Origin of the sequence: Shewanella sp. UCD-KL21 (assembly GCF_001957135.1) — a bacterium.
In the GTDB taxonomy this organism is placed as follows: domain Bacteria; phylum Pseudomonadota; class Gammaproteobacteria; order Enterobacterales; family Shewanellaceae; genus Shewanella.
In genome coordinates this window covers 1-57671 of the sequence record NZ_MPHK01000001.1, presented here as the reverse complement: position 1 = coordinate 57671, position 57671 = coordinate 1, and the positions used below count along the sequence as shown (strand labels likewise).

Genomic DNA, 57671 nt, shown 5'->3' with positions numbered 1-57671 from the left:
CCAGCACCGCCTGTTTTAATATTGGTGTCATAGGCAACAATGCCACCTTCCATTAATACCTGCGCACTATTAAGTTGTGGTAATTTACTGGCATCACCTTTAAGCCCTGCCCGTAAAATTTTACGTTCTGTTAATAGGTTTTGCAGTCCTTCACGCTCAACGGGTATAAACCATGCTGAATCATTAAGTGACTGGGCTAAAAATGCCGTACCCGATTGTGGCACTGCCGTTGAAAAATTACTTGATGGAATAGGCTTATATTGCCCTGTTTGATCGCGAAAATCATATACAGCAGCAACCATCGCACCTTGTGGAAAAGGTAAACTGGTTAGATCGTAATAAGTTTCACCTTTAGGCATTAAACTGGAAGTGGCGTCTATATTTTCAAACTCTTCATCAATTGATGAGCAAGCTGTTAATGATAGTAGGCACAAGCTAATAATTAATTTTTTCATTATTAGCCCCCAACACTGTCATCAACGATACCGCCAACTTCAATAATGGTGGTTTCACCGGTTAATACGTCGGTAATATGCACAATCAATGAGCCGTCTTCATTAACTACGTTAATTTCAAAGTCATCTGTTAATAGATAACCCTCGCCCCCATTTGCCGCATCATTGAATAATTGGCTCATCAAACGAGATTGCAAAGAGTTAGAAAGGCGTTCTAATGCTGTGGGAGCAACATAGCCAGAGCCCCCACTTTCATGATCATTTTGTGCTGCGGCATTAGCCAGTAGATATGAGCCATTTAAATAGCTGCCACCAAAGGCTGGGTTTACTGGTTGATAAATAAGTTGAGTGGCAAAGCAATCAACTGAAAGAATGAGCAATATTGAAGTAAATGTTATTTTTTTCATTTTGGCGTTCCATGCTTAGAATTCGTCAGGTGCGAGATCTGGGTCAAACAGCGCTCCTAAAACTGCTTGTTCATTTTGCTTAACTACCGCAGAGTTAACACGTTTGGCGGCATAATTGGCTTGGTCGTCTATATTCCGACTAATAGGCGACACAAAAGTCACAAAAACGGTTTTTCTGTTTTGTTGTATTAATATTTTGCTACCACTTCTTGCTGTAGCTTGTTCAATAACGGTGAGCCCGGTATGTTTAGACTCGCCGCCAATATCTCTGTATGCCGCGACAAATTCACGGTAAAAGCGATGGCCGAGTCGGGTCATCGCACGATTTAAGATTAACCCATCAATTAAATCCGCTTCATCCTTGGGGACGGCATCATTAATATTAATCGGCTTAGTTTTGGCAGCTTTTTGAATATTCTTATCTGTCGCTGAAGTTGTTGGCTCTTTGGCATTCTTAAGCTTTTCTGCGTGGCTTTGATCAATTGGCGGTTTATTTTTAGTGCTGATTTGCTTTACAGATGGTTCAGTTACTAAAGTTGACTTAATAGCTAGTGTTGATTCAGTAACTAAAGGTTTTGTTACTGAATCACCAGCGGCAATAACATGACTTGAAAAGATGAACAGAAAAAACATCAATAAGATGCTTTTCATACTCTAACCTCATGCATGTGAGTCTGTGCCCAAGCTATTGCTTGACCGCGGCTGGATACACCAATTTTTCTGAAAGCGCGATATAAATGGGTTTTAATTGTACTTTCGCTGACAAACAATTGGTTGGCGATATCTAAATTTGTACTGCCTGTAAGTAAGGCTTGAAGTACTTCTCTTTCGCGTATGGTTAAATGTTCACTATCATCGTCAGCTTCATCACCAGAGACCGATTTATGTAAATCGTGGGGAATAATGCTGCGACCTTTAAGTATTTCATTAAACCCACTGCTAATAACCGTAAGCTCAGCATCACTATAAAATACACCAAACGTAGTAGCAGGATGGATCAAAAATTTGGCATCAACTTGTTTGGGGAAATTAATAAATACCGTTTTCACCGAGCTGTGTTCACGTTCTATTAAACGCTGTAATTGATAAGCTTGTTGTAAATCTATGGTAGCTAAATCAAACACCACTAAAGAGATTTCATGTGAATTTAATTTAGTACTCATCGTTGCTGGAGTTGCTTTAGCTAGCTTGACCAAAAACTCTTGGGGCCAACGGCAATCAAGTAGGTCAACAAGCAATTGCGAACGTGAAACTATCATCCAATTGATAACTTTAAACATCACCTTTTACTCCATGTTAATACTTAAACAAAGCTGTAAAAATAATAAAGTCAGGTTAGCAAGCTAACCTGACTTATACTATTAGCCGAAAGGGTGTTTAAAAAAACAAACCTAGACTTTTGTACTATTAAGGCAACATTACTGCGCCTTGGTTAATAGTCACAGAGTTACCATTACCAACAGTATCAACTGATGAATAATTACTCGCATCAGTTTGTGTTACTGCAACAACGTTTGTGCTACCCAAAATATAAACATCAGCAAAGTGCTCTGTACCCGTTTGGCTAATATCAAGGTTATTAGTTGCACCAAGCCAAGACTCTCCAATAGCTTCGTTATATTCACCGCTCTGAACGATATCAACCATACTGCCATTACTTGCACCGTCTGCATAAGCAGTATTGTCATTACCCGTTTGCGTCACATTGACAACATTATCGCTTCCCCATGCACCCGCACCAAAACCGGTCCCATAAGAATTAGTGGCATTGCCGTTATCAGTCACAGAGTTTCTATTACCAGTTTGAGTAATAGTAATAGTGTTGTTGGCGTTATAGCCTGTTTTTGCACCAGCATAGTTATCATCACCGGTTTGATATACAGACACTGTATTTGATACGCTACCAAACAATTGAGTAACTAACGCCTCGTTTGAAACACCAATTTGAACAACAGTAGCCGTATCACCGCTACCAGCTTGATTAACTGTCGCAGAGTTACCCATAACACTTTGGGTAACCGTTGCTGTATTGTCAGCGTTACTTTGATTAACAGATGCTATTTGACCGTCATCAGACTGAGTTACGGTTGCCGTTTGATTGAAGTCTGCTTGAATTACAGTAGCTTCTCCATTAGTACCACTTTGCAAAACTGTAGCCCAACCGCTATCACCAGTCTGGTCAACATCAGCCATATTATTCAAATTCGATTGAGTAACAAATGCCTCGTTATCACTGCCCATTTGCATAACTGAAGCATCATTTGATAAGCCTGTTTGTGCAATATCGGCTCCGTTATTATCGCCAGTTTGAGTAATTACTGCGACAGTATCTTCAGAAGCATCATCGGTAAATGACTGAGTATTTTGATAAATTTCACCAGTATTGCCTGCACCTGCTTGAGATATAGTCGCTTCAGCGCCATCAGAAGCTTCTTGATTTATATAAGCATCATTACCTGCACCTACTGACTGATTGATAGTTGCATCGGCAAAGTCAGATATAAAGTTTCTAATTTCTGCCGTATCGCCATCACCGAACTGATTAATCGTAGATGATGCACCATCAGCATTTTCTTGCATAATTTTCGCGTCATTAATGCTACCCTCTTGGGTCACAGTCGCAGCTGCAAAACCACCATTATAATATTTTTGTTCGACATCAGCTTTATTTAAACTACCTGTTGTATCTATAGTTGCTGTTGCTGTTGCTGTTGTATGATGTTGATAAATTTTACCTTGGTTTTCATTACCCTCTTGAGTGATAAAAGCTTGGCTATTTGACGTTTCAGCTTGAATTACCTCGGCTGTATTCGTATCACCTGTTTGAGACACTGTAGCTTCATTTGCAGTGCTATTAACTTGCTGGGTTACAGTTACCTTATTGCCATCACCTGCTTGGCCTACTGTTGCCTTATTATCATCGCTGGCATGCGCGCTAGCTGAGGTTAGTAATACTGCTGAAATCAATAAGGCTAATTTTGAATGTTTCATATCGTCTTTCCTTTTACTCTTAGTTAGATAAATTACTTTGGGTTATCACTACATCTTGTGAGTTTCCCCATTGAAGTACGCCCACTGCGTTACCAGATCCGTGCTGCTGGATCTCTATCGAATTGTCGTAACCACTTTGCTTAATTAAAGCTACGTTTCCTGTTCCTGTTTGCATCACATCGAGGTATAGATTTTCTCCGTGCTGCAAAGAAACAACCGCATTTCCAAAACCCATCTGTAAGATTTCAGCTTCAATATTGGCACCAGACTGACTAAGACCTGCAATATGATGCATGCCTTGCTGATTCACATTTATTGAATTATTAAAACCGACTTGATGAGATTGGAAACGATTAGCGGTACCAGACTGAAATAGGCTTAATGAACTATCACTGCCATCTTGTGAAACTTGAGCTAAATTAGCCCCACTGGCTAGTTCGTCATAATCACTTAAATCTGGCTGACTGAAAGTAGGAAAAGAAGCTAAACAGAAGACAAAGGCAAATGAAATTACTAGAATTGTAGTTAAGCGATGTAAATATTTACGTTTGAATACGTCCATGCTTTCTGCCTTTAATAAACTGAAAGGAGAATTCCCTTCACATTTTCAGTGGCTAAAGTATTGCTCAATAAAATTTATTCTAAATCCCCCTCGAGTATTAAAACTATATAGACCAATAGCTACAAAATCATCAGCCACCCCCACTTTAGTATTAAACAGCAAAAGGATTTATCAACGTTTTTGTTTAAATTTTAGCAATAAAAACATACAGCTCCCTTGGTAAGACCAGTTCAGAATATCATGAGATTATTAATCTTAAATTGAGGCTGTTTTTAGCATTAAACGTCAATCCAAATAAACTTTAAAGCGGAAAATATTTAACGAAAAATATTAGGAAAAATATTAGGGAAAATAAGAAACGGTTATTAGTAAACAGTGTGAAGTTACTTAGTGCAGAATTAGAAAAATTATTTGTAACCCCCAACATTTATAAAATGTTTGAGATTTTTAAAAGTAAATCATTTAAAAACATCGCAGTAATTAAAAAATAATAGTCTTATCATTTATGAAAAGCGTAAACTCAACAGCACTACCAACCCTAAAGTCAGTTAACGCTGATGAGTGTCACTCGTGCTTTCCTAAAAAATTAATTTTTAACACGCTTCTAATTTTACCCTATGATTTAGCCAGTACTAATACTTGGCCAGCTTCCTTTTTAATTTCATAGGGTGAAGCCACCAGCGCTTCATTTTCAATACACACGCCAGTCACTAAGTTGTAATGTTGCTTATATAATGGAGAAGCCACACATAACTTACCTTCAACATCACAAATTAAGCCACGAGCTAACAAACTTACCCCTGTCGCCGGATCGATATTATCAATGGCAAACAAACCGTGTTTGCCTAAATCAAAAATGGCCACGGCTTTACCCGCAACCCACGCTGCAATCCCCGTGCCTTGTGGTAAGCTTGATTCATTACATACATTCACCCAACTCATACCAATTCCTCCACAACGTCTGATTCTGATTCAATTTCTTTAATCGCAATGTCACCGGCACCAGTTGATACCATAGCCGGAAAACGCTGCTGACGGGCGCGATGATACAGATGTGTTTCACCTTCAGGCTGAGCATCTGGGTTAACAAACTCATTAAAACGGGCCAGGTATTCAGGTTTTTCAAGACTGGTTTTCCACTCACATTGATAAGCCGCGACCACTTTGGCCATTTGACTATCAAGCTCTGCCGCAAGGCCTAAACTATCTTGTATCACCACCGACTGTAGATAGGCTAAACCGCCTTCTAGCGACTCCATCCACACTGAAGTGCGTTGTAATTTATCAGCGGTTTTAATGTAAAACATCAGAACTCTGTCGATATATTTGACTAAGGTATCAGTATCTAAATCGGTGGCAAATAAATCACCATGGCGTGGACGCATACCGCCATTACCAGCAACATATAAGTTCCAACCTTTATCGGTAGCGATTACACCAATATCTTTGCTTTGGGCTTCTGCGCATTCTCGAGTACACCCCGAGACAGCAAACTTAATTTTATGGGGCGCACGTAAACCTTTATAGCGGTTCTCTAAATCAATGGCTGTAGAAACAGAGTCTTGAACACCATAACGACACCAAGTGCTCCCCACACAAGATTTAACCGTACGCAGCGATTTACCGTAGGCATGACCGGTTTCAAACCCTGCATCAATTAATTTACTCCAAATACTCGGTAACTCGGATAATTTTGCGCCAAATAAGTCAATTCGCTGACCACCTGTAATTTTGGTGTACAAGTCATATTCTTTGGCAACAGCGCCAATAGCAATCAAACCATCAGGGGTAATTTCACCACCTGCAATTCGCGGCACGACAGAGTAAGTACCATCTTTTTGTATATTGCCAAGATAGGCGTCGTTAGTATCTTGCAACTGAACATGACTGCTCTCTTGGTTTAAAACATATTTATTCTGCAATGAAGCAAAAATTGACCCCGCAGCGGGCTTACAAATATCACAACCAAACGTCGACCCTGCATTGGTACCAGCGTGTTTACCATGGCGAGTAATTAACGTCTCAAAGTCAGTAATGTTTTCAACTTGGCACAAATGATACAAAGACTGTCTATCGTGTTCAAAATGCTCACAAATACCAGTATTGCACTCAACCCCTTCTGCTATGAGTGCTTCATCCATGATTTTCTTCAGCAATGGCGCACACCCACCACAGCCTGATGCGGCTCGAGTACAGGTTTTGATTTCAGCAATAGTATGATTGCCTTTGGTCACAGAAGTGGTGATATCAGACTTAGTCACTTGATGACAAGAGCAAACTATTGAGCTGTCTTTTAATTCAAGCGCCGTTTCATCACCCGTCATTAATAATTCAACCGCATTGCCTTCAATTGCATCTTGCGATAAATACAAATCCAGTAAACGGGCATAGTCACTGTTATCGCCCACTAATACAGCGCCTTTAAGATATTGACCCGACTCATCTAACCACAACTTTTTATATACGCCTGATTGATTGTCAGATAACTCCACAAATTGCGCATTGTCGAAACCGCGGCTTTCACCAATGGCAGCAACATCAACACCTAATAGCTTGAGTTTGGTGCTCATATCTGCGCCAGTAAATGCCAACGATTCCGAAGGCGCCGTAGCAACGCCTGCCGCTAAATGCGACACCGCGACCCGCGCCATTTGATAACCTGGGGCAACTAAGCCAAAAATGCGGTTTTGCCATAAGGCACATTCACCGATGGCATAAACATCCGGTGCTGAGGTTAAGCAGTTATCATCAATTGCAATGCCGCCGCGCTCGCCCATTTGCAGCCCGCTGCTTCTAGCTAATGCATCTTGAGGTCGAATACCGGCAGAAAACACAATCATGTCAGTTTCAAGAAAGCTATCATCGTTAAATGTCATGCGGTGCACTGCGCTCTCACCATCGATAATGGCGGTGGTGGCTTTAGAGGTATGTACTGATACGCCTAAATCATTAATTTTACTTTTTAGTAAATCACCTGCTTTATCATTTAATTGTACTGGCATTAACTGTGGTGCAAATTCAACAACATGCGTGGTTACGCCAAGGGCCATTAGTGCATTTGCCGCTTCAAGGCCTAACAAACCGCCACCGACTACCACGCCAACTTTAGATTTTTTCGCTGCCGCTTCAATATCTTGTAAATCTTCAATGGTGCGGTACACCACACAGCTTTCTCTATCGTTACCAGCAATAGGTGGGACAAATGGGTAAGAGCCTGTTGCAAGGACTAAACTGTCATAGGCTGTCGTTACGCCCGCTTCTGTGGTCACGGTTTTATTGGCGGTATCTAACGCGGTAATTCGGCTATCAAGGTGCAACTTTACCCCCCAATCTTGATAATCCTCTGCACTAGTTAGCATCAATTCATCGGCACTACCGCTTTCAAAATATTTTGACAGTTGCACCCTATCGTATGCAGGTCGGGGCTCTTCACCAAACACTTCAATATCAAATTGCTGCTGCAACCCTTGACGACATAATTGCTCGATAAAGTGATGACCCACCATGCCATTACCTATCACTACCAGCTTGGATTTTGCATTTGCCATAGAAGGCTCCTTGAATTTTTGTTGAAGCCCTAAAAACAAAAAAGCGCCAGCCTCTGGATTAACAGAGCTGGCGCCATTGCCAAAAGTCTTCAAATTTTTAACTATAAACTGTTTAAATTACGCTGTTACAGCGTATTGATTAACGACGATTAGGTTCTCGCGCCATTGCATTTTGAGGTTAGAGATCCAAGCTACAATTTGTCATAATGATAACGATGGACCTAAACTCTTTATCTCTTCTATTTATTTCCACAGCGATTTATTACCGCAAGCTCGCCTTCAGCTAGCTAATGCTTCACACAACTTTATTGCTCACATGATCTAGCCAATACTTTGCATTGACTATGCCAACAAACAACAATCTATAAGTCATTGTAAATATGTAACATAATATATTTCCCTGAAAAAATACTAGGCAATACTGGTCACCACAGGCGCACGCGCACCAAATTGTTGCATTCGGTTCGCCCCTCTTTGATTTGCTTCAATTTGTTTTGCGGCTGCAATGATACTTTTTGCCATTTCAGCTACGCTTACCCCCTTGCTCATGGCCTGTTTTTGGATCAATTCATGGGCCACTTTTTCGCTAATACCCTGCAATTGCAGTAACGACTTGGCTTTTGACACCAGCTTCATCGCGACACATTTCTCATCTAATTGCTTCACCTTTTCGAGCATATTTGAAGCATTATCAAAGCGAATTTTTGCAAGGTTCACTAAAGCATTTAGGCGCTTTGCTGACAGCTGCTCGGGTACAAAAGTCACCCTGCCGCAAAGTAACAAACTGGCGAGGTGGTTTTCATCCCAATGCTGGGCATTCACAATAATGGGTAAAGCCGTATTCGATAACAAACGCTCAATAAAGGCTTGCTGCAAGGGTTGTAATTCATTGGTTAAAAAGACTAAACATGAGCCATCCCCCTTAAGTACATTTTGTTCTAGTTGACTGAGGCTTGTTACTTCAACACATGCCTGTAACTGACTTAGTTGGACTTTATAATCTGTCAGCAATGCATGGTTATTAAATGATGGGTCACAATAGATATAATTAATCATATGTTTAACTCCTTACTGCATGTCGAGTTGACGGAATAATTTTATTTTCAATAGTTTGCCACAGGGATGTCCTCATAACAGGTGAGTCTTGAATGACATATTTATTTCGCTCAAACCAGACTTTTTTGGCATTTTCTAAGGCATCATTAATTGCTAATTCTTTATTACATAGCACATTTACCAGCGCTATCGTGGCGGTGACACTGGCTATCGCTTGCTGTAATTGTGCCGTTGATAAATCGGCCTCAGTAATGTCTTCAGCCAGCCAAAGTTGTGCCAGTACAGCAGCAGGCAAATCAGCTTGACCAAGCTTAGCCCCCACAAACGCCTCAAGTTGAGTCGGCAGATCAATCTCAGCAAAATTAGCTTCATGTTGGCCATTAAAGCGCAGTAAACCCACCCGAGTACTGACACGAGGGTTGATTTCGGTTTCCCCCTGCAGGCCTTTAAAAATAGCAATATCTGCCGCTTCATTTTGGCCACTGCTCTTTGCCAAAAGCGCTGCCACTTGATGATGCAATTTATCTAATCCAGGATGAAAATAACTGCGAAGGCTAAATGCCGCATTACACGGGTTAACGCAGCGAACAGACATTTGAATAAAACTTCGTAAACCCAACTCTTGATGCAAAGCGCGGCAATCATTTAATACTGGAATCACATCTGCGCTGTTAAGGTAAATCAGCCCTGTTTTCGTTAACATGTCTGCGGCTGTTTCGGCGTTGTCGCATTTAGGAATATCTAAAGCCGCAATATATGATTCAACATGACGTCGATGGGGTAATGATTGACTATCACCATGCAACACTATGGTTTTACCTTGTTTAGCCAGCATTTTTGCCGATAATAATAACCAAGGTAACTGCTCGCGCTTACCGGCATATACCGGCCAATCAATATCTGCTTTAATATTTTTCCACTGAGGAGAAACCAACTGCTTTAGCCCTGACGCTACGCCTGCAAGTTCTTCAACTGATTCACCACGTACTCGCATAAGCATCATCGCTGCCGCCATTTGCGCAGTAGAAATGTCACCACTTGCAAAACCTTTAATCAGATAAGCTGCCTCATCAAGATTCAAACTGCGGCTACCTTTAACGCCTTTACCCAGTGCTTTGATGAGCTTACGGCTATCAAAATCAGCGGCATCAAGCATATCTTGCGTTTGTTGTTCAACCATAGGCCACCTCCACAAAATGTGTTGGCTTGGCTTGTATGTCAGACAATAAGCCAGATAACTCTTGCCCTACAGCAACCACTTCTCCAATGATGATTAAGGTTGGGCCACTATCTTTAATTAAAGTCGCTTGTTCAGCCATATTGCTGACATTGGCATAGGTAATTAATTGATTAGGTCTACCGCCATTGGTAACAAATGCCACGGGCAATTTAGCATCGGCGTTAACCGCCATAAGTCCTGCTGAAATAGCTGTAGCTTGCTCTTTGCCCATGTAAAAAACTAAGGTAGATTGTGCTTCTAATAAACCTTTCCAATGGGTTGGCGCCTGATCTAGCCCATCATTTGTAATGCGGGTACCTGTCACTAAGGTCACTGAACGAGCGGTTCCGCGATAAGTGAGTGGGATACCCGTTGTTGAAGCACAACCTAACGCCGCGGTAATACCTGGTGTAAAACGGCTGGTTATACCCAATCTGGCTAAATATAACGACTCTTCTGCCCCGCGCCCAAAAATATGTGGATCGCCACCTTTTAAACGCACAACTTTAAGTCCTTGTAAGGCAAGCTTTGCTAGTAAAGCGTTTATATCACCTTGCTTATAGCTTGGTTGACCGCAACGTTTACCGACAAAGTGACGCTGACAATCAACAGAGACTAATGAAAGAATATCGCTGCTCACTAAGCTGTCATAAACTATCGCTTCAGCTTGAGACACTATTCGAGCCGCTTTAATGGTCATTAAATCTAGCTGCCCGCAACCGGCGCCGACAATTTCGACATCACCCGAAATCAAATCATTATTAGCGGCTGCGTCATTAAGGTTAATTAGCTTATTCAATGTATGACTCATTACACCACCTCCTCTTGGGTTGATTTACGTTCTTGCTCTGATGACTCTGTCGCTATATCAGCTAAAGCAATATGCCAAATATCACTGGCACATTGATTCACTTCACTGTGGCAGCTTCCACATTGTCTGCCGCAGCCTAGCTCTGTTTGGGTTTCATCTAATGCCTTATCGAAATCCGCTTGTGTAATGTCCGTGTTAATCGCTGTAGCGCCTGAAAAATCAGATGCTAAGGCACGTTTACTGAATACTGTATTATCAAGCTTTTGCAGCATGGCATCTTCAATATTGGCTTGCGTGACACCGGTACAGGCACAAATGAGTGGGCTGTTACCAGCTTTAAGCAACTGATGTAATTGCCGCATTAATGCGACATCAACGGTTTGACCAATAAGCAAATTCATCGCTTCAAGGGAAACCGCTACCTTTGTGCCACTTAACAGTTTAAGTGATACCAACAAGCCGTTGCTGATATTGCACTGCACATGGATAAGTTGCTGACTAGCAAGGGAAATGGTCCATTTTAACGCGTGCGCCGTTGACTGATAGGCAAATGCTGCATCTGTATTTTCAAAACCGATGTGATAACAACTGCCAGTGGATAATGTTTGCTGAACATTCCAGTTCAGGCCTTGCATTTGTGGATCATGCTGACCAAAAACGACCCCTTGCAATGTCACAGCTACTTTAGCGAGCGACACGGTTTGGCATTTAAACGCTGGCTGTTTAGAGTAAGGGTCAAACTGGCTATCAAGTGGGCCATTAACGCCCCTACCTAACGAGAACTGCTCAGACCAATGCATTGACATAAACCCTAAGTCTGGTGCTTGGGAGTCATCAGCAACTACTCTTGCCACGGCTAACTTTGCTATTGATAAATTTGGGTCTGCAAACGTAACCAAGTCGTCTTCAATTAAATTCAATTGCGCTAAAGTCGAAGGATGAACCGCAATAACAGGCTCTGGGGTACTGGCTCTAAGCGCAGCAATATGACCGGTGCGGGTCATGGTGTGCCATTGATCTCGGCTGCGACCACTGTTTAAGCGTACTTGGCCTGCTGACAAAGGTGTTAATTGGCAATCTGCTGTGGTTTCAATAAATTGCGCTTTTGAAGTTGCGGTGGCGAATATGCCATCGGCAAACAATCTTTGGTTATTAACCCCAATGGCATTATGATTAGCAACAGGCCACTGGGTCGGTAGTAACTCATCATATTGCGCATCGGTTAAATCAGCCAAACCGCTTAAATCAAACTGCTTTTGCGGAAATGCTTGCTTAACTACTTTTGATAGTTGAGCAAATTCTTTAAATACGGCAGCGCTGTTTTTAAAGCTAAAACTTTGTTCAAAACCCATCGCTTTTGCGACTTCTGCCAAGGCCCACCAGTCGGCTTTGGCAGCGCCTTTAGCTTTTATAAAGCCACGTTGGCGGCTAATCACTCGCTCACTATTAGTTACAGTGCCACATTTTTCAGACCACCCCTGTGCTGGTAATAACACATCGGCCAATTGCGCAGTCGCAGAATCTTGGCTGATCTCAGACACCACTACAAAAGGACAGGTTTCTAATGCCGCAGTGATTTTTGCAGTATTGGGCAATGACACCACAGGATTCGTACCCATAATCCACACCGCTTTAATTGTTCCATCTGCCATACCATCAAATAATTCAACGGCTGTGAGACCTTTATCAGTCGCGATCACCTCAGACTGCCAAAAATCTCCTAACACTTGACGCTCTGGCTCAGAAAACCCCATATGACAAGCAAGTTGTGTCGCTAAACCGCCTACTTCACGCCCGCCCATGGCATTGGGTTGACCTGTAAGTGAAAAGAACCCACAACCTTCCTTACCTACCTGACCAAGGGCTAAGTGACAATTGATTATCGCATTGCTTGTGTCAGTGCCTGCAATAGATTGATTTACCCCTTGGCAGCTTGCCGTCATAACTTTTGCGTGAGAGATAAATAACTGATAGAAATCCTGCAACTGATCAATCGGCACTAATAGCGCTTGGGCAAGTGTTTCAACATCAGCGGTTTGACTGGCAACGTGTACTAAGGTTTCAGTGAAGTTTTCAGTGTGCGCATCAATATATGGCTGATTTAACGCTTCATTTTTGGCAATAAAATTCAGTAAACCATTAAATAATAAGCTATCTGTCCCCGGCGCGATTTGAAGATGCAAATCTGCTTGGCTTGCCGTAGCGGTTTTAGCTGGGTCAATTACGACTATTTTAGTGCCATGACGCTGACGGGCTTTAATCATCCGCTGAAATAAAACCGGATGGGTCCAAGCGGTATTTGCGCCAACAAGTACAATCACTTCCGCCAGTTCAAAATCGTCATAACAACCCGCTACAACATCCTCTCCAAATGCTCGCATGTGAGCACTTACAGCTGAGGACATACAAAGGCGTGAATTGGTATCAACATTCGCCGTGCCAATAAAGCCTTTGGCTAACTTATTAGCCACATAGTAATCTTCAGTTAAAAGTTGCCCTGATAGATAAAATGCTACTGAATCAGCGCCATATTGATCAATAGTTTGTTGAAAGGTGTCAGCAATTGTCGTGATAGCTTCAGGCCAAGCAACTGACTTACCAGACTTATACTTGGGGTAACGTAAACTATTTGGCTGGGCTAAGCTTTCTAATAAACGCTCACCTTTGGCACATAACTGACCTTTATTGGCTGGGTGAGAACGATCACCTTCAAGCTCAAATCCAATGTCGTTAAGACTGCTAGGGGTTACACTTATTCCGCAGCCGACTCCGCAATAAGCACAACTAGATTGGATATTAGACATGCCACTTCTCTTCACTGACTCAAATTCAATGACAATAACATCGCAAATCTCATGCCAATTGCTAACTTAATGATTTACAAACCGTTTACAATCTAGGCAAATAAAAAACCGCTTGTTTTGTTCAACAAAAGTGCACCAAGCCGCACCAATAACGCGCATGTCGTTGAAAACAAAAGAAAATAAATACCACTTTAGAGGTATACTTAATGGCTAGACTAATAAATGGATAAACCATGAATTGAATATTCATGGGGAATTATTCTTTGAGCTAATGTCGGCGGGAAAATAAAACTAATTGATAAACAGTAAAATTAAGGCAATAAAAAAGCGCTGAATTTCAGCGCTTTTAAACTTTGCTTAAAGCTAAATAGTCATCAATTATTTAGCAACGCGGCCATCATCATGGCAGCTATCACAAGTCGGTTTTTCACCCACATTCATATCATGTGGTGCGTGACAATCTGCACACATTAACATGCCATCATGTGGCGTATGGTTTTCATCCATTTCAGCAAGTGTTCCGTGACAGTCTTGACACTGTGCAAACTCATACTCACCGTCAGCAGATGGCTCGCCATCAGCATGACATGTTTCACAACCGCCCATTTCAGCATGGAAATCAGCTAAAACTTCATCTGCAGCGAATGCATTTGATGACAAAGTTACTACAGCTAAAGCTGCTGCAAACATTGCTACAAGTATTTTATTGCTCACTATTATACCCTCCAGTTAAGATAATCAAAAAGGCTCTAATAGAGAGACCTTTAATCGATATCAATTTTCAGCACGACTTTTTTTAGGCTCAGTTATAAACTTAGCTAACACTGGTTAATTTAGCAACACTAAATAACCTGCGGCAAAATTTAACAATCATCTCTGACACCCAAAAAGCGTTACAGAATGTATCCACGCAAAAAAGAAGGTTATATTAACCAGTTAAAATAAAAATGGAAGCAATAAAAAAGGAGCTATTAAGCTCCTTTTATAACCAAGATCACATTATTAACTATTTCTAAGGGCGTTAATACGTTTTTCTAGTGGTGGATGGCTCATTAAGAAGTCAGTCATTGAACGTTTACCGTTAATACCTAATGCTGACATTTGCGCTGGCATCGCACCCGTTTCTGGGCCAGTTTTTAAACGCTCTAACGCCGCAATCATCTTATCTTTACCAGCAAGTTTGGCCGCGCCTTCATCTGCTTTAAACTCACGAATACGAGAGAAGTAAGCCACAACCATAGACGCTAAAATACCAAATAACATATCAAGTACGAAAACCACAGCCATGTATGCGAACATACCAAGACCTTCGCCCTCTTCATCATTACTCGCAACGAAGTTATTCACAATGCCTGCAACAACACGCGCGGCAAAAATAACAAAGGTATTCACGACACCTTGAATAAGGGTCAAGGTTACCATGTCACCATTAGCAACGTGGCTAACTTCGTGAGCCAGAACGCCTTCGATTTCATCTTGGGTCATGCCATAAAGTAAGCCTGAGCTAACAGCGACTAATGCGTTGTCTTTACTTGGGCCAGTTGCAAATGCGTTCATCTCTTCAGATTGGTAAATTGCCACTTCTGGCATCTTGATACCCGCTTGCTGTGCTTGACGAGCAACGGTGTCAACTAACCAACGTTCAGTATTATCACGAGGGTTTGTAATAACTTCACAGCCCATGGTTTTCTTCGCCATCCACTTAGAGATAGCTAAACTGATAAATGCGCCGCCAAAACCAAACATAGCAGCAAAAATTAATAAACCACTCATGCTCGAGGTGCTTACACCAAGCAGAGACATCACAATCGAAGCAACTAGCAAAATGGCTAAGTTGGTGGCGATTAGTAAACCGATACGTAACATTACAACTCCTATCTGGCATTCATGCCGACATAAACTCAACGCCTGTGCTCAATGCTCAGGCTGACTTGAACGCAAAACTATTATTAAACACTTAATGACATAATATGTCCTAAAAAAGATATTTCAAGCGCCTAATAGAAAAAACTGACATAAAATGACAGATTAGTTAAAAATACCATTCTAAGCTTTAGCTAAACTGAATACTCAATACAGTAGCGGGCAGAGTCTAGGCAGCTAGTATTAATCGAAACTTAAATCTAACCAGCATTTGCAAGAAACCCAAGGCTTTAGGGCTAGAAGGCGATTAATCTTCGTTAATATCGCCACTAAGGATTAACACAATAACGAATTTTATGAGTTAGCCATTTATAACCCTCATTCAGCCCAGTCCCCCTTTTATTGATAACCTTATCCTAAGCGCTGCGAGTGAGGTAATTGTCATGTTGCGCTAATGGCTACTTACTCACAATAGGGCTTAACTGTAATTGGCATTAATCAGCCTGCCGTAAACTTTTAAATACCGTTTAAGTGATTGAACCAATTATGTCTATATAAGAGTATCAGCCAATAAAAAAGCGCTAAATCCTATAAGGATTTAACGCTTTGGTTAATCAAGATCTAGTGTTTAGGGCTAATTAAAAGCTGTAGCTTAGCTTAACGTTAAAGTAGCGACCCGGTTGTGAATAGGTCTCTTCAGTCACGCCCATGTTTGCCATCAAGAACTTTGACTGACCCGCTACATCAGAATACTCAATATATTCTTTATCAAACAAGTTAAACACGCCAGCACGTACCGTCCAGTTATCATTAACATGGAAATTAGCCGTCAGATCAAATACTGCGTAGCCTGAAGTGTTATATACCTCATTGAATCCTCTGTCAGGCATGCCTGGCATACCAGGATAGATATTCAAGTCCGTAGTGCGGTCCATTTTGTCAGCAAAACGCATGGTTAAACCAAAGTCAGCTTCAGTGTTACCTAGGTAAGTATAATAATTTACCCCTAAGTTACCTTTTAATGGACTTACGCTATTTAAGTAATCGCCGTTTTGATCTTCGCCGTGGGTATAAGCAATATTACCCCAAAGTTCAAATTCATCAGTGAACCAATGGCTCATAGACATTTCTGCACCATAAAGCGTAACTTCATCGAAGTTGATGTAACGGTAGTTTAAAGACATTTCAGGGAAAATATTGAAACCTACGTATTCCCAATCAATATAGTTATCAGCTTTGGTGTAAAAAGTAGTAAATTCATATTTAGTGTCACCGTGATCGCCACGAACACCCACTTCAATGGTATTACTTGATTCTGACTCTAAGTCGTAGTTTGCCTCAATAATCACAGGGAATGGCATAGCACCATCTTTTACTTCTAACTCGCCCCACTTTTGATCTGGAGTTGGCATTTTGTAGCCGTAAGCGTATTGCGCATACACATTAACGTTTTCAGTCATGTGGTATACAAGGCCAAGCTTAGGTGACCAAAAACCATCACTCATAGCGGCAAAGTCTTCAGGATCACGGCCAGCATCTTCAGCTTGCTGTTGATCAGGGGTATTTTTGAAGTAATCGTAACGTAAGCCAACAATACCGTTTAGTTTACCGTCTAAGAAGGTCATGTCATCTTGAACAAATATGCCAGCTCGCAGGCTTTTCGTATCTGCAAATGAAAACGTATCGGTTTCAGATGGCGTTAAATTACCATTGTCATCGATATCTTGATAGCTGCGTGGGCGGCTCATTTCAGACTGCTCAACATCCACACCGTAAATAATATTGTGGTCATGACCGGGTAATGACAATGCCTTACTAAAAGTACTGGCAAAACCAAAACGGTATTCATCAAACTGGTAATCGCGGTGTTGCGTTATTGCTCGGTCTGCGCCACTGATACCATCAAAGTAGTCACGTTTCTCACTTTGATCTGTTTTACCGTAATACAATACAAAATCGACATTATCATGAATGATACGGTCTTTAGTTGAACGTAAACGTAATGAAGTATTTAACGCTTGAGTTTGGCGGTCATAATCAATTGACTCACCAATGTCACCTTTATCAGCATATTGTTCCCAGCGGTCAAGTTGTTGATTCATGTAATCAACGGTTAACTGCAAGTTAGTATCGTCATTAAAGTGATACTTACTTTTTAGTAATAAGCTGTCAGTCACTAAGTCGCTATCTGGTAATGTGTTGTAGTAGTTTTGCTGTTCTTCACCACTACGACGCTGATAACTGACTAGGTTATCAAAATCACCTGCTGCAAATGCGCTAGTAAAGCCACCGCTGAACTCATCGTTCATACCTGTGTAGCCACCATTTGCAGAGAAATAATAATCACTGCCACCTAAGTAATCATCCGCATCTTTAGTGGTCATTACCATAACGCCACCTAAAGCATCGGAGCCATACATAGTCGATGCCGCAGTTTTTAATACTTCAACTTGCTTTAAGCCTTCAACTTCAGTTAATCCACGGCCTGTGCCTTCAGCGCCAGGGCCTAATGGTGATGCATACTGGTTATTAACGCGTACGCCATCTTTAACCATCATCACGCGGTTGCCACCGATACCACGAATAGTCACAGAGCTTGGCTTACCTGCACCACCTTTAACATCAACGGCTGCTTCATGTTTAAATAAGCTTGAAAAGTCAGTCGACATATTACGTGCAATGGCTTCTTCATCAATAACCACAACAGAGCCCGCAACCTGATCAAGTGTTTGCTCCATACGAGAACCAGAAATCACAATCACATCGTGAAAATTTGAAATAGATTGCTTAATTTCTTCTTGCGATACAACTTCATCTGTATTCGCTATCACTTGAGGGGACAATGCCGCTGCAATTGCGGCACTAATTAACTTGATCGAAAGTTGCTTCATCAACACAATCCTTAAATAAACCTTAATAGGAATTAATCTCATCTTTAATGGCGCAGGATTCTAGCATGAACAAAATTTCACATAGCGATCGTGCTCTCAATATTCATTGTTGATATTAAAACTTAAGGACTTTTTTGATTTAGCAGCGCATCACATTACGAATAGTTAACCCACAGAAAAAACATCCCAACAACAACCAACAAATAAGCAATGCGCAACTCAAATATTTAACACCAAGAGCTGTAGGCGAATATCAAAAATTGACGATAAGCTTTTAAAGGCAGGAACTAGCCCTATTAAAAAGAGCCCCTATTAAAAGAGCCATTTTTGAATGATGTACTTTCGATAGACGAAATGAAAACTTAATAAAAAGTGATTAATTGCTTACTGGTATAAAAAGCGGTTGGATTTATTGAGCTAGTTTAAGGCTAGACACAGTAAGCTTTCTCGTAGAAAGGCTCGTCTATTATCTACCAGATAGTAAAATTAGTTACCTGATAGTAAAAATGATGAGTGATGCCGCGAATGGATCTGGCAAGCTACCTAAAAGGTGCCATCTAACGCGACTCAAACAACTGGTTTTATTGCACTGTATATACAGAGTAACTAGCATGCTTGAGATAATGACGCCGCTTCACAATATACATATTGATTATGTTTGACTAAACAGATGTTTGACTAAACAGATGTTTGGTACGCTTTTAATAACCAATCAATGACTTCACTATCAACGTCAGATATTTGCCTTAGTTGTATTCTGTGGGTACACATAGTCCCAAATGGCCCAGAATCTTCTAAACGCCCTTGTACTTCAACGCCTTTGAGTTTTAATCCCAAATCAATTCTAGTTTTAGTTGCAGGTTTAATTAAAGCAAACTGCTTTTTTCTAATAAAACTAACACTTCCTTTTTTGGGCATGACGACAATATCTTCACCGAAGTTTTTGATAGTGGAAAGGAGCATGTCATAAATAGGCTTGATTGACTCTTTATTGCTATATTGATTTAAAACTAAATCTTCGGCTGTGGTTGTTTCTTTTGATAAAGTAACTATGGTATTTGCAAATCCATGGGTCACCCCATGCTCTGTTTTTAAAAAATTTACCGCGATTGAATGCTTGTCAAAATTTTCTTTATTTAAAATTTTAATCCACTCTTCTAACTTCTTACCTGTTTTTTCAGGCATATTTTCAATCATAGTTTGTAGCGCTTTATCCATACACTCCACCTTTTGACTCATCAATAACAGCCAGATAATAGGCAATATTAGTTAGTTAAACCAATAAATCAAGGAACTGAATCAACTGTTAATGATCGTGCATGATTTGCTTTTTATAATCAGATTGAGACTTACTTATCGCCCAAATAGCCAAACCAAATATAAAATAAAATAGTTTTTGACTTGAAAGCTCTATTGCCATCGATGAGCCTTCTAAGTGCTGAGATAGAACTGAGCCAATGAAAATATCAGCAACACTCTGAATTATTGGAAAAAGCATTAACAGAATTGCAGCTGTGTATGCAAAGTTATATATGCTAGGAGTTGAAATGAATTTTGCTATTAAAACAAGCGCAACAGATATTATGGCATTAGGTAATAAAAGAATTATCAATGCCTTTTGCACCTGTGCATCACTAGCCCCTTTAGCAAATGGAAATGTTTCAATTAACTCATTTAAGTATGAAGTCGGCTCGATCAGCCCCCAAATAGGATATAGCATAATGAAAAAAGCAGCGAAAAAGAGAATAAACCTTATGATTAGCACCCAACACCTCCCAAAAAATTATTGTAAAATATATTGTGACACCCATAATTAATTTTCAGACCTCAACAAAGAAAATACCTTGAGATCATGATACGAACCTTTCCAAAATCCATGCTGCCTAAGTATGCCGTCACATTTAAAACCGAGCTTTTCAAGTAGCGTTTCTGATGCTCTATTGCCAATCATGACGTAAGCCTCAATTTTATTAACGTGTTTAGGACATTTTTCTGAGAACGCAAATTCGATGACCTTTTTTACTGCTTCAGTAGCATAACCTTTGCCCCATGATTTTCTATTGAATTCGTAACCGATAACAGCAACATGATTGCTTTCCTCGAAACGATTAATGCCGCAACCACCAATAAACTTGCACGTTTCTTTATCTCTTATTGCCCACCTAACCGATTTGCCTTCTTTAAATCCTGTTAAGTCAGCATTAATTAAGTCAATTGCTTCTTTCTCAGTAGCAAAAGACAGATCATAGAATTCAGTAACCTCAGGGTCTGAAAATAATTCTAGAATCGGCTTAGAGTCATCATACAATACAATGCCACCCAATATTTTGAAGTTATAACATAACGCCTTTTGTTTTGAGTTGCCAACACCTATATTTAGTTACTGATGAGATGATTACAACCAAAGGACTGAGTATTTCACAATTAATCGCCTAAAAAGGACGAATAAACCAAATTCAACACAGCAGAAAATCTTGATACCAATCAAGTAGGAAATGCTTTTATTTGAAATTAAGAAATGATTTATTAAGCGCACAACCAGCGCTGACAGTTAGCTGCGCCTTGTCGTCGTTTACGGTCTAAATGCTCACAATATTCAGTTAAGGCAGGTAAAGTCCCTACCGCACCTTTGAATAATTCGCCGAACTCTGTGGTGATTTTTAACCAGTTTTCGGTTGGAATGTTCAGTCTGTTGAGAATAACTTGGCTACTTGAACTAATGACACCGCGTTTATCTTCTCGAATAATTCGCCCAGTATCTTCAACCAACACAATATAGTCTTTTACGCTATACATTAAGCCATTAGGCATGTTCAACCGCTCATTACCGACAAAGGGAAGCAACTCTTTTGGTTGCTCACCTTTAATCGCTGAGTTGATTCGACGTTGAATACTGGTGTAGTCAGACGTTTCGGGCGTTGCAGCCATCTTGGCACGGATGGGGTTCAAATCAACATAAGCCATACAGGCGAGCACGGCGGCATCATCTAACAAAGCTTGAGATTTAAACCGCCCTTCCCAAAAACGACCAGTGCAGTTATCTTCTTTATTGGCCATTCTAGCAATGGGTTCACTCAACGAACGCATAAACCAACTAATATCGGTCAATCGCTCTCGATATAGCGCAATACAATCATTAACCGTCTTTAATTCAAACTCATTAAGCGCTTCACCTTTAATAAATTTGTGAGTCAACAAGGTGCCTTTAAAGCCTTTATGCCATTGAGCTAGCACATCAATATCAGACCATTGTTTGGCTTTATCCACATCGACTTTAAGCACCACATGTAAATGATTACTCATCACCGCATAAGCACAGATATCAATGGCAAATATCGTCGCCAATTCAATAATACGTGAATCAACCCACTCTCGGCGATGTTCATAGTTATCACCAGTCGACTTATCAAACCCACACAAAAATGCCTTACGTACCACACGTGAACAACAGTGGTAGTAAGGCGTATCTTCTAAACTAACGAGTGTTTTTCTAGGTCTGGCCATCATCAATCACCAAGTAATGAGCAATAACTCAAGCCTAGTAGAGAGTGTAATATTTAGCTAATAATCATGGGTGGCCATGTTATTTCCGCACCATTACCGTATGTACTTTTGATTGCTTCATCCGCTGCACCGCTTGCTGCATAGATAGCATGCAAACCGCGCTGTACTAGCTTATCTTTGGTAACACCATTGATTGCTGAGTGGTCCATCTTTGTACCATCTTGTAGACCGTACAACTCCCATGAGCTATCCTCACGTATCTCGATTATGAACTGCGTAGGCGTTGGCACATTCCAACGTGCGAAAGCACCAGAACCAGACACCTTGAAGTCTCCACCGTAGTTACGCTCTGCATCGCAGTTAGCTGCTGACGTTGCACCTAAGAACCAAGCTGTAACTGGTGTGCTATTCTCGGTTGCGATCTGCATGTTAACTCGGTAATCACGACCAAGGGCTTCAAGTGCTACCGTATCAATGTACTCCCCAACTGCAAAGTCCTGACTAGCGATACTACCTGTAACGTCCTCGGCAGCTAGTACAGTCTCAAGTTCTGCACCTGAGTAACGGCTGATGTAGTCCTCGCATTCGTACGCTGGTAACTCACCGCAGTTAACCTCCTGCTTTGGTGGTTCACAACCATCGTCACCCTCTGGGCATGGCTCAGGTATCTCACCGCAACCGTCACCCTCACAAGGTACTGGCGTCCATATTCCATCACCGCCAATCTCACGGTCTGGGTTAGTCACCCAATCACGGTCAATCACAAAGCCACCGTCAGAATCTAACGTAAGGCGATACCGATAATGGTTAGCTGGTGCAATATCCGTCACATCAACGTCAATACTAGCTCCACCACTAAAGCTAATGGTCATTACTGACTCGTCAGATACGTAAGCATCGCGGTATTCAACGCCTTCGTACATGCTAATCAGCTCTTCACCTCCACCCATAGTCACGCTTGTAATATCAATGTGACTATCAAGTGTAATGAACGACCAATCTTTGTTACTCATTGGTACTATAAATGTATTTTCATCAGCCGCTAGGACTGTTGTACCTAAATAACCGTACTCTTGAGAGGCATGTAGTAACGAACCGCCTGCTTCATTGGTCGTATCTGTGTGCCATGAGTCAATATCTGCGCGGCCTACTACTTCAAAAGTAATATCCTGCTCGATATTAACACCCCTCCAGCCCTATTACGAAAATATGGAAATGCAGCTAAGGATATATCTTGGCAATACCTGTTCCCATCAGCCACTCGATGTATTCATCCTTATGATGGATATATCTGCCGACACCATATTCATGAAACATCCTTTAGAAAACAATTACGAAAGGCGGTAGTAACCAGTCAAATAACTAAGCAGGTCAAGGCACATACATTTAGACATACTTTTGCGACATAGTTTTGCGACATAGTTACTGCAAAATGGAACAGATATTCGGACGGTGCAAGAATTACTGGGTCATACCGATCTTAAAACTACCGAACTATATACCCATGTCATTGGATCTCGATTCAGCCACACCTTAAGCCCATTGGATAGACAGTAGCATTCAATTATTTTCCATTAAACATAAATAAAACCCGTGTACTTACAGCTTAAACATGAAAGTTGATTTGCCCCTCATTGCTCTATGTTCGACACTTGATTAATCGTTTTTGGGAAACTAGACCCGTCGCAAATGCTGTAATCCATATCTGCCGGTGACTGTTGCGGCATTTTTTCAGCTTGAAAATAGCCCCATATTGCAAAACTAATAAACAATAAGGGCACAGCTAAGCATGATAATGATTTTGCCTTAGCTTTCCAGCCTCGCTGTATTGGTGTGGGTTTAAATACTTTGATGCCGATGGGTGGAAACTGTCGATGTTTTAAGCCTTTAACCCCCAAAGGTAATAGTGAAAAACTCACCAAAAGAGCGCAGAAAACAGGAAGGCCAACAAACATTGAATACCAAAGCACGCTAATGCCAGAAAAACCAAAAGGCGTGTGACAGTGAGCTGTCGTCGCATACCAAGAAATAAAAGGAAATAGCCACTTTTGATGGGTGATATAAATGAAAAGGCCCAGCAAGGTATACAATATTACTCTGCGTATTTTTTCGGCCTTGGTAAACTCTGGGGCAAATTCGATGATTTCTCTCCTTGAAAATATCAAATGCTAAAACAACGACTTGTAAGCGAAAAGACAAAGGCTAAAAAAAACTTAAGCCTCTATAAGGTCGAGTAATCAATATGCACAGCTGCATTTTCAGACGTTGCTTCATTTAAATGCGGTACATAACCTATAAATGGCGCGGTCATTAACTCTTTTAAACTTGATAAGTTCTCTTCTATTTCACTCATTTCTGGGTCAACTTGATTAGCGACCCAACCCGCAATATTAAGCCCATCAGCTTCAATGGCCTCTTGGGTTAATAATGCATGGTTAAGGCAACCAAGCTTCATGCCCACCACCAAAATTACCCCAACATCATTTTGCTGCGCCAGCTGCTGTACTGATTGCGATAAATATTGGCCTTTACCTAAGGGCAGTCGCCAGCCACCAGCGCCTTCAATTAATGCAAAGTCGGCACTGTTAAGTGCCTCAAGTGGCAATAAATCAACTACGCCACTGGCAGTTAAACTCACCCCTTGTTGCTTTGCGGCAATATGCGGCGCAATGGCGGGTTTAAATGCGATAGGGTTAATTTGATTGTAATCCAGCGAAATTGTGGATTGCTCTATTAGACTTAGCGCATCGCTATTTCTAAGCCCTGCGTCTGTTTCAATACAACCTGAGGCGATGGGTTTGACGCCCAGGGTTTTAGCTTCTGTGCTTTTAGCGACAGTTATTTTAGTCTGAGCTGTTTTTCTTGTTGCAAGATTAAGTAGCGCCGATGAAATCAGGGTTTTTCCGCTGTCAGTATCAGTGCCAGTAACAAAATAAATCATCGAAATATACCCTTCAGTGTTTATATCAATTGTTTGAAAATTAACGCTTAACAAGTTGTAAATAGCTGATGTTATAGCTTAAAGGTAAGCCGTTTGCTTCACGTAAGTTTTCCGCTTTATCCACTAATGCTAGCCAATCTTTACGGCCTCGTAAGCGGCTGACTTTTTTATCCGTTAAGCTTTTATCTTGGTATTCATTTACTGACGCCCCGACCCCTTTAATTGAGTAAAGTAATGCCTTTAAATCGGCAAAATACACTTGTTCGGTAGTGGTCTCAGCAAATAGGATTTGCCATTGAGTGGTATCAATCGCGGCGATAATATCATCTAGATGCCGAAAAGCATTATGGCCTAGCCCTAGGGTTTCAAGCTGAGAAAGACTGCCCTCACTCACCACGCTAATAAAGGCTTGGCCTTGAGGTTTTATGACTCGATTTAGTTCACTAAATACTTGGGTTAAATCATCACACCACTGCAAGACTAAGTTTGAATAAATACTGTCCATGCTATTGGCAGCTATGGGTAAGTTCGCCGCATCGGCGCAAACGGTGTGATATTGCGGAAAAGACTGCTGCACCACATTTAGCATTTGAGGCGATAAATCAACTGCTGTGACCTGAGTCAGCTGGCCCTGATTTGAATCAAAATCTGTACCTGGCCCACAGCCTAAATCCAGTAAATGTCCTGTTAAACCTGCTTTTTTATTAGCGTTATGATCAGTATTAGCAAGCGTCATTAACCTGCCAGCCGTGATACGCTGTAATACATCATGTTGTTTATAGGTGGCTGCAGCTTGGGAAAATTTAATCGCTACAGGGTTATCTAGATTCATTAAAATACTCATGTTAACTGCACTGCTAGTGCATCAACTAATTGGGTTATTTGCATGGCATTATGCGTCGCATTGATGGTCACTCTCAGCCTTGCCTGCCCTTTGGGCACCGTTGGCGGCCTGATTGCGCCAACCAGTAACCCTTGCTGTGCTAATGCCTTAGCAATTGCGATAGTGCTTTCACTGTCGCCAATAATGACCGGTTGAATAGCGGTTGTTGACTCTGTTAGCGCAATATTTTTAGCATCACAAAGCGATCTAAATAAGCTGATATTGGCAAGTAATGTTGATTTTTTATCAGAGTTCGATTGGGCTAAGTTAACCGCTGTTAGCGCTAAATGGGCACTGGCAGGTGAAAGCGCGGTTGAATAGATGTAATGGCGTGATTGCGCCACCATATAATCAATGATTTGCTGTGACGCTAACACGCAGGCGCCTTGGCAGCCGAGGGCTTTACCAAAGGTAATGACTTGAATATCGCATTGTGGTGTAACAACTGAACCACTAACGTTAAGGCTATTGCTATTAGCGCTTTTGTCATCAAGATGACAATAATCAATTCCAAAGCCATGGGCATCATCAACCACTAACCAGCTATTATGTTGCTTACACAAGTTTGATAACGCAGCTAGCGGCGCGCGATCGCCATCCATACTAAACACGCTTTCGGTAAATAAGGCGCTATTTGGGAATCGATTAAGTAACTGCTCAGCATGGGCTAAATCGTTATGTTTATAACGTTTGAGTGTGGCGCCGCTGTCTTTTACGCCGTCTATCACTGATGCATGAATAAGCTTATCGGCAATAATCACATCGCCTGCTTCAAATAAGGTTTTGATTAATGCTTGGTTGGCACTGAACCCTGAGCAAAATAATAGCCCTGCTTCATGGCCTGTAATATCACATAGGCGTTGTTCAAGCTTTAGATGGGCGTCGCTATAGCCTGACACTAATGGCGAGGCTTTACTGCCCACACCATATTTTATCGCGCCAGCATGAATAGCGGCAATCATCTCAGGATCATTAGCGAGACCAAGGTAATCGTTGTGACTGAAATCAATAATATTGGGAATTGTTGGAGCTAAGTTGTTAGCCGATGCCTTATCTAACTCAGCTAACTTTCTTTGCCTTAGCAAGCCATCGATTTGCAGTTGCTGCAAACGATGACTTATTCGATCTGATATTGGGTGATTTGCCATGAATACTGCCTTCTACTGACAAATGTAGCTCGCGTTATAACGCAGCGGCATCAAAAAATTGTTGCGTTGCTTTATCTTTTTTAGCATTGGCTTTAGCCATTAACGCAGTGTCAGATTCAATGTCAGCTGATGGCCCTTGCTCAGGATGCAGACCTAGACGTCTAAATAGGCTCATATCATCGTTTTCTTCTGGGTTAGGCGTCGTCAGTAGCTTACAACCGTAGAAGATTGAGTTAGCGCCAGCAAAGAAACACATAGACTGTAATTCATCAGTCATGCTCTCACGCCCTGCTGATAAACGCACTCGAGATTTAGGCATAATAATCCGCGCCACAGCAATGGTGCGCACAAATTCAAATGGGTCTAAATCATCAATTTTTTCAAATGGCGTACCCGCCACTTTTACTAGCATATTGATAGGTACTGAATCAGGGTGTTGCTCTAAATTAGCGAGCTGTTGTAATAAACCAGCGCGGTCGGTGGCTTTTTCACCCATACCGACAATCCCGCCAGAACACACTTTCATGCCTGACTGACGCACGTTGGTTAGGGTATCAATTCGGTTTTGATAGGTACGGGTGGTGATCACATCGCCATAATATTCAGGTGAGGTATCAAGGTTATGGTTGTAATAATCAAGGCCTGCTGCTGCCAGCTCATCTGATTGCTCTTTTGACAGCATGCCCAGTGTCATACAGGTTTCCATGCCTAATGCTCTCACGTCTTTAACCATTTGGGTTAAATACGGCATATCGCGCTCGCGGGGGTTACGCCAAGCTGCGCCCATACAAAAACGTGATGCTCCGGCGGCTTTAGCGCTTTTGGCTTCAGTTAATACTTTTTCGATTTCCAGTAAACGCTCTTTTTCAAGACCGGTATCGTAACGGGCACTTTGGGGACAATACTTACAATCTTCTGGGCAAGCACCGGTTTTAATCGACAATAACCGACTAATTTGCACTTCATTAGGGTCAAACGTCTCACGATGAATACTGTGGGCTTCAAACAGTAAGTCGTTCATCGGTAAAGCAAATAACGCTTCTATTTCTGCTTTGGTCCAGTCATGACGGATGGCTAACGACGACATTGATTAATCCTTTGTTATTCATTTTATATTCACTTTATATTGGGTTAGGATACCTTCAGCACGTAAACTGTCAATGCTACCGCGCATTACACCTTGACTAACGGTTAAAATATGAACAAATCATTTTCTCAGCAATCATCCCAGACTATCGATTTCGAGTTTGATAAACAGCATATCTGGCATCCCTATACTTCGATGAATAAAGCAGCCAGTGTGACAGGTGTTCACAGCGCTGATGGCTGTGAACTGATGTTAAACGATGGCCAAAAGGTCATTGACGGCACCAGCTCGTGGTGGGCATGTATTCATGGCTATAACCGCCCTGAGATTATTGATGCAATGCAGCTGCAGCTGACGACTCTGAGCCATGTGATGTTTGGCGGTATTACTCATGCGCCTGCTGTAAACCTATGTAAGCAATTAGTGGAGATGACGAGCCCTAATTTGACCAAGGTTTTTTTAGCCGACTCTGGCTCCATTGCCGTTGAAGTGGCGATTAAAATGGCCATGCAATACTGGCAAGGTAAACAGCAACCACAAAAGCAGCGCTTATTAACCGTTAAGCGAGGCTATCACGGTGATACTTTTGCGGCGATGAGTGTTTGCGATCCTGATAATGGCATGCATACCATGTTTAGTACTGCAGTAACCGAACACCTATTTGCCCCAGCGCCTGAATCTGTTTTCGGTGAAGCATTAAAGCAAGGTGATACTGATGCGCTTGAGGCAATTTTAACTGAGCATCACCACGATATTGCCGCCATCATTATTGAACCTGTAATGCAAGCGGCTGGCGGTATGCACTTTTATTCAGCCGAGTATTTATCTGCCATTAGAACCTTGTGTGACCGATACAATGTACTACTCATCCTTGATGAAATAGCCACTGGTTTTGGCCGTATCGGCAAACTGTTTGCTTATGAATATGCCAATATCGAAGCAGACATTTTGTGTTTAGGTAAAGCCTTAACCGGTGGCTACATCAGCCTTGCTGCCACACTTTGTAGTGATGAGGTAGCCAAAGGCGTTAGTGACTCACCTGCAGGCGTGTTTATGCATGGGCCAACATTTATGGGTAACCCGCTAGCATGTGCAGCAGCCAGTGCCAGTATGAGTATTTTGCAAACAGGCGTGTGGCAACAACAGGTCAGCAATATTGAACTGCAAATGAAGACTGAACTTGCTGAGGCTATCAATTATCAACATGTGTTGGATGTCAGAGTGTTAGGCGCTGTGGGCGTAATTGAAATGGATAGCGTGGTTAACACGGCTAAATTGCAGCAAGACTTTATTGAGTTAGGTGTGTGGATAAGACCCTTTGCCAACGTGATATACATTACTCCGCCTTATACCATTAAAAAAGAGCAATTAACTGTACTGACCCAAGCCATGAAAACCATTGCCTCAAACATTACTCAAGAGCAAGCCGCAGCAGATAGCTTTAGTCATGGTTAGCTTACGTGTAAATAAGTAGATTGATTTAAAAGCAGTGTAATACTAATCGCGCTATGACATTTATCGCGCTATGGCATTAAGAGTGAACCCATAGCGCTTTTAATTTTTTGCTTAATCCACTAGCTCAATATCTAAGCTTTCGAGTAAGTTTAGCGCTTCAAAACGTGAAAACTTAGCTTGGGCAATGCGGTTTTGCAGCACATCAATAGTAAAGTCGGTTGAATCACTAAAGTCGACAGCTTGTAGATTAGTTTTCATAAAAATGCTGTTAGTAAAATCACAAACAGTCATGGTGGAATTGGCAAAGTCACCATGACGAAAATCCACATCATGCAACTTGCATTCAATCAGCTTTAATTCATTTAATACCAAGGAAAAAAATGAATTATCATTAAGAATACAACGGCTAAAGCTTAATTGTGCATCACGATGAAATGACGGCCAATCCGCTTTGGTCCAATCAATGCCCACCATTTTGCAGTCATTAAAATCTACCTCAAAAAAACGGCTATGGGGCACCTTAATTAAGCTCAAATTACAGCGATTAAACGTGCAACTTAAAAGCTTAGTATTTTTTAATACTGCTTCAGTAAAGTCGCAATCATTAAATTCACACTCTTCAAATTCACAGCCCTCAGTTGAGTCTATGGATTGTTTATTAAAGCTTTTATCAAAATACTGCGCATGTGCGACGATCTGACTCATTAATACCTCATGCTGATTTGTTCAAATTCGAGCTTGGATTAAATTACCCTATTCCTCACTTAGACTGATGCGCATCTTATAACACGCGAACTGACATAGCGTGAAACTTAACAAAAAATAATATTGCCAATACGCCATTAGCAAAAAGCCAATAAAAAACCGATAGTGGTTAAGTAAAACTTACTCACTATCGGTAATCTTGATACAAAATAATCGCTAAGCCTGTTTAGAAACGATAATTAAAACTTACCGTATATGCATCACGGGTTTCACCCTTGTTATACAGCACACTTAAATTGTAATGTTTACCAATTTGCTTATTAAAGCCCACTAGATAAGCCCAATTATTCAAATCGACACCCACATCATAGGTAAATTCACGATTCAACTCTTCAACAAAACCTAAATTACCTTCCATATTGGCTTTTAATGCCTGATATTCAGCACCAAAAAACAACTGCGCTCGGTAATCCAGTAACTGGTAACCCACCATAGGTTGCAAGGTTAAAATACCGTCGCCCCAATCCTGGCCGCTTAATTTAGTGAACGAATAGGTGCCTGTAACCGAGGCAAAAAACTCCTTATAGCCCACAGAAAGTGTGGTACCTACACCCGCTAAATCATAGTCGAGTTCCAAGGGCACATCAAAACGGGTTGACTCACAAAGTGGCACTCCAGCTTTAGCAGCAACGAAACAAGCAGCATCAGCTTTAAACTCTGAGCCTAATTTATCGACAAACACATCACGAAGATTACCTGTATACTGGACATCAATAACCGCATCGACTTTTAGTTTACCCACTAATGCATATACATTCCAAAATGGAAAAATATTTAAATCTGCTCTTAAGGAAAAACTTTCAGCCTCTACAGTTCCGAAGGTGGTTCCTGGGTCAAAAAATTCGTCTAGTTCCAAGCCCATGATGTCAAAGTAAGTAAAATCTACATCCATATCTTGCTTACGGTAAGCAACAGAAAAACCATAAGGTAACGGTACATCAATCCCTTGTTGGCGCACTAAATCAGCAAGAAATGGGAACATCCTTTGTAGTTCAACCTTTTCTTCACGCATACGAGGATCAGACACTGTGGCGAGTAAATCTGCATCAATCACCACGACTTCATTTTCGTTATCATATAAGGCAATGGTCTTAACCGTTGTGGTTAATGTAATCGGTTTACCTTTTTTAGTGCCCTTGGCGATTTCAATTTTCTTTTTGATATAAGGCTTACCGTTTTGCAACTCGGTAAAGTAGATCTTTTGCGAATAGTCTTTAACTTCTACATCTTCGTAATCGAATTTTTTTGAATTGGTAATCTCCATTGTTATCGGCTTGCCATCTTTAGCCGTTATGGACACCTGCATAAAACGAAAATAAGCAATATTTTGCGGTAGTTGGTATTTGGAGTAATTAAAGCGGATCACCACTTCTCCATTGGCCTTTTCAGCCACCTTGACTGATGACTCATCATAACTTTTAGCGTATTGGCGCAAAAGGTATTCTTTTTTTGTCAAGTTTTCGATACGTGCAATGACATCTTCGCCTTTATCTAACTTCATTGGGTCATATTTAATCCTTAAATCAATACTGCCTTTGGGGTTAGTACTTTGAACTAAAAATATGTCAGACGTTGTTTGTTTACCTTCAAACTCAGTGACTCGAGATGCATGTTCAACTAGGTTTTCACCTTGAGATAACGAGCTCATTCCCCATTTAGGCAAGTCTTCAGAAAGGCCATATTTTACAAAGACATTCTCCCCTGCGGCAACACTTACAAATTCAACATCTTCCGCTTCTGCAGCGATAGCGACGTTACTTAAAAACAATGATGCCACTAATAAGCTTGAAACTTTAATCGCCCTATTAAGGCTTAAAAAGCTCACCTGCAATAGGGCATAATTAAATGTTATTCCGTTTAACGAACTTTTATTAGTATCCATATAAGCGCTACCTAATTGATGTATAAAGTCATTTCTATTGAGTTACTATATAAATTGTACGCACTAATAACAAAAGTGCAAAGTTTATCCTGTGTTTTTTTACATTTATCTCGGCGGTAGTAATATCTCTTGTTGTAAAAGAAAAATTAAGCTGAACGATAAAGTTAAAAACTGTGACTAAAACCCACACGCTAAACGATGACAAAGGGGAATGTTTACGGGTAATCATCGGTAGAGTTTAGGCGTAATTGAAGGTATTTTAATGCAAACTAACAATGCTTTGAGCCTGTGCATTAACGCGCTCAAAGCATCAATGGTTGAATGAGGCTAGACCCTCTTTATCTTAAAAAGGGTAATACATACCCACAGAAATATAGTCGTCGTTACTATTACTGCCATCGGCATTTTTTCCGTTATCAACCATACCCTCAATAAAGGCAAAAAATCCCAGTGAAGGCACGTTGTAATTAAGAGTGATGATGATTAAATCGAGCTCATATTGGCTAGCCTGGTTCTGTTCTGCAATATCGTAATTATCCGGTTCTATATGATTCCAACCGAGCATCGGGGTCCAATTGCCTATGTCTCGGCTCAGTGCCACCTCGTAGCCTTTACCTTCAAAAATTTGATCACTGCTGTCTTGATACATACCTTCTGAATGTGAAGCTACCGCAGATAAATACCAGTCCCCCATAGTTGAACTAAAAGAAGCGGCAATGGCTCTAGGATTACTGATCCTAATGCCTTGGCCTTCAGCCTCGTCATTTACATACGCTAAACCAAAGGTGAATTTGTCTTGATCATAAGCATATATAACACTGGCGGCTTCACCGCCTTTCGCGGTTAAGGTGACTTCATTACCGTCATCATCTAAGACTGGCATATCGTCGTCATCTTTTAGCTCAGTGGTGTCATCAATAAATTGCCCTTGCAGATTCACAGTTAAACTATGCTCATTAAAATCAAAAGCCTTATTCCAAAACACACCGTTATCAACCCGGCCTGTTCCGCTTAAGCCACCATCACCAAAGACATAGGTTGATGATGCCAGCGCCGAATAAACATTAAACCTATCGGTTACTGAGGTGACGGCTGAATATGCGCCTATCCTTTTACCAATGGATAACTCCCCCCATTGACTATGCTCTGCGGCAAAGAAACCTTGCCTGAGTGACATAAACTCATTCCGACCATCATTGAGGGATAATGCATTATGACCTATGTTGTAACTATCAATGCTATTACGAGCTACCGCATTAATATACCACTCAAAAAAACCTCTAAATTTAAGCTCAGGATTTACCGAACCACTAAAATCAAAATGTAATCGAGAGCCGTTATCAAACACTGTGGTTGAATTGTCACCATCAGAACTTTCTTTTTTAATCACCCCTAATTGAATGTTGCCACCTATGTCTAAATTCAATAAGTCAGACTTATAAACTTCAACTGCACCAGCGGGTAACACGGTTAAGAAAAGGCAAGTCCCTAATATTTTTTTCATCATCTCAATGACACTCCCATTTATAAGGCATTACGGCGAAAATCATTATCTGTGACTGATTTTTAGCCTTTTTATAAATGTAGCTAATTTTTCGCAACTATAAAGATACACAAGAAATTGTTTTTATTTTTATTCAATAAAAGTCGTGATAAGAGCGATGAGAATAAGAGTAATGAGAAAAAATTATCGGTTGTTACCTAAAGCGAGCCAGCGCTATTTAAGTAAACCTTGCTCGGCGGCGTTGATTAACTGCTTTTCAAGCTCAGACCATAGACTATGGCTGCCTTTGGCAATCTGTTCACCATTCAATGACATGACTTGCTGCTTTGAAATGTTATGCTTTTTCCAACTATGACCACCGCCATGAATGTTGTGCAGTAAGGGGGGCACTCTATCAATGGCTTTCGCGAAAATAGCATCGGCAGTCTTACCTGCTTCGAACTCAAGCCAAAGCTGTAAATATTCGTCAGCTAAATGCTCTGGCAAGGTTTTGAATAACCGCTCTACTCCTTGCTGCTCCGCAATCGAATGCGTATTGTTGCTGGCATAAACTATGGTATCGCCTGCATCGATTTCACCAAGATCATGCAGTAGTAGCATTTTAATCACCCGATTGATATCAACGGGTTCATTAGCAAACTCTTTGAACATCAGCGCACTAATGCACACATGCCAGCTGTGTTCAGCTGAATTCTCATAGCGTTCTAAACCTACAGGTTTAGTATTAGGTGTTACCGACTTTAACTTTTCTATTTCTACAATAAATTCAACAATGCCTTTTATCTCATTCAAACATCCTTGTAAATGAATCCCATAATATTCAGTGAGCATTAGTATTCTTTGTTGAGGAAAATCCTTTCAGGGCTACCAGGAAAAGCTGCCACACTGCCGACAACTTTAAAACCCAGCTTTTTATAAAACTCTGGCGCTTGGTAATCTAAGGTATCCAGTTGGGCAACAACACAACCCCTTTTCTTGGCTTCCAGTTCTGCCGATGCCATTAATTGACGGCCAAGACCTGAGCCTCGGCTTGCTTTGTCGACCCAGAGCACTTCAATAAGAAAGTTTCTGTATATAGTTCGCCCTGCAATGCCACCGATAATGGTGCCTTGTTCATCACGGCAAACCACAGATAACGGCTTGGTATCTTCTGGCCCCATATGTTCATATTTATGCTCTCTAACCCCAGCAACTAAGGTGTCAAATACTTCATGATCTATAACCTCTATTTTCACTACCTTTCTCCGTTTAAATCATTTTTTATAATCTAAATTCCATCTTTGGTGAGATTAAAATTGTATTTATACACAACCCAATAATATGCCTATGGCAAATATCGGCCAAAACCACAGGCTATTCATAAAGCGATCAAGTAACCAAAAATAGATTGCAGCAAATACAAATGAAATTAGCGAACCAACTAAAGAGTCGAAAAGCTCAAAGCCAAATAAAAGCGATAATATAAAAAATATTGCAGAATATATGCTGGCGCACAGGAAAGGTTTTTCATTTTGCTCAAGTAATTTGACTAATCCGAAAAGAATTAGCAACTTTAATATAAAAATCATTTATCTCTATTACGTCCTTGGTGATTTGTGCGTGAATGTTTCGGTTCACGCATATCTCTAATCAACGCCAATTATGCTTGCTTGAGATTAAGCGACTCTAAATATTTACGTAAAGTGATCAGCTTTAGCTCTGTAAGCACAAGTTTCAAAAATCCAAAAGCCGATACTGCTATAAGAAATGCACTCGAAAAGCGATGAGAGAAACTCAGCCCATATACACCACTAAACAACAAAAGGCTGCTGAAAACGCCCATTATCACATCTCTGGTTTTCAGCTTATATTGATTTAAAACTACATCATGTGTAACCCAAACAGGATTAGCTAAACCCGCTAATTTGAGTTTTATATCATTGCCTTCAAACGAGACATCATAGCCTCGCTGCTGTAACTGTTGAAATATTAATTCCATTGCAATTGTCCATGTACTTGGATTATTAAAAGTGTTCTACAACCCCTACTGACCTTGATAGGTGCCATAGTCTCGTTAACGATAAATAAATCTAACCGCCAAACAACACAACAACAATCACCTACAATTAAACAACTTAACACCTTATTAACACGCACAGGGGTGAGTCACATTTTGAGCATAACCATTAACCGTTAACTATGAGCAACTAATTAACCGCGTTAATGTGCTGTTCATACATTCTTATGCATATCATCTATTGCTATCTATTACGGCTATATAGGGCCATACTGAGATGGTTACTTATGTATTCGACAATTGAGTCTAATGTACTAGTAACAAGGTCCTCCGGTTGATTAAAACTAACCTCAGGTGTGTTACATGACAACAAATGGAAAGTATCATGAGCAAAGGACAAGACAGTAAGAAAAACACCAAAAAGCAACCGCTTTTAACTGCAAAAGAAAAGAAAGCAGCAAAGACGGCCAAGAAAGCTAACAAAGGTTTTCTAGATAATTAAGCAAGATGTGGCCATCGAGTTCCTTCGGTGGCCTGATATAGCTACCAGCATTTCCCTCGCAATTTTCGCTTTTTGACCCAACGCCTTATACTGTGATTTAGCCCATTTCAGGCAAACTAATATTTAGACTAATAGCCAGACGCCCCCCAGACGAGTCCCCCAAATGAATTGCCAAACGATTAACTTAGGCTATTAATGCATACTGAAAATATGCCTGCGTGTGACTAAACATGATAAACAAGCCTAATGCCATAACAAGCCTTGTCCCAGATAAAGGCTATTGCTATAACCGTTTGAATGCCGCAAAAGCAAAAACATTTCCCTAACTAAAAGTAAAAAATCACCCCAACAAAATACCATCACGCAGTACTTGTTGAGATGACTTTAGTGCGGCCTTAAGCCTAATTAACAATTAACTCAATGCTTTGTCATTGCTTTGGCTAAAACCATATATATTCAAATGTCACCCCATATTGGGCGCCCATGGCTGGGTATTTGGCATACATTTCATTATTTTTAACTGTGGTATTGGTGTAGTACTCGTCGGTGATATTTTTACCCCATGCAAAGGCTTTCCAACTATCAGCTTCAACCCCAAAACGTAAATTCACTAGGGTATAAGACGGGTTAATAAAACGCTCATCAAACTCATAATCGGTTGCAGGTATTTCAACGGCATAAGGCTCACCAGCAAAGTCGGACACGGCAATAGTTTGATCCACTGAGCCTTCAAAATCAGCATGTGACTCACTTGAATATGCTACATCTGCGCCGACAAAACCTTGCAATCCAGCTGAAATCTCAAAGTCAAAACGGGCAAATAAATTAAACTGATGCTCTGGGGTAAAAGGCAGTGGCGAACCCTCAAAGTCTAAATATTGCCCGGGCTGATTAAAGCCAACACCTTGTTTAATCTCTGAATCTAACCAGCCGTAGGCAGCACCTAAAGTTAAGTTATCTGTCGCTAACCAGCGCCCATCAAGTTCAACCCCAGTGATGGTAGATTCTGGCATATTACCCAAGGTAAATGCGGTTCTAAATACTGGGATTACTTTCTTGGTAAGCAGTTGCTTATCTTTATAATCATAATAAAATGCCGCGCCATTTAACTGCAGAGTTCGCTCGGCTAGGCTTGATTTAAAACCAATTTCATAAGCATCAAGTTGCTCTTGAACAACGGGTACTAACTGCTGATCAGTCACTGCAGCTAAAGAAGGAAAGCTACCGGCTTTAAAACCGCGGCTATAAGATGCATAGACTGATAAATCATCATTAAACTCATAGTTAGCGGCTAGGCGCCATGAAAGTGAGTCTTCGCTTAATGTGTCTTTAAACTCACCGACATTCGCCTCTGGTGTTCCAAAATCTAATACTGTAATGCAACTGCCTGCGTTGTAACCATCGCCTTTGATAATGTCACTCGAGGGTGCTGTTCCGAAAAAGAAATTAAAAAAAGTATCAGCTAAACCACCATCAACATCTCTTGAACAGCCAGTAAAATCTGCTTCATCTTTTGAATAACGCAAACCTGTGGTAAGGGTGAATTCATCTGTTATAAACCAGTCAGCACTGGCAAACACTGAGGCAGTTGTGGTTTGTTGATTAATATCATTTTCAGCAATATTAAAGCCAAAACCTGGGATTGGCAGAATATTTACGTTACTACTCACGCCCCAATCCTGCTGGGTTTGGTAATCGACTTCGCTTTCACTGTAATACAGGCCTGCAATCCACGCGACGCTATCAAGTTGCTGACTGACACGAAACTCTTGGGATATGGAATCAATTTCACCATTTTGATAAACATAATCCATGGTAACGTAATCGGAATCGGCTGCATTTTGATAACGGCCTAATAAGTAGCCGTCAAATCCTGCCCCAAAGGCTTGTTCTGTTGCTGCACTTAGTGGGTTATTTTTAATATTAGCAATGGTTTCCCCTGCAAAACCTGCTCGTTCGTATTCAGAACCATCATCTTCAAATTTAGAGTAGCCTGTCAGCGAGGTAAATAAAGTACGGTCATTGATGTCATGTTCAACTTTCAATGACACATTAGTGCTGGTGTGTTCAAGGCTCGGCGTGCGCCCTGCAGTCCAATCCGCTTTGGCATTATCATCCATTAAGCCGGTAAAGTTCTGTGGGTTTTGGACTACATCTAACTGGGTTTGATATATCGCTGCAGTAAACGGTGCGTCCCCCGCTTTACCGGGAATATAATCAATATTTTGCGGCGCAATGGTTTCTGAGTTATCGCTTGCGTAACCGATAGTGAGCAATGCTTGAGTTGCCTCACTGAAGTCAAAGTTTAAGCTACCACGCACAGCCAGTTTATCTTGTCGGCCTAAGGTTTCATCACGGCTAATGCTTTCCTGCCAGCCCTCATCTGACTGAATCGTTTTAAGTGCCAGACGACCACTCACCATGTCGCTAATTCCGCCTGTCACGTAACCTTCAGCAGAAATGGTTTCATAAGAAGCAATACCTGCTTTGATAGCGGCTTCAAAATCCTTAGAGGGTTTAGCCGCAATATAATTCACCGCGCCAGCCGTTGAGTTACGGCCATAAAGCGTACCTTGTGGCCCTTTTAAAATCTCCACCCGCTCGACATCAAGGTTAGTGCCTTTGGTCATAATAGGAAATGGCACTGCGATTTCATCAACATACACCCCAACGGTTGATGTCGCTTGTGCACTTGATTCATTAAAACCGACACCACGTAAGGTATAAACCGGAGCCCCAAATGCGCTATCACTGAAATTAAATCCGGGCACAATATTGGCTAAATCTGTGGTGTCATCGATACCTATTTCATCCAAGGTCTCGGCATTAAAGGCCGAAATCGACATAGGCACTTCATTAATAGATTGGCTGCGTTTTTGCGCGGTCACTTCAATCACTTCAAATTGCTTTTTGTCTGGCTGAGTTTGGTCTTGTTGCGGCTCATTTGCCATTACTGGTGCATGAATGATTGATAGCAACACTGTGGCAATAAACGACTTTTTAAAATTTACGCTTGCATGAATATTTGACATAGTTAATCCCCAAATTGACTATTATTATTTTTCTTGCTCATGTTAATAATTTGTAAAAACCATTAACTAATTTGAGGGTAACGCTAGCGCTGTACAATAAACTGCCACATTTGTTGCCATTGGCTGTGATTAACCATTAAGAATTTAAGGGAATGTAAAATGGTGAGCAGCTTTGCAGCCTAAACGACCTAGCTTACTCGTGCTACTTTGCCAACGGCATTTTCAGAATAATTCAACTCAAGTTAGCTACATTACTGCTGTTAGCTGTGTTAGCGATGTGAGCGGCGGCGACTGACCACTATGGATGGTGAGAATATTAAAATTTTTCTAGAACTCATTTGCTTGGTTCAAACTAAACTCTTGTAAAAGTACCGCTTCAAACACTTTTCTATCTAACAAGCTTTCAGCTAACAGACTTTTATTTAACAAGGTGTTGCCTAACAAACTGTCACCCAAAAAACACAAGCTTTAGTCTATGGCGAATAGGCAGCCTAATGTTTAAATGAGTAGCTTTAGTGACTCAATTTAAACATTAGCGTGCCTTGATCTTTGCTGGATTTCATCAGAACGGGTTAATCGCCCAGTAAACTGCAATTGTGGCTAAACAGGCAATCACTGGAAATACCACAGTGACAATCCCAACATCTTTATAGGCTGATTTATGGGTTTGGCCGGTTATCGCCAATATCGCCACAACTGCGCCACAATGAGGCAGACTATCAAATCCCCCACTGGCCATTGCGGCAACCCGATGTAGGATCTCTGGTTCGACGCCTTTATCAAGATAAACAGGCGCCATAGTCCCTAAAAAGATTTGCAAGCCACCTGATGACGAGCCCACAATCGCTGACACTGAACTTGCGGCAATAAAAACCGACAACAGCACAGGGACATCTAATGTGGTGATCCACTGGGAAAACTGCGCAAAAGTGTCGGTATGGCTGACTACGCCACCAAAACCAATGACAACTGAAGTCGCGATTAACGGCGATATAGATTCTTCAGCGCCTTGACCAAGCTCGGTAATACTGCTGGGTAGAATGCGTGGAAATAACACTATGGTGGTAATAATACCAATCAAGAGTGCCATACAAGGCCAAATTATCGGCTGACTATTGGCATAGTCAACAACTTCAATGCCGTTAACGCCTAAAGCACTGATGATCCTAGGAGAGACAATACAAATAACCACAGCGGCAATGGGAATGACTGAACGAAACCAAGATGGCATCGCCATTTGCTTATTATTGGCTAAAATCAGTTTATCTTTTTCAGAAGGGATAAAACCCTCACCCTTGGCCTTAGCTATGTGGCGCTGCTTTTCAAGATACCACAGCCCCAAAGACAACATAATGGCGCTACTGAATAAGCCATAGCCCGCTGCGGCAAATAAGTCGGTTTTCAGCGATACCGAAGAAATCACATTATGAATTGACGGTGACCCCGGCATCGCGGTCATGGTGAAAGTACCAATACCTAAGGCAATAGCGCCAGTAAATAACCGCTTAGGCACATTGGCTTGTTGCAATAGCTGCACCCCAAGCGGATACATAGTGAAAATAACCACAAACAACACCACGCCACCATAGGTAAGCAAAGCTGAAAATAATACCGTAATAATTAGCACACGTTCAGCGCCTAAGGTGTCGACTAACTTATTCGCAATGCTATTGGCCGCTCCTGTTGCCGCTAACAAACGTCCGAACATCGCACCTGCTGCAAAGAGTAAAAAGAACCGTCCAGCAAAGGTAAAAGCCCCCAACGCGCCAGTGGGGAAATACTCTAGCATGGCTTTGTCAAACGCCATGCCGCTAGTGATAATCACTATGGTGGAACACACCAGCGAGGCCAGCACAATGCTATAGCCACGCATCGCCATCCAAATAAACACTGCTAATGCAGCAATAATCCCTAAAGCCATATCAATAACTCCATTTATAGCTCACGATATCCGCCGCGATCGGCACTGGTAGCAAATGCAGCATAAGATTTTAGCGCCCGAGTAACCACCCGAGTGCGCGGCTCATTGGGATGCCATGCTTGATCTTTAGGTAACGCATTCATCGCCTCTCGACGTTGCTGCAATGCCGCATCAGTGATCAGTAAATTAATCGAGCGATTAGGAATATCGATACGTATTTGATCGCCATCTTCAATTAAACCGATAGCACCTTGATTAGCCGCCTCAGGTGAAACATGACCCACAGACAAACCAGCCGAGGCGCCAGAGTAACGCCCGTCGGTCACCAGTGCGCAGCTTGAGTCTAACCCTTGGGCTTTTAAGCTCATGGTTGGTTTTAGCATCTCTTGCATGCCGGGCCCGCCCTTAGGGCCTTCATAGCGAATAATGATGATGGTATTAGGCTGTATTTCACCAGTATCAATGGCGGTCAAAGCCGTTTCTTGCTGATTGAATACTCTTGCAGTACCGGTAAAGTCGAGCATATGTTCATACACTGCAGCGGTTTTAACTATGCAGCCATTTTCAGAAATATTACCGTATAAAACCGCCAAGCCACCTTCGGTGCTGTAAGGGTTGTCGATATTCCGAATACAACCTTTTTCACGGTCTAAATCTAATTCTTTCCAGCGCTGTGACTGACCATAGGCCTTAATCGTACGTTTACCTCCGGGAGCCGCTTTAAAGTACTCATGCACTTCTGGGTTGTCTGTTCGTAATACATCCCAATAGGCTAGCATTTGCGCTAATGTACCGCCGCCAACCGATTTAACACTGGTGTCAATTAATCCGGCTCGCTCGAGCTCGCCAATGATTGCCATCATGCCACCAGCACGGTGAACATCTTCCATATAATAATCTTTGGTGGCTGGTGACACCTTGCAAAGGTGCGGTACTTTTCTGGATAAGCCATCAATATCACTGAGATTGAAATCTACTTCGCCTTCTTGGGCCATGGCTAGCAAATGGAGAATGGTGTTGGTAGATCCGCCCATAGTAATATCCACTTTCATCGCATTGAAAAACGCTTCGCGAGTGGCAATCGAGCGCGGTAACACCGAGTCATCGTCTTCAAAATAGAACTTTTTGGTGTTGGTTACGATTTGCTGGGCAGCGCGGGTGAACAAGTCTTTGCGATCTGAATGGGTCGCCAATAATGAGCCATTGCCCGGTAGTGCGAGTCCTAATACTTCAGCCAAGCAATTCATTGAGTTTGCGGTAAACATGCCAGAACAAGAGCCGCAGGTAGGACAGGCATGGTTTTCTAAAAACTCGGCGCTTTTACCATCAAGTTCCTGACTACTGAAAGCGGCAATATAGGTATCAATGGGGTCAAAACGCTGAACTTTATCTTTCTCAACCACGCGGCCTGCTTCCATAGGCCCGCCAGAGACAAATATCACTGGAATATTTAACCTTAATCCGGCCATTAACATGCCTGGGGTGATTTTGTCGCAGTTTGAAATACAGATCATCGCATCAACACAATGGGCATTAATCATATATTCAATGCTGTCAGTAATGATTTCACGGCTCGGTAAGCTGTAGAGCATGCCATCATGGCCCATGGCAATACCGTCATCGATAGCAATGGTATTGAACTCACGGGCAATGCCGCCCGCTTCAAAAATAGCGTCACACACTAGGCGGCCAACTTCTTGTAAATGCACATGACCTGGGACAAACTCGGTAAATGAATTAACCACGGCAATCATGGGCTTGCCAAAATCAGTTTGCTGTAATCCACCCGCTAACCAAAGTGAACGCGCTGCAGCTGCGCCTTTACCGTCGACAACTTTTGATGATCTTAATTTTGGCATGTTAACTCTCGTTTTTATTATTAGTGTTAACCACTTTGGCATAGGTAATTTGTTAAATTCTGTCACATTTGTGACATTTAATAAGAGCTAATTAGCTCAGGTGGACACTTAATTGACATTACCAATTCGACTAAGCTTATTCGACTAAGCTTCGCCACAATGGGGTAAACACCCGAATCAAAGCAGCTAACTCTATATAATCAATTACTTAAAGCAACTAAGTTGTTGTCGAGTACAGCGGCACTATGGCTTGATGTGACAAATTCAAATCAAACAATTTGATCATGTTATCAATATCATTAATAAAAATTTTGCCGTACTCGATTTGAATCAAGTTTTCTTGCTGCATTTTTTTCAATTCTCGCCCGACGCTTTGCCGTGTTGCCCCCACCATTTGCCCGAGCATTTCTTGTGATATATCAGGTAAAGAGACGGCTTCAAGTTCTTTGGCGCCGCGGCTTAGGGCAAGCCTTACAATCGATGCGCCTAAGCGTTCGTATAGTGGCAGTAATAATGCTTCATTTAAACTGGCAAAAGTGTATTGAATGCGGGTACATAGAAAGCGGTTGAGTGCGATCGACATTTCAGGAAAGTGCTGACTTAAATGTAAATAATCTTTATGTGACAATACATTAACTTCAACATCAGCGCATGCTACTGCATAGTTAGGTCGATTATAGCGGGTGATTAATCCGATATCCCCAAAGCAATCACCTGCATGCAAAATGGCCACAATTAACTCCCGACCTTCTTTATTGTAATTACAAATTTTGACTTTACCTGATACCACTTGAAAGCCACAGTTTGAGGTTTCACCTGAGCTGTAAATAAATTCATCTTTACGAAATTTTTTAAAGCTAAGCCTGTGGGATATTTGCTGCTGTATTTCACAGGGTAATTCAGCGCGCCAATTATGTAGGTGTTCAATTGTTAACATAGTGCAGTTAGTCCTTGTTCATTCGAACTTATTATTATTGGTCAATCATGGCTAGATTAAGTGATAGTCCCTACAAAGGCAAAGGCTAAAAAAACCACAAGCTAGCAACAAGTACGGCCTAGGTTTTTATCCACTTCACAACCCGATACTTTTACCAATTAATAGTGATATTTATCGTAAACACGTTATTATCGTCCACAAAAGCAAGCCAATTAAGTTTATAAATTTTATGTCGTTATCGACGCTAACGCATCTAAAATGCAACATTTGTTGCGGAAACAAACAATCGCTACTGGCACTCTACACAATCACTAGCTGCAACACTTATGACTGAAATAGCCTGACTTAAAACCAATTGATTGCCCATAAAAATAATAAAAAGGACAAGATGATGACTGATATTATTGTACTTTCGCGCCCATTACCTCTGCCGCCAATTAGCGCTAATGGCTCCGCAATTGAAGTGCGTGTATTTGAAGGTGATTACGCTGTTTTTACAGGTGCAAAGGTGTACTTAACAACAGCATTAGATGCCGTTAGTGCTGATTTTATTAATACCTTGCCGACATCCATTACATTAATCGCCAATATTGGTATTGGCGTTGATAATATCGATCTTAACGCCGCTAAAGCGCGCTCTATTTCAGTAACTAACACCCCGGTGGTAACTGAAGATACTGCCGACTTAGCCTTTGGGTTACTCCTTGCCACTTGCCGCCGACTTGGCGCCAATGAGCGCTTTTTACGCAGCGGTCAATGGTCTAAACAAGCGCCAATGGCCATGATGGGAAATCAAGTCCACGGTAAAAAATTAGGCATTGTGGGAATGGGTAACATAGGCCAAGCTGTCGCGCGCCGCGCCAAAGCGTTTAATATGGATATTTATTATTATAATCGCTCCCAAGATGTCGAAGCCGAAGCAAACTATCAAGCCCATTATTGTGACAGTCTGGCGAGCTTGTTATCGACTGTAGATATCATTAGTTTGCATTGCCCGCTCACCCCTGAGTCAAAACAGATAATCAATGCTGATAGCTTAGCTAATTGCAACGATGGCGCTATTTTAATCAATACCGGCCGCGGCGGATTAATTGATGATAATGCCCTCATCGATGCACTTAAAAGCGGTAAAATTGCCGCTGCAGGGTTAGATGTATTTGATGGCGAGCCGGATTTCCACTCTGGCTATCTTGATTTTGAAAATGTCACCTTAACCCCGCATATTGGCAGCGCAACGGCTGAATGCCGTCAAGCTATGGCAGGTAAAGCCTTACAAAATGTGATTGCAATGCTTGAAGGCAAACCATTATCAACTCCAGTATAGAGCGGCCGCTATGTTATTAACTAAGTCTTTAGAAAAATGCTTTAACATTGAGCAATTACATCAGCTTGCACATAAAAACCTGCCCTTACCTGTATATGACTACATGGCAGGCGGTGCTGATGATGAAGTGTCTTTGAGCCACAATGTTAATGCCTTTGATCAATATCAGATTATTCCTAAGTGTCTCACTAATGTCACCGACATCAATACCCGCTGCCATTTACTGGGCTGTGACATGTCGGCGCCATTGTTTATTTCACCTGTGGGCCAGCAGCGCATGTTTAATGCTGATGCTGATATCGCAGGGGCTAAAGCCGCTGATAAACAAGATATTATATTTACCTTATCCACTTTCTCTTCCAAAACCATTGAAGAGGTTGCCAGCAGTAGTTATGGCAATAAAATGTTTCAGGTGTATGTGGTAACGGATCAGCAATTAAATGAAGAAATTATGCAGCGAGCAAAAGCGGCAAAATACCAAGCCATGTGTTTAACCGTTGATACCGTGGTGGGCGGCAATCGAGAGCGAGACATAAAAAATGGCTTAACCATACCAATGAATCTCAGCCTAAAAAGCATGTTTGAGTTTGCCAAACATCCTTTGTGGGTAAAAAACTACTTTATGTCAGGTGGCAAAGATTTAGTTAACCTAAATAAAGCCCCCTCATCTGGCGATACCGAAAGCTTCCTTAAGTATATGGGGAACCTATTGGAGCGAAATCTCACTTGGGATCACGCCGCCAAAATGATTAAACAATGGGGCGGCCCTTTTGCTATCAAAGGCATTATGTCGGTAGATGATGCAGTTAAAGCTAAACACATTGGCGCATCGGCCATTATGATCTCAAATCATGGTGGCAGACAGCTGGATTGCACCCCTGCGCCAATCGAAATGGTGGCTGACATTCGCGCGGCAGTCGGTCCAGACATAGAAATCATCGTCGATGGCGGCATAAGACGCGGCAGTGATATTTTTAAGGCTATAGCCTTAGGCGCGAATGCCGTATCACTTGGCAGAGCGTACGCCTATGGCCTGGCTGCGGGCGGTCAAGCTGGCGCAGAAAAAGCCATCAGCATACTCAAAACAGAATTAGTCCGTACTATGGCGTTGGCAGGTTGTCAAAGCCTTAAGGATATTAACACCAGCATGATCCGTAAGCGTTAACCACCATTAGTTGTCCGCTTTAAGTGAGATCATATTAACTTAGAACAACATCAGGTCAGCGAGCTCCCCCCTTCGCAGGCCTGATGCTCTAGTGTCATAATGCTAAGACTTAGTAGAATTAAGCATTCAAACTAATCCGCGTTATTCACTCGCCTAATTCATATCGCCTTCTATACTTTTGTTGAGCTTATAAGTGATTTGATTATCAATCATTCGTTAATTAACTCGCTCATTTCCTATATCTTTAATTCAACGCCTTGTGGGAGTAATGTTGCTATGACGCGCTTACACACCGTATTAGTGCTATTAAGTTTGTTAAGCACTTATCCGCTGCAGGCCAGAACCAATCCTTGGGAACTCGCCACCAGCATCTATCAAGGACAAGTGGCAGCCATTGGCGGCTATGCGAATGGCTGTTTATCAGGCGCACAGCCACTGCCGTTAACGGGTGACGGCTACCAAGTTATTCGTAGTCAGCGGCAGCGTTTTTATGGCCACCCTAATCTCGTGAATTTTGTCAGTCACTATTCAAAGCAGCTAACCCAGCAAGGGATCAATAATATTCTTATCGGTGATATGTCGATGCCCCGCGGCGGTCAATTTGATTTTGGCCACAGCAGCCATCAAATAGGCTTAGATGTGGACATTTGGCTAAAACTAACCGAGGCGCCACTCAAGCCTCAAGAATTACAAAATCCACGTCATTTATCAGTGGTTGATATAGATAAATTAACCGTTAATCAAGCATGGTCAAAACAGCATAAAACCATGCTAAAAGTCGCTGCAGAGGATAAACAGGTGGCCCGGATTTTTGTTAATCCAATCATCAAGCAGCAGCTGTGTAATGAACGAGGCGATAAGGATACTTGGCTACAAAAAATTCGTCCTTGGTGGGGCCATACCTCTCACATGCATGTGCGTTTGCATTGCCCTGAAACTGATAGCTTATGTAAAGCGCAGCAGTCCATTAAATCAGGCCATGGCTGTGAAGAATTAACTTGGTGGACCCAGCAACTTAAGCGTGCGGCGGCAAGCCAGCAACAAGCTAAAAACCCAAAAACGGCAGCAGCGCCCAAGCCAAGGCCTTTAAAACAAAAACCGCTTTCCTGTGAACCACTGGTTAAAAACTTACAGGCAAAACAGTAATTAATTCCCGATAAAACATTCACTATTGAGCATTTGCCCATTAAATTGCACTAAACAGGCCAAAAATATACTTTAACTGCATTGGCTGCTCGACATATGAGCAGTTATGTCTGTATAATCCGCGGCTGTTTTACCTACGTAAATGCTCTGCCTTTTTAAGGTCAGCGTTTATCTGCTTAGCTTAGCTGAACTCAAAGTACCTTTTTAATCGTACATCGAGCTTTGCTTTGCATACTTAACCATTCAGGATATTCCTTTGATTTCTACCGCAAATATCACCATGCAGTTTGGCCCAGAGCCATTGTTTGAAAACATCTCAGCTAAATTTGGCCACGGAAACCGTTATGGTTTAATTGGTGCTAACGGTTGTGGTAAATCAACCTTCATGAAAATTCTAAGTGGTGAACTTGCACCGACTTCTGGCAACGTGTCTATTACTCCGGGCCAAAAAGTGGGTACCTTAAGTCAGGATCAGTTTGCCTTTGAACAGTACAGCGTAGTTGATGCGGTAATTCAGGGCGACCCTAAACTTTGGGAAGTAAAGCAAGAGCGTGAACGCATTTATTCTTTGCCAGAAATGACTGAAGAAGACGGTATGAGAGTCGGTGAACTAGAAAGTGAGTTTGCTGAAATGGACGGTTATAGTGCAGAAAGTCGCGCCGGTGAAATCTTACTTGAAGCCGGTATTGATGAAGAATATCACTTTGGTTTAATGAGCCAAGTCGCTCCGGGTAAAAAGTTACGTGTGTTACTGGCACAAGCTTTATTCTCAAACCCTGATATCTTGCTGCTTGATGAACCGACCAACAACTTGGACATTCATACCATTAGTTGGTTAGCAGATGAGCTAAACAAACGTAAATGCACCATGATCATCATCTCCCATGATAGACATTTCTTGAACACTGTCTGTACTCATATGGCAGATATCGATTACGGTGAGCTACGTATTTACCCAGGTAATTACGAATACTTCCTTGAAGCTGCTGGGTTAATCCAAGAGCAGCTGTTAGCAGGTAACGCTAAGAAAGTGGCTGAAATGGCTGAACTTCAAGACTTCGTTAACCGTTTTGGTGCTAACGCATCTAAAGCGAAGCAAGCCAGTTCTCGCGCTAAAAAGCTTGATAAAATTTCGCTAGATGAAGTTAAATCATCTAGCCGTATGACGCCTTCATTACGTTTTGACGAAAGCAAAAAAATGCATCGTCAAGCGCTTATCATGGAAGACGTTGGCCATGGTTTTGAAGATAACACCTTATTCCAAGGCGGTAACATTATCCTTGAAGCTGGCGCAAAGCTTGCTGTTATTGGTGAAAACGGTGTCGGTAAAACAACCCTACTACGCTGTTTAGTAAACGATCTGACCCATAACGAAGGTGTGGTTAAGTGGTCTGAAAATGCCGCTATCGGTTACTGCCCGCAAGACAGCAGCAAAGATTTTGATAATGATCTAAGTTTATTTGATTGGATGTCGCAATGGCGCACCCCAAAACATAATGATTTGATGGTACGTGGCATGTTAGGCCGTCTTCTATTTACTGAAGATGATGCCAACAAGAAAGCCCGTAACTGTTCAGGTGGTGAAAAGAACCGTCTGTTGTTTGGTAAGTTAATGATGATGGATGTAAACGTACTCATCATGGACGAGCCAACCAACCACATGGACATGGAAGCCATTGAAGCGCTAAACAATGCCCTTAAAGAATTTGAAGGCACCTTGATTTTCGTGAGCCACGATAGAGAGTTTGTATCATCTCTTGCAACTCACATCATTGATGTAAGAGATCAAAAGTTATTAAGCTTCCACGGCAGCTTTAACGAGTACATGGCAAGCCAAGCTGAAGCTGCAGCACTTACTAAGAAATAGCAATAAGCTAGAAAATTGCATTTATAAAGCATCCAATAAAAACGCCGATAGACTTAAGTCTATCGGCGTTTTTTAATGCTATAAATCTCTACAGTTTCATTAGACCATTACACATATCGACCTCTTAATTTATTGACCATACTGTCACAAAATTAACTGTCTGATGGAATTAGAGCAGAACAATTTTTTGCTTAATTTTTATTTCTGCTAGAAGTCTTTGATATCTTTCTGACTAGGAGATTGAATCAATGTTGTCTGCTAGATCGAGTAATTCTTCGAGGGTATAAGTTGAATAATCTATGACTGGCACGCTAATTCCTTTTAGCTATTTATTTCAAAATTCTTGATATTAATTAAGTTCAACGGCATGGGAAGGTACACCTAAGCCGACTAAGCTAGACATGATAAAAATTACCAATATCGTTATTATTAATGCACACACAATAATCATGACCAATCTAAATAATGTTGCCAAATCGAATCCTTAAGTATTTAGCTAACTGATTTCGCTTGGTGAATAGTAATAAGCTTTTAGTTTAACGAATATACTTTTACCATCTAAAAAGAGAGTATGGCTTTTCGGGTATCACTGTCTAATTTTTCAATCGCATACCTAATGGTTCCGCGCTGCATATTATTAACATTGCTTTTTATAAAAGCAATCACCTCTTGCTCATATTCAATCGATGCAACCTTTAGTAACCAGCCAACGCTTTTTTGAACAAATGGGTCAGGGTCGTTAAGTAGTAATTCACAATGTCTAAAAATAAGCGACTTATCCAAAATATATACTGATTGACCTATCTTTCGTTTAATAAATTTTACCCACACCACATTGCTTGCCCTTCTGCACCAAGGGTTACTTGAATGTGCCCAATGTTGTGTGGTTTCAATTAACTCAGGTCTTGAAAGCATAAATTGGTAAATAGTTTTAATGCATAAATCATCTACATGCGACCAATTAGACACATAATGCTCAAGCCAATATTCAAAACGTTGGAGTAACTCATCATTAAAATGTCGTTTAACAAACTTGTTTAAAAGTCCAAAAGCTAACAATACCTCTTCTGTGTATTTCGCATTGGCAAGAATCTGCTCAGCTAGTTCTAGTGTCTCATCGGCACTTACCTTGCTATTTTGTTGCTGAAACTCTGTGATCACTTTTTTAATATCAGCAGCTTTTGCACCAATAAAATTAACTTCATGATTGAAGAAACGTGCCATTGCCTTCGCCTTTTCAGGCGTACTAACGTCCGCTAGGGATCGACGTAATTGGCTTAAGTATTTATTAGCTAAGTCTTTATTCATTTGGCAAAGCCTTTATTCATTTAGCAAAGATTCTGAACCAGAATTTAATACCCCAAAGGTAAAAAATAAAAAGCCCATCATTTGATGGGCTTCAAAGTAGACTAATCAATTATATTAAATAATCTTATTTTGCGGCATTCGCACGTGCTTGATGCAGCTTTTTATAGCTTTCAATCAATCTTAAATGCGGCTCGATACCTTCAAGATTCATGCTGGTTTGAGTCAAACCAAAGAACTTCACCTCACCAGTAACACTGCCAACAACATTTTTCATATTATCTTCACCAAACATGCGGTTGAAGTTATTGATAAAGTGCTCAAGTTCCAAATCTTCATCCAAGGTGACTTCTAGTACCGCATTAACCGCTTGATAGAACAAACCGCGCTCGACTGTGTTGTCGTTGTATTGTAAAAACTCAGCCACGTAATTCATTGCATCTTCAAGTCTGCCGATCGCAAGGTAGATTAAGATTTTAAGCTCGATGATGGTTAACTGACCCCAAGGGGTGTTTTCATCAAATACAATACCAATTAAGGTTGGAATATCAGTTTGATTATCCAGTTGGCTTTCTTTTAAACGCTCAACTAAATCTGTTAACTGCTCTTGGGTTAACACATGCAGGTTTAAAATCTCTTCACGGTAATCCAGCGCTTTATTGGTGTTGTCCCAAATAAGATCTTCAACTGGATATACTTCAGAGTAATCAGGCACCAAGATACGACAAACAGCAGCACCTAGTTGGTCAAACTCAGCAATATAAGCTTCTTTGCCAATATCGGCTAAAATACCAAATAAGCTTTCAGTTTCTTCTTCCGTAGTACCAGAGAAATCCCACTCGCAGAAATCATAATCATGATTGCTGCTGAAGAAACGCCACGAGATAACCCCAGTTGAGTCAATAAAGTGTTCAACAAAGTTTTCAGGCTCTGTCACTGTCATGCTGTTGAACGTCGGCTTTGGCACATCGTTCAAGCCTTCAAAGCTTCGACCTTGCAGTAATTCAGTCAGGCTGCGCTCTAGCGCCACTTCAAGGCTAGGATGGGCGCCAAATGAAGCAAATACGCCGCCGGTTTTAGGGTTCATCAAGGTGACACACATTACAGGAAATTGACCACCGAGTGAGGCGTCTTTAACCACAACAGGGAAACCTTGCTCTTCTAAGCCTTTAATACCCGCTAAAATGCTTGGATACTTTTCAAGTACCGTCATTGGCACATCAGGCAGGACAATTTCTTGCTCGATGATTTGACGTTTAACCGCGCGTTCAAAGATTTCAGATAAACACTGCACCTTGGCTTCAGCAAGGTTATTACCCGCGCTCATGCCGTTACTTAAAAATAAGTTCTCGATTAAATTAGACGGGATATTGACCACTTCGCCATCAGAGTGACGAGTATAAGGAATGGTACAAATACCACGTTCAAAGTTACCTGAGTTGGTATCAATCAGGTTTGAACCCGCTAACTCACCATCTGGGTTATAAATCTCTAAACAGTAGTCATCTAAAATGCCTGATGGCAGCGAGTCATCTTCTTCTAACTCAAACCATGTTTCATTGGGGTAATGCACAAACTCGCTGTTAGCTATCTCTTCACCAAAGAATTGGTCGTTATAAAAGAAGTTACAGTTTAAGCGTTCAATGAACTCACCTAAGGCAGAGCACAGCGCACTTTCTTTAGTGGCGCCTTTACCATTAGTAAAACAGGCTGGTGATGCTGCATCACGAATATGCAGTGACCACACATTCGGCACAATGTTACGCCATGAAGAAATTTCAATCTTCATCCCCAGCTCTGCTAGCATGGCTGTCATGTTGGTGATGGTTTCTTCAAGGGGTAAGTCTTTACCTATGATGTAGGTGCTGGTATCGCCTTCAGGTTGACCCATTAGCATGGCATTGGCGTCAGCGGCTAAATCATCAACGGTTTCGATTTTAAATTCAGGACCGGTTTGCACCACTTTTTTAACCGTGCAGCGATCGATAGAACGTAAAATACCGGTACGGTCTTTTTCAGAAATATCATCTGGTAATTCAACTTGGATCTGAAAAATCTGGTTATAACGGTCTTCAGGATCAACAATGTTGTTTTGTGATAGCTTGATATTTTCCGTAGGAATATCACGGGCTTTACAATACACCTTGATAAAGTAAGCCGCACACAGCGCAGACGATGCTAAGAAGTAATCAAACGGACTTGGCGCAGAGCCATCACCTTTGTAGCGAATAGGCTGATCGGCAGTAACAGTAAAGTCGTCAAACTTGGCTTCAAGTCTTAAGTTGTCGAGAAAATTAACTTTGATTTCCATTGAATAGTTCCAGAGTCGTGCGCTGTAAATTGGCGGGTATATCTAATGAGGTGAATTATCGGTGTTTTTGGCGCAATAGTCTTGGGTTAATTGTCACTATTGCTTAATTAGCTGAAAAATTCCCCCTGCATTAAACAATAATCAAGGGTTTAGCTGTGGCCATGCTTGCACATGACCAGCTAAGTTATTGCAGATGAACTCGATATATAGGTGTATTTATGACATCGGCCATATTTAAACGGATTTAGTTAAACAGCTATAGTTAAACCGCTATAGTTAAACCGCGAGGCTTAACTCGATACCTTTAATCTTGTAAGGGTACTCTGCCTCACGCTGCTGAAACGATAAAATCGCCTGATTTAAAATAACGCCCTCTTCAATGTTTATCGCCTGGCGAATGGTTTCATTTTGTTGCCAGCCAGCACGGCAGGCAAATACACAATCAGCGCTGCTGAAATCGACCGAGTAGCACTTTCCCAAAGATAAGTTGGGGTATGATCCACCGCATAATAATCCACCGTTTTATAGTTAAACATTGGCTGTTTAAATGTGGTCGGCTTGGCAAAAAAGAAGCCCATGTTTTCATCGCAACTGACATCGATGATCAAACTATGGGGTTTTAGGCACTCAGCTTCAGATTCAATAACGAAGTTAGTTGGTTTAGCAGTGTTTTGAAAAGTACCATTAACGATAATATCGGCTTCACTAATGAGCTCTGTTAATGGCCTGCTACTGCCATCATGCTCAACCACCATCATTCGGGCTTCGCCTGTCTTGGCTGGGCGAATACGCACATAGTTACAATCTAATACTTCTTCACGCACTTGCTCTTCAGGGCGCTGAATACAAATGGTAATGTCTTTAAAACCATGGGCTTTAAGGGCGTAAATCGCGCCGCGACTTACGGCGCCAAAGCCAAAAATAATCGTCTTACGTTGATCGCCATAGTGGCCATCAATGCCTTTAAGTTGTAATGAGTGTAGCACCGCACAATAACCCGCCATTTCATTGTTTTTATAAAAAGTATGACGACCCATTTGCCCCGTTGGCGACCAAATAAACATATCTTCAAAAGCAATTAGGGTTTGTTTGCGATCTAGCGCTGCTTGAGTAATATCTTGCTGCTGCAAACAATGCACATACCCCCATAAAGTGCCGCCTTCACGCAGCTCTTGTAAATCTTCTAACACCGGCTTGGCAATGATTACCGTACCAATATCTGCCAGTAATTCATGGCGTGTGGCAATGCCACCAGTTAATGCGGCAATCTCAGCATCTGAGATCCCAAAGGGTTCGCCATAACCTTGTTCAAATATGAGTTGTTTTCGCAGCGCTTGCGGAATGCGCAGTAAATGTCCTGGGTGAATAGGAAAGCGTTTTTCGTCTACTTTTCTTGAAGTCCCTATGACTCCTACTTTTAACGTGTTCATGTCATCGTTCCTTGTTTGATATCAATGGATCTATGTGACTGCATACACGAATGTTTATTTTCGCCAATGGGCCAATTTGCTCTAATAAAACGCGGCTAATTAAAGTTACTCTAATTATTAGAGGGTGGGATCTGCTCTGATAAATACGGCAATCTTAAGCAACGCGGTCGAAAGTAAGACCGTCGTTAGTACACAGAGTTTTATAAATGAAAGAACTTTACGCTGACCGAGCTTAAAAAAGCATCGCTGGCTAAAAGTGTCAATATATGAAGGGGAAACTTATTACACGCTCATCATCAACTACTGATGTTTTAGCCACCAACTTATGAAAAGTGGCTATGGCTAGCAGTGTGAGCAGGTAATGAATTAATCATTGCTAACGCTTTTGAAAACTCATATAGCACAAGATGAGGTTGTCTATTTACCGAAGAGGAAGATAAAAAGATAAGCGCCTTACTTTAGCATAAATTAGCCTGCTAAAGTTAAAATGCGCAGCTTTAGTCCAGTTAAAACCGCGGCGGCTAAATATAGGCTCGCATTTAATCAAGATGAGTCAAGCCAGCTAAATTGGCCTACTTTTGCATAATCTTTAAAAAAGTCAGTCTATATTATTAGATTATGCTTAAAAACAACTACACTGATCTCATCGAGATAAGCTAAATGTAACTATTCACTTTAATAAATAGGTTAACTACAGCCGCTATGCGACAATCGCGCCCATGAGTATCTACCAGCTATTACACAAGGCCCCTATTCGCGTTATCCGTATTGGAAGACGGCGTATTTGGCTACGTATAAAACTGGATATGTTAGTGGTTAAACAGGCCTTAGCCCAAGAAAAGCAAGAAACCAAAGCCATGCTGGTGACTTATAAACGTTATACCTGCAAGCAAGCCAACAAGGATGAATTAGCCGAAGCCAATAAACAATTTGCCGACTTACTCAAAGGTTTGGGCTTAGGGGTTTTCGCGGTGTTACCTTTTGCGCCAATTACTATCCCACTGGTATTAAAGCTAGGTAAAATTGTTGGTGTTGATGTGCTGCCAAGCTCATTCAATAATATGTCCGAACGCAAAGCCAATGCCCGAAGAAGCTCCATTAACAAGACCAGTTAACCCAAATAGCCACAGCCTAACTGATAAGTGACTGCCACGATTATTTTACATTCCACTTAGAATCCCAATAGCAATACTGTTAGCAACAGTATGACTAATAGCTTTGCCAAAAAAGTAATAGTAACCTCAGCTCATAACCGCCTGTTTTAGTCGCGCCATACTACTTTAGCAATCTATTGCAACAAACAAGCACGCTAAAACCATTTCAGTGCTTTCTAGAATCAAATCAGCCTGATACTCTTAGGGATACTTTTAAAACTCATCGCAATCAAAGAGTCCTACTATGAGCAATATCATCATTTCAGGTGTTTCAGGCATTCCCCTGTCCATTTTCAATAGCGAAACATTTGCCCAGTGGCGCGATAAGCAGTCTATAAATGTGACCAACTGGCTAAACACCACCCAGTTTTCAGGCAAAGGCATGAGCTTAATTCCTAATACTGAAGGTGAGCTCGCTGAAGTTATTTTTGTGACTAACCAAGATGACTCTTATTGGCTGTGTGGCGAGCTGGTTAATCAACTGCCCGCAGGTCAATACCAATTAAACGCTGGTGACCAGCAAATAAAAACCGCCGCGTTTAGCTGGGGCTTAGGGGCTTACCAGTTCGATCGTTATAAAAAAAGTGACAAACAAATTCCACAGCTTATTGTGCCGACGAGTGCGCAAGCTGATGAAGCCAATAAGTTCATCCGCTCAGTGTCATTAGTTCGTGATTTAGTTAACACTCCCGCTGCCGATATGATGCCGCAACACTTAGCTGAAACCATGAGCGCCATGGCGACAGAATTTGGCGCTAAGCTCAACCAAATTGTCGGTGATGAACTACTTGAACAAAACTACCCGACAATTCATATGGTTGGCCGCGCTAGCGAAAATGCCCCGCGCTTAATCGACTTAACTTGGGGTGATGAATCGGCTCCTAAAGTGACCCTAGTTGGTAAAGGTGTGTGTTTTGACTCTGGTGGCCTTGATTTAAAACCTGGCGCAGGCATGCGCTTAATGAAAAAAGACATGGGCGGCGCAGCGCATGTTATTGGTTTAGCGCAATTGATTATGGCGAGCAACTTACCTATTCGTCTGCGAGTACTGGTTCCTGCCGTTGAAAATGCCGTTTCAGCCAATGCCTTTAGACCCGGTGATGTGATCACCACCCGCAAAGGACTGACCGTTGAAATTGATAATACTGACGCCGAAGGCCGCTTAGTCTTGTGTGATGCCCTTGCTGAAGCCAATAACGACAAACCTGAGTTAATGATTGATTTTGCCACTTTAACAGGGGCTATGCGAGTTGCTTTGGGCACCGAACTGCCGGGATTCTTTAGTAACGATGACCAAGTGGCCGCCGATATTACCGCATCAGGTTTATCTGTAGACGACCCCGTTTGGCGCATGCCACTGCATAAACCTTATTACGATTTAACCTGTAGTGATATTGCTGACTTAGCCAACTGCGGCAAAACTCCATTTGGCGGCGCAATTACCGCAGCGCTTTATCTTGAGGCCTTTGTTGATAAAGATATTAGCTGGAGTCACTTCGATGTGATGGCATGGAATAACCGTAAATTACCGGGTCGCCCTGTGGGTGGTGAAGCCTTTGGTATTCGTGCGGTATTTGATTACCTGCAAAATCGATTTGATAAATAATCGAAGCCCCAAAAGCTAACCAACAAAAAGGCCTGTCGATACAGTAATGCCGTTCGGATAAGCATTACTGTTTAAACCTAAGTGGATAGCGGCTAGGTATATAAAGCACTGAACGTGGATACGTTCGGTGCTTTCTTTTATCAGGCAAGATAAAGTGTTTTATATCGGCACGCATTTGCTTCAATTTAGCGGGCAACTTTCCATCAGGTGATAGAGCCTGCCACCTCAATTGGGTATCTATCAGACTTATTGCTGCCGTAAAACTAATTCGAGTGGGTGCAACCTCTGCCTCTTTTGCTATCGCCACCATCTCTAAACGGACGAGATTATAAGCGGTAAG

Annotated in this window: 46 protein-coding genes and 1 pseudogene (1 of these 47 running past the window's edge); 8 read left to right on the top strand and 39 right to left on the bottom strand. The window is 41.5% G+C overall.

Annotated features, from left to right (window positions below; translation table 11 throughout):
• From BM739_RS00240 to BM739_RS00145, 20 genes are all read right to left on the bottom strand, one after another.
• Positions 1-455 carry the 5' portion of a CsgG/HfaB family protein gene (locus BM739_RS00240; RefSeq protein ID WP_076536135.1) on the bottom strand. It extends 397 nt beyond the left edge of the window, so only the first 455 of its 852 coding nucleotides appear in the window; its start codon is at positions 453-455; its stop codon lies beyond the left edge, outside the window.
• Positions 456-457: 2 nt separating this feature from the next.
• Positions 458-862: a curli assembly protein CsgF gene (locus BM739_RS00235; RefSeq protein ID WP_076536133.1), complete on the bottom strand. Its 405-nt coding sequence runs from the start codon at positions 860-862 to the stop codon at positions 458-460.
• Positions 863-877: 15 nt separating this feature from the next.
• Positions 878-1513 (bottom strand): curli production assembly/transport protein CsgE, encoded by a 636-nt coding sequence (locus BM739_RS00230; protein WP_254843433.1) that lies wholly within the window; start codon positions 1511-1513, stop codon positions 878-880.
• Positions 1510-2142 carry a LuxR C-terminal-related transcriptional regulator gene (locus tag BM739_RS00225; RefSeq protein ID WP_076536131.1) on the bottom strand — a complete coding sequence of 211 codons (633 nt, stop codon included), beginning with the start codon at positions 2140-2142 and terminating at the stop codon, positions 1510-1512. Before BM739_RS00225 ends, BM739_RS00230 begins: the two co-directional genes overlap by 4 nt.
• 127 nt (positions 2143-2269) lie before the next feature.
• Complete coding sequence (locus BM739_RS00220) at positions 2270-3853, bottom strand: hypothetical protein (protein ID WP_076536129.1); 1584 nt, start codon at positions 3851-3853, stop codon at positions 2270-2272.
• Between the two features lie 19 nt (positions 3854-3872).
• Positions 3873-4415, bottom strand: coding sequence for a hypothetical protein (locus BM739_RS00215; RefSeq protein WP_076536127.1), 543 nt, complete (start codon positions 4413-4415; stop codon positions 3873-3875).
• A gap of 615 nt (positions 4416-5030) precedes the next feature.
• Complete coding sequence (nirD, locus tag BM739_RS00210) at positions 5031-5357, bottom strand: nitrite reductase small subunit NirD (protein WP_076536126.1); 327 nt, start codon at positions 5355-5357, stop codon at positions 5031-5033.
• A complete protein-coding gene (gene nirB, locus BM739_RS00205) occupies positions 5354-7963 on the bottom strand; it encodes a nitrite reductase large subunit NirB (RefSeq protein ID WP_076536124.1) in 2610 nt (869 codons plus the stop codon). The genes nirD and nirB overlap by 4 nt, the downstream gene beginning before the upstream one ends.
• 411 nt (positions 7964-8374) lie before the next feature.
• Positions 8375-9019: an ANTAR domain-containing response regulator gene (locus tag BM739_RS00200; RefSeq protein ID WP_076536122.1), complete on the bottom strand. Its 645-nt coding sequence runs from the start codon at positions 9017-9019 to the stop codon at positions 8375-8377.
• A 4-nt stretch (positions 9020-9023) separates the two neighbouring features.
• Positions 9024-10199 (bottom strand): hypothetical protein, encoded by a 1176-nt coding sequence (locus BM739_RS00195; protein WP_076536121.1) that lies wholly within the window; start codon positions 10197-10199, stop codon positions 9024-9026.
• Positions 10192-11049, bottom strand: a complete 858-nt coding sequence (gene cobA, locus BM739_RS00190; protein ID WP_076536119.1) for a uroporphyrinogen-III C-methyltransferase — start codon at positions 11047-11049, stop codon at positions 10192-10194. Before cobA ends, BM739_RS00195 begins: the two co-directional genes overlap by 8 nt.
• A complete protein-coding gene (locus tag BM739_RS00185; RefSeq protein WP_076536117.1) occupies positions 11049-13853 on the bottom strand; it encodes a molybdopterin-dependent oxidoreductase in 2805 nt (934 codons plus the stop codon). The genes cobA and BM739_RS00185 overlap by 1 nt, the downstream gene beginning before the upstream one ends.
• A 378-nt stretch (positions 13854-14231) precedes the next feature.
• Positions 14232-14567, bottom strand: a complete 336-nt coding sequence (locus BM739_RS00180) for a cytochrome c3 family protein (protein ID WP_076536115.1) — start codon at positions 14565-14567, stop codon at positions 14232-14234.
• Positions 14568-14855: 288 nt separating this feature from the next.
• The gene (htpX, locus tag BM739_RS00175) at positions 14856-15719 is read right to left on the bottom strand and encodes a protease HtpX (RefSeq protein WP_076536113.1); all 864 of its coding nucleotides are present in this window, start codon (positions 15717-15719) and stop codon (positions 14856-14858) included.
• A 635-nt stretch (positions 15720-16354) separates the two neighbouring features.
• Positions 16355-18607: a TonB-dependent hemoglobin/transferrin/lactoferrin family receptor gene (locus tag BM739_RS00170; RefSeq protein ID WP_076536111.1), complete on the bottom strand. Its 2253-nt coding sequence runs from the start codon at positions 18605-18607 to the stop codon at positions 16355-16357.
• Between the two features lie 678 nt (positions 18608-19285).
• A complete protein-coding gene (locus BM739_RS00165) occupies positions 19286-19825 on the bottom strand; it encodes a DUF4287 domain-containing protein (protein WP_076536109.1) in 540 nt (179 codons plus the stop codon).
• Between the two features lie 88 nt (positions 19826-19913).
• Positions 19914-20372 carry a hypothetical protein gene (locus tag BM739_RS00160; protein WP_139326783.1) on the bottom strand — a complete coding sequence of 153 codons (459 nt, stop codon included), beginning with the start codon at positions 20370-20372 and terminating at the stop codon, positions 19914-19916.
• Positions 20373-20420: 48 nt separating this feature from the next.
• Entirely contained in the window at positions 20421-20915 is a 495-nt protein-coding gene (locus BM739_RS00155) for a GNAT family N-acetyltransferase (protein ID WP_175609472.1), read from the bottom strand.
• Between the two features lie 218 nt (positions 20916-21133).
• On the bottom strand, positions 21134-22111 hold the full coding sequence (locus tag BM739_RS00150) for a transposase (protein ID WP_076536103.1): 978 nt from the start codon (positions 22109-22111) through the stop codon (positions 21134-21136).
• Positions 22112-22164: 53 nt separating this feature from the next.
• Positions 22165-23124: a hypothetical protein gene (locus tag BM739_RS00145; protein WP_139326782.1), complete on the bottom strand. Its 960-nt coding sequence runs from the start codon at positions 23122-23124 to the stop codon at positions 22165-22167.
• A 439-nt stretch (positions 23125-23563) separates the two neighbouring features.
• On the opposite strand from BM739_RS00145, the gene BM739_RS20685 reads away from it, so the two are divergent.
• The gene (locus tag BM739_RS20685) at positions 23564-23668 is read left to right on the top strand and encodes a hypothetical protein (protein WP_368483149.1); all 105 of its coding nucleotides are present in this window, start codon (positions 23564-23566) and stop codon (positions 23666-23668) included.
• Between the two features lie 74 nt (positions 23669-23742).
• On the opposite strand, the gene BM739_RS00135 is transcribed toward BM739_RS20685, so the two are convergent.
• The 5 genes from BM739_RS00135 to bioB form a co-directional block, all read right to left on the bottom strand.
• Positions 23743-24201 carry a hypothetical protein gene (locus BM739_RS00135; RefSeq protein WP_139326781.1) on the bottom strand — a complete coding sequence of 153 codons (459 nt, stop codon included), beginning with the start codon at positions 24199-24201 and terminating at the stop codon, positions 23743-23745.
• A 131-nt stretch (positions 24202-24332) separates the two neighbouring features.
• Positions 24333-25049: a dethiobiotin synthase gene (bioD, locus tag BM739_RS00130; RefSeq protein WP_076536736.1), complete on the bottom strand. Its 717-nt coding sequence runs from the start codon at positions 25047-25049 to the stop codon at positions 24333-24335.
• Positions 25050-25092: 43 nt separating this feature from the next.
• A complete protein-coding gene (locus tag BM739_RS00125) occupies positions 25093-25884 on the bottom strand; it encodes a methyltransferase domain-containing protein (RefSeq protein WP_175609471.1) in 792 nt (263 codons plus the stop codon).
• 8 nt (positions 25885-25892) lie between these two features.
• Entirely contained in the window at positions 25893-27083 is a 1191-nt protein-coding gene (locus tag BM739_RS00120) for an 8-amino-7-oxononanoate synthase (RefSeq protein ID WP_076536095.1), read from the bottom strand.
• Positions 27084-27117: 34 nt separating this feature from the next.
• Positions 27118-28170: a biotin synthase BioB gene (gene bioB, locus BM739_RS00115; RefSeq protein ID WP_076536093.1), complete on the bottom strand. Its 1053-nt coding sequence runs from the start codon at positions 28168-28170 to the stop codon at positions 27118-27120.
• Positions 28171-28281: 111 nt separating this feature from the next.
• Between bioB and bioA the strand changes: the two genes are divergently transcribed.
• Entirely contained in the window at positions 28282-29625 is a 1344-nt protein-coding gene (gene bioA / locus BM739_RS00110; protein ID WP_076536091.1) for an adenosylmethionine--8-amino-7-oxononanoate transaminase, read from the top strand.
• Between the two features lie 111 nt (positions 29626-29736).
• Here the strand turns inward: bioA and BM739_RS00105 are convergent, their stop codons facing one another.
• The 10 genes from BM739_RS00105 to BM739_RS00055 form a co-directional block, all read right to left on the bottom strand.
• Positions 29737-30330, bottom strand: a complete 594-nt coding sequence (locus BM739_RS00105) for a pentapeptide repeat-containing protein (RefSeq protein ID WP_076536089.1) — start codon at positions 30328-30330, stop codon at positions 29737-29739.
• A gap of 226 nt (positions 30331-30556) precedes the next feature.
• Positions 30557-32272, bottom strand: coding sequence for a hypothetical protein (locus BM739_RS00100; RefSeq protein ID WP_217697814.1), 1716 nt, complete (start codon positions 32270-32272; stop codon positions 30557-30559).
• Positions 32273-32615: 343 nt separating this feature from the next.
• On the bottom strand, positions 32616-33779 hold the full coding sequence (locus tag BM739_RS00095) for a porin (RefSeq protein WP_076536087.1): 1164 nt from the start codon (positions 33777-33779) through the stop codon (positions 32616-32618).
• A 210-nt stretch (positions 33780-33989) separates the two neighbouring features.
• Positions 33990-34607 carry an HD domain-containing protein gene (locus BM739_RS00090; RefSeq protein ID WP_254843432.1) on the bottom strand — a complete coding sequence of 206 codons (618 nt, stop codon included), beginning with the start codon at positions 34605-34607 and terminating at the stop codon, positions 33990-33992.
• Positions 34607-35011: a GNAT family N-acetyltransferase gene (locus BM739_RS00085; protein WP_076536085.1), complete on the bottom strand. Its 405-nt coding sequence runs from the start codon at positions 35009-35011 to the stop codon at positions 34607-34609. The genes BM739_RS00090 and BM739_RS00085 overlap by 1 nt, the downstream gene beginning before the upstream one ends.
• A gap of 404 nt (positions 35012-35415) precedes the next feature.
• Positions 35416-35754, bottom strand: a complete 339-nt coding sequence (locus BM739_RS00075; protein WP_076536081.1) for a hypothetical protein — start codon at positions 35752-35754, stop codon at positions 35416-35418.
• A 960-nt stretch (positions 35755-36714) separates the two neighbouring features.
• Positions 36715-39306, bottom strand: a complete 2592-nt coding sequence (locus BM739_RS00070; protein WP_076536079.1) for a TonB-dependent receptor — start codon at positions 39304-39306, stop codon at positions 36715-36717.
• Between the two features lie 562 nt (positions 39307-39868).
• On the bottom strand, positions 39869-41227 hold the full coding sequence (locus BM739_RS00065) for a GntP family permease (RefSeq protein ID WP_076536077.1): 1359 nt from the start codon (positions 41225-41227) through the stop codon (positions 39869-39871).
• A gap of 14 nt (positions 41228-41241) precedes the next feature.
• Entirely contained in the window at positions 41242-43086 is a 1845-nt protein-coding gene (gene ilvD / locus BM739_RS00060) for a dihydroxy-acid dehydratase (RefSeq protein ID WP_076536075.1), read from the bottom strand.
• A 217-nt stretch (positions 43087-43303) separates the two neighbouring features.
• Positions 43304-44023 carry a Crp/Fnr family transcriptional regulator gene (locus BM739_RS00055; protein ID WP_076536073.1) on the bottom strand — a complete coding sequence of 240 codons (720 nt, stop codon included), beginning with the start codon at positions 44021-44023 and terminating at the stop codon, positions 43304-43306.
• Between the two features lie 391 nt (positions 44024-44414).
• Here BM739_RS00055 and BM739_RS00050 point away from each other — a divergent pair, with 391 nt between their 5' ends.
• From BM739_RS00050 to BM739_RS00035, 4 genes are all read left to right on the top strand, one after another.
• On the top strand, positions 44415-45347 hold the full coding sequence (locus BM739_RS00050) for a D-glycerate dehydrogenase (RefSeq protein ID WP_076536071.1): 933 nt from the start codon (positions 44415-44417) through the stop codon (positions 45345-45347).
• Positions 45348-45357: 10 nt separating this feature from the next.
• Positions 45358-46512, top strand: a complete 1155-nt coding sequence (locus BM739_RS00045) for an alpha-hydroxy acid oxidase (RefSeq protein WP_076536069.1) — start codon at positions 45358-45360, stop codon at positions 46510-46512.
• A 276-nt stretch (positions 46513-46788) separates the two neighbouring features.
• On the top strand, positions 46789-47658 hold the full coding sequence (mepA, locus tag BM739_RS00040) for a penicillin-insensitive murein endopeptidase (RefSeq protein ID WP_076536067.1): 870 nt from the start codon (positions 46789-46791) through the stop codon (positions 47656-47658).
• A 256-nt stretch (positions 47659-47914) separates the two neighbouring features.
• The gene (locus tag BM739_RS00035; RefSeq protein ID WP_076536065.1) at positions 47915-49525 is read left to right on the top strand and encodes an ABC-F family ATPase; all 1611 of its coding nucleotides are present in this window, start codon (positions 47915-47917) and stop codon (positions 49523-49525) included.
• Between the two features lie 558 nt (positions 49526-50083).
• Here the strand turns inward: BM739_RS00035 and BM739_RS00030 are convergent.
• The 3 genes from BM739_RS00030 to BM739_RS00020 form a co-directional block, all read right to left on the bottom strand.
• Positions 50084-50833, bottom strand: a complete 750-nt coding sequence (locus BM739_RS00030) for a DNA alkylation repair protein (protein ID WP_076536063.1) — start codon at positions 50831-50833, stop codon at positions 50084-50086.
• A gap of 124 nt (positions 50834-50957) precedes the next feature.
• Positions 50958-53141, bottom strand: coding sequence for an OsmC domain/YcaO domain-containing protein (locus BM739_RS00025; protein WP_076536061.1), 2184 nt, complete (start codon positions 53139-53141; stop codon positions 50958-50960).
• Positions 53142-53524: 383 nt separating this feature from the next.
• Complete coding sequence (locus BM739_RS00020; RefSeq protein ID WP_254843431.1) at positions 53525-54571, bottom strand: N(5)-(carboxyethyl)ornithine synthase; 1047 nt, start codon at positions 54569-54571, stop codon at positions 53525-53527.
• A gap of 719 nt (positions 54572-55290) precedes the next feature.
• On the opposite strand from BM739_RS00020, the gene BM739_RS00015 reads away from it, so the two are divergent.
• Together BM739_RS00015 and BM739_RS00010 are read left to right on the top strand one after the other, a co-directional pair.
• Complete coding sequence (locus tag BM739_RS00015; RefSeq protein ID WP_076536059.1) at positions 55291-55686, top strand: hypothetical protein; 396 nt, start codon at positions 55291-55293, stop codon at positions 55684-55686.
• Between the two features lie 283 nt (positions 55687-55969).
• Positions 55970-57331, top strand: a complete 1362-nt coding sequence (locus tag BM739_RS00010) for a M17 family metallopeptidase (protein ID WP_076536057.1) — start codon at positions 55970-55972, stop codon at positions 57329-57331.
• Between the two features lie 64 nt (positions 57332-57395).
• Here BM739_RS00010 and BM739_RS00005 read toward each other — a convergent pair.
• Positions 57396-57671 (bottom strand): annotated as a pseudogene (locus tag BM739_RS00005) (IS4 family transposase); the annotation flags it as partial.

Bases quoted from the DNA above. Each gene is read 5' to 3' on its own strand.
- BM739_RS00235 (WP_076536133.1), bottom strand. From the start codon at position 862: ATGAAAAAAATAACATTTACTTCAATATTGCTCATTCTTTCAGTTGAT.
- BM739_RS00230 (WP_254843433.1), bottom strand. From the start codon at position 1,513: ATGAAAAGCATCTTATTGATGTTTTTTCTGTTCATCTTTTCAAGTCAT.
- BM739_RS00225 (WP_076536131.1), bottom strand. From the start codon at position 2,142: ATGTTTAAAGTTATCAATTGGATGATAGTTTCACGTTCGCAATTGCTT.
- BM739_RS00220 (WP_076536129.1), bottom strand. From the start codon at position 3,853: ATGAAACATTCAAAATTAGCCTTATTGATTTCAGCAGTATTACTAACC.
- BM739_RS00215 (WP_076536127.1), bottom strand. From the start codon at position 4,415: ATGGACGTATTCAAACGTAAATATTTACATCGCTTAACTACAATTCTA.
- nirD (WP_076536126.1), bottom strand. From the start codon at position 5,357: ATGAGTTGGGTGAATGTATGTAATGAATCAAGCTTACCACAAGGCACG.
- nirB (WP_076536124.1), bottom strand. From the start codon at position 7,963: ATGGCAAATGCAAAATCCAAGCTGGTAGTGATAGGTAATGGCATGGTG.
- BM739_RS00200 (WP_076536122.1), bottom strand. From the start codon at position 9,019: ATGATTAATTATATCTATTGTGACCCATCATTTAATAACCATGCATTG.
- BM739_RS00195 (WP_076536121.1), bottom strand. From the start codon at position 10,199: ATGGTTGAACAACAAACGCAAGATATGCTTGATGCCGCTGATTTTGAT.
- cobA (WP_076536119.1), bottom strand. From the start codon at position 11,049: ATGAGTCATACATTGAATAAGCTAATTAACCTTAATGACGCAGCCGCT.
- BM739_RS00185 (WP_076536117.1), bottom strand. From the start codon at position 13,853: ATGTCTAATATCCAATCTAGTTGTGCTTATTGCGGAGTCGGCTGCGGA.
- htpX (WP_076536113.1), bottom strand. From the start codon at position 15,719: ATGTTACGTATCGGTTTACTAATCGCCACCAACTTAGCCATTTTGCTA.
- BM739_RS00170 (WP_076536111.1), bottom strand. From the start codon at position 18,607: ATGAAGCAACTTTCGATCAAGTTAATTAGTGCCGCAATTGCAGCGGCA.
- BM739_RS00165 (WP_076536109.1), bottom strand. From the start codon at position 19,825: ATGGATAAAGCGCTACAAACTATGATTGAAAATATGCCTGAAAAAACA.
- BM739_RS00150 (WP_076536103.1), bottom strand. From the start codon at position 22,111: ATGGCCAGACCTAGAAAAACACTCGTTAGTTTAGAAGATACGCCTTAC.
- BM739_RS00145 (WP_139326782.1), bottom strand. From the start codon at position 23,124: ATGAGTAACAAAGATTGGTCGTTCATTACACTTGATAGTCACATTGAT.
- BM739_RS00125 (WP_175609471.1), bottom strand. From the start codon at position 25,884: ATGAATCTAGATAACCCTGTAGCGATTAAATTTTCCCAAGCTGCAGCC.
- BM739_RS00120 (WP_076536095.1), bottom strand. From the start codon at position 27,083: ATGGCAAATCACCCAATATCAGATCGAATAAGTCATCGTTTGCAGCAA.
- bioB (WP_076536093.1), bottom strand. From the start codon at position 28,170: ATGTCGTCGTTAGCCATCCGTCATGACTGGACCAAAGCAGAAATAGAA.
- bioA (WP_076536091.1), top strand. From the start codon at position 28,282: ATGAACAAATCATTTTCTCAGCAATCATCCCAGACTATCGATTTCGAG.
- BM739_RS00105 (WP_076536089.1), bottom strand. From the start codon at position 30,330: ATGAGTCAGATCGTCGCACATGCGCAGTATTTTGATAAAAGCTTTAAT.
- BM739_RS00100 (WP_217697814.1), bottom strand. From the start codon at position 32,272: ATGGATACTAATAAAAGTTCGTTAAACGGAATAACATTTAATTATGCC.
- BM739_RS00095 (WP_076536087.1), bottom strand. From the start codon at position 33,779: ATGATGAAAAAAATATTAGGGACTTGCCTTTTCTTAACCGTGTTACCC.
- BM739_RS00090 (WP_254843432.1), bottom strand. From the start codon at position 34,607: ATGCTCACTGAATATTATGGGATTCATTTACAAGGATGTTTGAATGAG.
- BM739_RS00075 (WP_076536081.1), bottom strand. From the start codon at position 35,754: ATGGAATTAATATTTCAACAGTTACAGCAGCGAGGCTATGATGTCTCG.
- BM739_RS00070 (WP_076536079.1), bottom strand. From the start codon at position 39,306: ATGTCAAATATTCATGCAAGCGTAAATTTTAAAAAGTCGTTTATTGCC.
- BM739_RS00065 (WP_076536077.1), bottom strand. From the start codon at position 41,227: ATGGCTTTAGGGATTATTGCTGCATTAGCAGTGTTTATTTGGATGGCG.
- ilvD (WP_076536075.1), bottom strand. From the start codon at position 43,086: ATGCCAAAATTAAGATCATCAAAAGTTGTCGACGGTAAAGGCGCAGCT.
- BM739_RS00055 (WP_076536073.1), bottom strand. From the start codon at position 44,023: ATGTTAACAATTGAACACCTACATAATTGGCGCGCTGAATTACCCTGT.
- BM739_RS00050 (WP_076536071.1), top strand. From the start codon at position 44,415: ATGACTGATATTATTGTACTTTCGCGCCCATTACCTCTGCCGCCAATT.
- BM739_RS00045 (WP_076536069.1), top strand. From the start codon at position 45,358: ATGTTATTAACTAAGTCTTTAGAAAAATGCTTTAACATTGAGCAATTA.
- mepA (WP_076536067.1), top strand. From the start codon at position 46,789: ATGACGCGCTTACACACCGTATTAGTGCTATTAAGTTTGTTAAGCACT.
- BM739_RS00030 (WP_076536063.1), bottom strand. From the start codon at position 50,833: ATGAATAAAGACTTAGCTAATAAATACTTAAGCCAATTACGTCGATCC.
- BM739_RS00025 (WP_076536061.1), bottom strand. From the start codon at position 53,141: ATGGAAATCAAAGTTAATTTTCTCGACAACTTAAGACTTGAAGCCAAG.
- BM739_RS00020 (WP_254843431.1), bottom strand. From the start codon at position 54,571: ATGAACACGTTAAAAGTAGGAGTCATAGGGACTTCAAGAAAAGTAGAC.
- BM739_RS00015 (WP_076536059.1), top strand. From the start codon at position 55,291: ATGAGTATCTACCAGCTATTACACAAGGCCCCTATTCGCGTTATCCGT.
- BM739_RS00010 (WP_076536057.1), top strand. From the start codon at position 55,970: ATGAGCAATATCATCATTTCAGGTGTTTCAGGCATTCCCCTGTCCATT.